General features: G+C 73.6%; 53 protein-coding genes. 27 read left to right on the top strand and 26 right to left on the bottom strand.

Annotation, left to right across the window (positions count from 1 at the left end):
- Window positions 1-76 precede the first annotated feature (76 nt).
- A complete protein-coding gene (locus ACH436_RS20110; protein WP_430561984.1) occupies window positions 77-442 on the bottom strand; it encodes a nuclear transport factor 2 family protein in 366 nt (121 codons plus the stop codon).
- Between the two features lie 104 nt (window positions 443-546).
- On the opposite strand from ACH436_RS20110, the gene ACH436_RS20115 reads away from it, so the two are divergent.
- The 3 genes from ACH436_RS20115 to ACH436_RS20125 all read left to right on the top strand — a co-directional run bounded on the left by ACH436_RS20115 (window position 547) and on the right by ACH436_RS20125 (window position 2,745).
- The gene (locus ACH436_RS20115; RefSeq protein WP_430561985.1) at window positions 547-1,245 is read left to right on the top strand and encodes a FadR/GntR family transcriptional regulator; all 699 of its coding nucleotides are present in this window, start codon (window positions 547-549) and stop codon (window positions 1,243-1,245) included.
- Between the two features lie 163 nt (window positions 1,246-1,408).
- Entirely contained in the window at window positions 1,409-1,978 is a 570-nt protein-coding gene (locus ACH436_RS20120; RefSeq protein ID WP_430561986.1) for a dihydrofolate reductase family protein, read from the top strand.
- Between the two features lie 170 nt (window positions 1,979-2,148).
- Window positions 2,149-2,745 (top strand): TetR/AcrR family transcriptional regulator, encoded by a 597-nt coding sequence (locus ACH436_RS20125; RefSeq protein WP_430561987.1) that lies wholly within the window; start codon window positions 2,149-2,151, stop codon window positions 2,743-2,745.
- Here the strand turns inward: ACH436_RS20125 and ACH436_RS20130 are convergent.
- The 5 genes from ACH436_RS20130 to ACH436_RS20150 form a co-directional block, all read right to left on the bottom strand.
- Window positions 2,742-3,191, bottom strand: a complete 450-nt coding sequence (locus ACH436_RS20130; protein ID WP_430561988.1) for an RbsD/FucU domain-containing protein — start codon at window positions 3,189-3,191, stop codon at window positions 2,742-2,744. The genes ACH436_RS20125 and ACH436_RS20130 overlap by 4 nt on opposite strands.
- Before the next feature lie 2 nt (window positions 3,192-3,193).
- Complete coding sequence (locus ACH436_RS20135; protein ID WP_430561989.1) at window positions 3,194-4,129, bottom strand: fumarylacetoacetate hydrolase family protein; 936 nt, start codon at window positions 4,127-4,129, stop codon at window positions 3,194-3,196.
- Window positions 4,130-4,229: 100 nt separating this feature from the next.
- A complete protein-coding gene (locus ACH436_RS20140; protein ID WP_430561990.1) occupies window positions 4,230-5,234 on the bottom strand; it encodes an aldo/keto reductase in 1,005 nt (334 codons plus the stop codon).
- A complete protein-coding gene (locus tag ACH436_RS20145; RefSeq protein ID WP_430561991.1) occupies window positions 5,231-6,013 on the bottom strand; it encodes an SDR family NAD(P)-dependent oxidoreductase in 783 nt (260 codons plus the stop codon). The genes ACH436_RS20140 and ACH436_RS20145 overlap by 4 nt, the downstream gene beginning before the upstream one ends.
- The gene (locus ACH436_RS20150; protein ID WP_430561992.1) at window positions 6,010-6,906 is read right to left on the bottom strand and encodes an amidohydrolase family protein; all 897 of its coding nucleotides are present in this window, start codon (window positions 6,904-6,906) and stop codon (window positions 6,010-6,012) included. The genes ACH436_RS20145 and ACH436_RS20150 overlap by 4 nt, the downstream gene beginning before the upstream one ends.
- A 153-nt stretch (window positions 6,907-7,059) precedes the next feature.
- Between ACH436_RS20150 and ACH436_RS20155 the strand changes: the two genes are divergently transcribed.
- Window positions 7,060-8,379 (top strand): alpha-L-fucosidase, encoded by a 1,320-nt coding sequence (locus ACH436_RS20155; RefSeq protein ID WP_430561993.1) that lies wholly within the window; start codon window positions 7,060-7,062, stop codon window positions 8,377-8,379.
- Window positions 8,380-8,400: 21 nt separating this feature from the next.
- On the opposite strand, the gene ACH436_RS20160 is transcribed toward ACH436_RS20155, so the two are convergent.
- Entirely contained in the window at window positions 8,401-9,480 is a 1,080-nt protein-coding gene (locus ACH436_RS20160; protein WP_430561994.1) for a hypothetical protein, read from the bottom strand.
- Between the two features lie 472 nt (window positions 9,481-9,952).
- Between ACH436_RS20160 and ACH436_RS20165 the strand changes: the two genes are divergently transcribed.
- A complete protein-coding gene (locus ACH436_RS20165; RefSeq protein WP_430561995.1) occupies window positions 9,953-11,617 on the top strand; it encodes a thiamine pyrophosphate-binding protein in 1,665 nt (554 codons plus the stop codon).
- 13 nt (window positions 11,618-11,630) lie between these two features.
- Here ACH436_RS20165 and ACH436_RS20170 read toward each other — a convergent pair whose 3' ends face one another.
- Window positions 11,631-12,197 (bottom strand): dihydrofolate reductase family protein, encoded by a 567-nt coding sequence (locus tag ACH436_RS20170; RefSeq protein ID WP_430561996.1) that lies wholly within the window; start codon window positions 12,195-12,197, stop codon window positions 11,631-11,633.
- A 204-nt stretch (window positions 12,198-12,401) separates the two neighbouring features.
- Window positions 12,402-14,303 (bottom strand): FAD-binding monooxygenase, encoded by a 1,902-nt coding sequence (locus ACH436_RS20175; protein ID WP_430561997.1) that lies wholly within the window; start codon window positions 14,301-14,303, stop codon window positions 12,402-12,404.
- A 128-nt stretch (window positions 14,304-14,431) separates the two neighbouring features.
- On the opposite strand from ACH436_RS20175, the gene ACH436_RS20180 reads away from it, so the two are divergent.
- The 9 genes from ACH436_RS20180 (at window position 14,432) to ACH436_RS20220 (ending at window position 24,269) form a co-directional block, all read left to right on the top strand.
- Window positions 14,432-15,133 carry an IclR family transcriptional regulator gene (locus ACH436_RS20180; protein ID WP_430561998.1) on the top strand — a complete coding sequence of 234 codons (702 nt, stop codon included), beginning with the start codon at window positions 14,432-14,434 and terminating at the stop codon, window positions 15,131-15,133.
- A gap of 104 nt (window positions 15,134-15,237) precedes the next feature.
- The gene (locus ACH436_RS20185) at window positions 15,238-16,107 is read left to right on the top strand and encodes a hypothetical protein (RefSeq protein WP_430561999.1); all 870 of its coding nucleotides are present in this window, start codon (window positions 15,238-15,240) and stop codon (window positions 16,105-16,107) included.
- 149 nt (window positions 16,108-16,256) lie between these two features.
- Window positions 16,257-17,738, top strand: a complete 1,482-nt coding sequence (locus ACH436_RS20190; protein ID WP_430562000.1) for a fumarylacetoacetate hydrolase family protein — start codon at window positions 16,257-16,259, stop codon at window positions 17,736-17,738.
- Window positions 17,735-18,445 carry a GntR family transcriptional regulator gene (locus ACH436_RS20195; protein ID WP_430562001.1) on the top strand — a complete coding sequence of 237 codons (711 nt, stop codon included), beginning with the start codon at window positions 17,735-17,737 and terminating at the stop codon, window positions 18,443-18,445. The genes ACH436_RS20190 and ACH436_RS20195 overlap by 4 nt, the downstream gene beginning before the upstream one ends.
- Window positions 18,442-19,953, top strand: coding sequence for a 5-carboxymethyl-2-hydroxymuconate semialdehyde dehydrogenase (hpaE, locus tag ACH436_RS20200; RefSeq protein ID WP_430562002.1), 1,512 nt, complete (start codon window positions 18,442-18,444; stop codon window positions 19,951-19,953). The genes ACH436_RS20195 and hpaE overlap by 4 nt, the downstream gene beginning before the upstream one ends.
- Window positions 19,954-19,994: 41 nt before the next feature.
- Entirely contained in the window at window positions 19,995-21,137 is a 1,143-nt protein-coding gene (gene hpaD, locus ACH436_RS20205) for a 3,4-dihydroxyphenylacetate 2,3-dioxygenase (RefSeq protein ID WP_430562003.1), read from the top strand.
- Window positions 21,134-21,964, top strand: coding sequence for a fumarylacetoacetate hydrolase family protein (locus ACH436_RS20210; RefSeq protein WP_430562004.1), 831 nt, complete (start codon window positions 21,134-21,136; stop codon window positions 21,962-21,964). Before hpaD ends, ACH436_RS20210 begins: the two co-directional genes overlap by 4 nt.
- Window positions 21,949-22,791 carry an aldolase/citrate lyase family protein gene (locus ACH436_RS20215; protein WP_430562005.1) on the top strand — a complete coding sequence of 281 codons (843 nt, stop codon included), beginning with the start codon at window positions 21,949-21,951 and terminating at the stop codon, window positions 22,789-22,791. Before ACH436_RS20210 ends, ACH436_RS20215 begins: the two co-directional genes overlap by 16 nt.
- Window positions 22,788-24,269, top strand: coding sequence for an NAD-dependent succinate-semialdehyde dehydrogenase (locus ACH436_RS20220; RefSeq protein ID WP_430562006.1), 1,482 nt, complete (start codon window positions 22,788-22,790; stop codon window positions 24,267-24,269). The genes ACH436_RS20215 and ACH436_RS20220 overlap by 4 nt, the downstream gene beginning before the upstream one ends.
- 135 nt (window positions 24,270-24,404) lie before the next feature.
- Here ACH436_RS20220 and ACH436_RS20225 read toward each other — a convergent pair whose 3' ends face one another.
- The 6 genes from ACH436_RS20225 to ACH436_RS20250 all read right to left on the bottom strand — a co-directional run bounded on the left by ACH436_RS20225 (window position 24,405) and on the right by ACH436_RS20250 (window position 30,189).
- Window positions 24,405-25,256, bottom strand: coding sequence for an alanine:cation symporter family protein (locus tag ACH436_RS20225; protein WP_430562007.1), 852 nt, complete (start codon window positions 25,254-25,256; stop codon window positions 24,405-24,407).
- Window positions 25,190-25,855 carry an alanine:cation symporter family protein gene (locus ACH436_RS20230; RefSeq protein WP_430562008.1) on the bottom strand — a complete coding sequence of 222 codons (666 nt, stop codon included), beginning with the start codon at window positions 25,853-25,855 and terminating at the stop codon, window positions 25,190-25,192. The genes ACH436_RS20225 and ACH436_RS20230 overlap by 67 nt, the downstream gene beginning before the upstream one ends.
- A 173-nt stretch (window positions 25,856-26,028) precedes the next feature.
- Window positions 26,029-27,489: a 2-oxo acid dehydrogenase subunit E2 gene (locus ACH436_RS20235; RefSeq protein ID WP_430562009.1), complete on the bottom strand. Its 1,461-nt coding sequence runs from the start codon at window positions 27,487-27,489 to the stop codon at window positions 26,029-26,031.
- Window positions 27,490-27,509: 20 nt separating this feature from the next.
- Complete coding sequence (locus ACH436_RS20240) at window positions 27,510-28,523, bottom strand: alpha-ketoacid dehydrogenase subunit beta (protein WP_430562010.1); 1,014 nt, start codon at window positions 28,521-28,523, stop codon at window positions 27,510-27,512.
- Window positions 28,520-29,692, bottom strand: a complete 1,173-nt coding sequence (gene pdhA, locus ACH436_RS20245; RefSeq protein WP_430562011.1) for a pyruvate dehydrogenase (acetyl-transferring) E1 component subunit alpha — start codon at window positions 29,690-29,692, stop codon at window positions 28,520-28,522. Before pdhA ends, ACH436_RS20240 begins: the two co-directional genes overlap by 4 nt.
- 224 nt (window positions 29,693-29,916) lie before the next feature.
- Window positions 29,917-30,189: a hypothetical protein gene (locus ACH436_RS20250; protein WP_430562012.1), complete on the bottom strand. Its 273-nt coding sequence runs from the start codon at window positions 30,187-30,189 to the stop codon at window positions 29,917-29,919.
- A gap of 113 nt (window positions 30,190-30,302) precedes the next feature.
- Between ACH436_RS20250 and ACH436_RS20255 the strand changes: the two genes are divergently transcribed.
- The 8 genes from ACH436_RS20255 to ACH436_RS20290 all read left to right on the top strand — a co-directional run bounded on the left by ACH436_RS20255 (window position 30,303) and on the right by ACH436_RS20290 (window position 41,708).
- Window positions 30,303-30,701, top strand: coding sequence for a RidA family protein (locus ACH436_RS20255; RefSeq protein WP_430562013.1), 399 nt, complete (start codon window positions 30,303-30,305; stop codon window positions 30,699-30,701).
- A 121-nt stretch (window positions 30,702-30,822) separates the two neighbouring features.
- Window positions 30,823-33,009, top strand: coding sequence for an alpha-galactosidase (locus ACH436_RS20260; protein ID WP_430562014.1), 2,187 nt, complete (start codon window positions 30,823-30,825; stop codon window positions 33,007-33,009).
- 246 nt (window positions 33,010-33,255) lie between these two features.
- A complete protein-coding gene (locus ACH436_RS20265; protein ID WP_430562015.1) occupies window positions 33,256-34,182 on the top strand; it encodes a carbohydrate ABC transporter permease in 927 nt (308 codons plus the stop codon).
- Window positions 34,179-35,111, top strand: a complete 933-nt coding sequence (locus tag ACH436_RS20270; protein ID WP_430562016.1) for a carbohydrate ABC transporter permease — start codon at window positions 34,179-34,181, stop codon at window positions 35,109-35,111. The genes ACH436_RS20265 and ACH436_RS20270 overlap by 4 nt, the downstream gene beginning before the upstream one ends.
- 66 nt (window positions 35,112-35,177) lie before the next feature.
- On the top strand, window positions 35,178-36,494 hold the full coding sequence (locus ACH436_RS20275) for an extracellular solute-binding protein (RefSeq protein WP_430562017.1): 1,317 nt from the start codon (window positions 35,178-35,180) through the stop codon (window positions 36,492-36,494).
- Between the two features lie 49 nt (window positions 36,495-36,543).
- A complete protein-coding gene (locus ACH436_RS20280; protein ID WP_430562018.1) occupies window positions 36,544-38,391 on the top strand; it encodes a BNR-4 repeat-containing protein in 1,848 nt (615 codons plus the stop codon).
- 96 nt (window positions 38,392-38,487) lie between these two features.
- On the top strand, window positions 38,488-40,770 hold the full coding sequence (locus ACH436_RS20285; protein ID WP_430562019.1) for an FAD-dependent oxidoreductase: 2,283 nt from the start codon (window positions 38,488-38,490) through the stop codon (window positions 40,768-40,770).
- A gap of 83 nt (window positions 40,771-40,853) precedes the next feature.
- A complete protein-coding gene (locus ACH436_RS20290) occupies window positions 40,854-41,708 on the top strand; it encodes a LacI family DNA-binding transcriptional regulator (RefSeq protein WP_430562020.1) in 855 nt (284 codons plus the stop codon).
- A 23-nt stretch (window positions 41,709-41,731) separates the two neighbouring features.
- On the opposite strand, the gene ACH436_RS20295 is transcribed toward ACH436_RS20290, so the two are convergent.
- Window positions 41,732-42,526: a DeoR/GlpR family DNA-binding transcription regulator gene (locus ACH436_RS20295; protein WP_430562021.1), complete on the bottom strand. Its 795-nt coding sequence runs from the start codon at window positions 42,524-42,526 to the stop codon at window positions 41,732-41,734.
- 105 nt (window positions 42,527-42,631) lie between these two features.
- Between ACH436_RS20295 and ACH436_RS20300 the strand changes: the two genes are divergently transcribed.
- Window positions 42,632-43,663: an acetylxylan esterase gene (locus ACH436_RS20300; protein ID WP_430562022.1), complete on the top strand. Its 1,032-nt coding sequence runs from the start codon at window positions 42,632-42,634 to the stop codon at window positions 43,661-43,663.
- Window positions 43,664-43,666: 3 nt separating this feature from the next.
- Here the strand turns inward: ACH436_RS20300 and ACH436_RS20305 are convergent, their stop codons facing one another.
- The 4 genes from ACH436_RS20305 to ACH436_RS20320 form a co-directional block, all read right to left on the bottom strand.
- Window positions 43,667-44,110, bottom strand: a complete 444-nt coding sequence (locus ACH436_RS20305; RefSeq protein WP_430562023.1) for an SRPBCC domain-containing protein — start codon at window positions 44,108-44,110, stop codon at window positions 43,667-43,669.
- A 5-nt stretch (window positions 44,111-44,115) separates the two neighbouring features.
- The gene (locus ACH436_RS20310; protein WP_430562024.1) at window positions 44,116-44,472 is read right to left on the bottom strand and encodes an ArsR/SmtB family transcription factor; all 357 of its coding nucleotides are present in this window, start codon (window positions 44,470-44,472) and stop codon (window positions 44,116-44,118) included.
- Window positions 44,469-44,939, bottom strand: a complete 471-nt coding sequence (locus tag ACH436_RS20315; protein WP_430562025.1) for an SRPBCC family protein — start codon at window positions 44,937-44,939, stop codon at window positions 44,469-44,471. Before ACH436_RS20315 ends, ACH436_RS20310 begins: the two co-directional genes overlap by 4 nt.
- 86 nt (window positions 44,940-45,025) lie before the next feature.
- Window positions 45,026-46,243 (bottom strand): pyridoxal phosphate-dependent aminotransferase, encoded by a 1,218-nt coding sequence (locus tag ACH436_RS20320; RefSeq protein ID WP_430562026.1) that lies wholly within the window; start codon window positions 46,241-46,243, stop codon window positions 45,026-45,028.
- A 171-nt stretch (window positions 46,244-46,414) separates the two neighbouring features.
- On the opposite strand from ACH436_RS20320, the gene ACH436_RS20325 reads away from it, so the two are divergent.
- The gene (locus ACH436_RS20325; protein WP_430562027.1) at window positions 46,415-48,958 is read left to right on the top strand and encodes a hypothetical protein; all 2,544 of its coding nucleotides are present in this window, start codon (window positions 46,415-46,417) and stop codon (window positions 48,956-48,958) included.
- Between the two features lie 110 nt (window positions 48,959-49,068).
- Complete coding sequence (locus ACH436_RS20330; RefSeq protein ID WP_430562028.1) at window positions 49,069-49,749, top strand: SDR family oxidoreductase; 681 nt, start codon at window positions 49,069-49,071, stop codon at window positions 49,747-49,749.
- A 22-nt stretch (window positions 49,750-49,771) separates the two neighbouring features.
- On the opposite strand, the gene ACH436_RS20335 is transcribed toward ACH436_RS20330, so the two are convergent.
- From ACH436_RS20335 to ACH436_RS20350, 4 genes are all read right to left on the bottom strand, one after another.
- Complete coding sequence (locus ACH436_RS20335; protein ID WP_430562029.1) at window positions 49,772-50,998, bottom strand: Fic family protein; 1,227 nt, start codon at window positions 50,996-50,998, stop codon at window positions 49,772-49,774.
- An 88-nt stretch (window positions 50,999-51,086) separates the two neighbouring features.
- Window positions 51,087-51,725, bottom strand: a complete 639-nt coding sequence (locus tag ACH436_RS20340) for a class I SAM-dependent methyltransferase (protein WP_430562030.1) — start codon at window positions 51,723-51,725, stop codon at window positions 51,087-51,089.
- 15 nt (window positions 51,726-51,740) lie between these two features.
- A complete protein-coding gene (locus ACH436_RS20345; RefSeq protein ID WP_430562031.1) occupies window positions 51,741-52,106 on the bottom strand; it encodes a cupin domain-containing protein in 366 nt (121 codons plus the stop codon).
- 9 nt (window positions 52,107-52,115) lie between these two features.
- Window positions 52,116-52,736 carry a TetR/AcrR family transcriptional regulator gene (locus tag ACH436_RS20350; RefSeq protein WP_430562032.1) on the bottom strand — a complete coding sequence of 207 codons (621 nt, stop codon included), beginning with the start codon at window positions 52,734-52,736 and terminating at the stop codon, window positions 52,116-52,118.
- Between the two features lie 55 nt (window positions 52,737-52,791).
- Between ACH436_RS20350 and ACH436_RS20355 the strand changes: the two genes are divergently transcribed.
- A complete protein-coding gene (locus tag ACH436_RS20355) occupies window positions 52,792-53,223 on the top strand; it encodes a DUF952 domain-containing protein (protein WP_430562033.1) in 432 nt (143 codons plus the stop codon).
- Here the strand turns inward: ACH436_RS20355 and ACH436_RS20360 are convergent.
- Window positions 53,204-54,145, bottom strand: a complete 942-nt coding sequence (locus tag ACH436_RS20360) for a transketolase family protein (protein WP_430562034.1) — start codon at window positions 54,143-54,145, stop codon at window positions 53,204-53,206. The two genes, ACH436_RS20355 and ACH436_RS20360, sit on opposite strands and share 20 nt — an antisense overlap.
- Window positions 54,142-54,876 carry a thiamine pyrophosphate-dependent enzyme gene (locus ACH436_RS20365; RefSeq protein WP_430562035.1) on the bottom strand — a complete coding sequence of 245 codons (735 nt, stop codon included), beginning with the start codon at window positions 54,874-54,876 and terminating at the stop codon, window positions 54,142-54,144. Before ACH436_RS20365 ends, ACH436_RS20360 begins: the two co-directional genes overlap by 4 nt.
- Before the next feature lie 148 nt (window positions 54,877-55,024).
- On the opposite strand from ACH436_RS20365, the gene ACH436_RS20370 reads away from it, so the two are divergent.
- Window positions 55,025-56,764: a pyruvate dehydrogenase gene (locus ACH436_RS20370; protein ID WP_430562036.1), complete on the top strand. Its 1,740-nt coding sequence runs from the start codon at window positions 55,025-55,027 to the stop codon at window positions 56,762-56,764.
- Window positions 56,765-56,864 lie beyond the last annotated feature (100 nt).

A 56,864-nucleotide genomic window follows, 5' to 3' on the forward strand; every position in this document is an offset into this window, starting at 1 on the left:
GGGCCCCCCCCCCCCCCGCGGGTTGTGCGCGCGTTGGGGGTCAAATGGGGGGCGCTATTGGCCCCCTAAATCGCGCTCACAACGCTGTCTGCTGGTACAGCGCCAGGCGCGGCTCCCCGTCGACGGCGACGTAGGTGCTCGCCATGAGGGCGACGAACGGCGGGTCGTCACCGCGCACGGCCCGCGCACGGTAGACGAGCGCCGCGGCGCCGTCGGCGAGGCCGACGCGGCGCACGTCGCGCAGGTCGTAGGAGTCCCACGGCGGGGCGCCGTCGAGGGACGCGACGACGGCGTCGCGGTCGAGCACCGAGCCGTCCACCAGCACCATGAGCGCCGACGGCGTCATGAGGGCGCCGTAGAACGCGCCGCCCGTGCTGCCGCACAGCGCGTCCCACCCCTGGCGCTCGAGGGCCAGCAGCGTGTCGAGCGTGAGGTCCACCATCGCGCCAGGCTACGGACGGCTCCGACGCCCCGCAGGAGAACCCGCCTCGGATTCATCGGAGGAATCGGTGCGCCCGGGGGTCGGGCTGGGCCATAATCCAGGACATGTCTCGCACCGATGAAGTCGTCGCCGGCGTCCGCCGCATGATCACCGGCGGCGAGCTCGGCCCCGGCGACCGGCTCCCCGTGGAGAAGGACCTCGCCGAGCGGCTCGGCGTCTCCCGCGGCTCCCTGCGCGAGGGGGTGCGCGCCCTCACCGTGCTCGGCGTCCTCGACACCCGCCAGGGCGACGGCACCTACGTCACCAGCCTGGACCCGGCGCGACTCATGTCGTCGCTGCAGTTCGTCGTCGACCTGCACGGGGACACCAGCGCCCGCCCGTTCCACGCCGTCCGCCGCGTGCTCGAGACAGAGGCCGCCGGTCTCGCGGCCCAGCGCATCACCCCTCAGGCGCTCGAGGAGGCGCGCGTCGTCCTCGAGCGGTCGGCCGCCACCCTCGCACGGGACGACGTCGACCACGCGGCGTTCATCGAGGCTGACACCGCGTTCCACCGCATCGTCGCCGAGCAGGGCGGCAACCCGGTGGTCACCGCCCTCGTCGAGGCGATCGCCGGCCGCACCGCACGCGAGCGGCTCTGGCGCGGCCTGCACGAGGAGGGTGCCGAGGCCCGCACCCAGCGCGACCACGAGGCGGTGTGGCGGGCGCTGGCCGCCGGCGACGCCGAGGCCGCGCGCGTGCGCATGGCCGCGCACCTCCTCGACGTCGAGGAGACGCTCCCCGGCCCGGAGGCCGCGGAGGGCTGACTCAGGCTGGCACTCCCTCACACCGCCCGGCCGGGGCCACCGCCGCACCCGAGGGACGCCCGTCCAGGTGTGTGCCGGCCGGCGATGTCGTTGGATGGCTCCATCGCCGAGGGCCCGGCAGGGGTTTCCGGGCCTCGGGTCCACCTCGAGGGAGAGCAGCACGATGCGACCGCTTCGGTACTCGATCAACGTCACGCTCGACGGCTGCTGCCACCACGAGGCCGGCCTCCCGCCCGACGAGGAGTCGATGCGCTTCTGGGCCGGCGAGATGGAGCGCGCCGACGCCCTCCTGTTCGGCCGGATGACCTACCAGATGATGGAGTCCGCCTGGCGGAAGCCCGCGGACGGCAGGTGGCCCGCGTGGGTGGGCGCCTCGGAGGCGCCGTTCGCCGAGGCCATCGACCGGGCGGAGAAGTACGTCGTGTCGAGCACCCTGGACGAGGTCGACTGGAACGCGGCGCTCGTCCGGGGCGACCTGGCACGGGCGGTCGAGGAGCTCAAGCAGGAGCCCGGGGAGGGTCTCTGGGTGGGCGGGGTGGCCCTGCCCCGGGCGCTGGCCGACCTGGGGCTGATCGACGAGTACGAGTTCCTCGTGCAGCCCGTCCTCGCCGGGCACGGGCCGACGCTCCTCGCGGGCCTGCGCGAGCGCATCGAGCTCGAGCTGGTGCACCGCCAGGAGCTCGCGTCGGGGGCGGTCGCGCTGCGGTTCCGCCCCGTGCCCGTCCCCGCCTGAGCCGGCGTCGAGGACATGCCGAGCCTCGCCCCGGGCACATACATAAATGCCTGTTCGTTTATCGTTGGCCACATGACGCCCTTCCCCGCCTTCCTCGGGTGCAGCCTTGACGGGTACATCGCCGGACCGGACGGCGCCGTCCAGTCCGTCTACCGCTTCCCGGTCGCCTGATGCCGCGCACCAAGAGCATCGGCGACGACGAGGTGCTGGCCGGGGTCCACCGCCTGGTCCAGCGCATCGGCCCCGCGAGGTTCACCCTGGCCGCCGCGGGCCTCGAGGTCGGGCTGTCCCCGTCGACCCTGGTGCAGCGGTTCGGCTCCCGGCGCGCGCTGCTGCTCGCCGCGGACCGGTGGGCCGTCGAGCGGTGGGTGGACGGCATGGACGAGCCCCCCGCCGGCGGCCCCGCGCTCGACCGGCTCGTCGCCGGGCTGGTGCGCACCGTCGACGACGGGACCACCGCCGAGGAGATGGCGCACTCGGTCTCCCTCCTCCAGGTCGCCCTCGCGGACCCCGAGTTCCACCGGTCGACCAGGGACGGTGCGGAACGGTTCCGCGCCAAGATCGTCGAGCGCCTCCGGCAGGCGGCGGACGGCGGCGAGCTCCGACGCGGCACGGACCTCGGGGCCCTGGCAGAGCTCGTCGAGATCGCCTACCACGGGGCCATGATCAGCTGGGCCATCCATCGCGAGGGCACTCTCGCCGCGTCCCTCCGAGCACGCTTCACCCAGCTCCTCCGGCCGTACCGCGCCGGCGGGGCCCCGGCCTAGGCCTCCGGCGCCCGCACCCCCAGCGTGAGGAGCAGGTTGGCGTAGACGCGCTGGTCGCCGGTGGCGACGAGCACCGCGACGTCGTCGGCCCGGGCGGCGGAGTAGAACCCGAACCGGTCCAGCTCGTCCCAGCCGACGTCGGGGCCCAGCATCTCCCGGTAGCCGGTGTGGGCCGGGATCGGCTCCCCCGCGGCGACGACGTCGCCCGCCACGCCGCCGGGCACCATGACGGCGGCGGACTCGACCGGGACGGCGTCGAGCAGCACCTCGAGCACCTGGTCCACCGTCAGCAGGCCGGGGCGCAGGTTGAGGTGCACCCGTGCCGCCCCGGGCCGCGCGCCCGTGGAGTGCGGGTAGTTCGCGTCGGCGAGCAGCACGCGGGACCCGTGCCCCGCCGCGGCGAGCGCCGCGACGAGGCCCGGGTGCAGCAGCTGGTAGCGCAGCACGATCAGCCCACCGGGAGGTTTCGTTCGGCAGCAGCCGACATGGTCGGCACCTGCGGGGACCGATCATGTTCCCGGCTGCCGATCGAAGCCTGGAATCGGTGCTGCTGGCGGCCGACCCCCTCGATCTCCACCTCGACGACGTCCCCGTCGGCCAGGTAGGGGAACCGGCCGGACAGGGCCACGCCCTCGGGGGTGCCGGTGCAGATGAGGTCGCCGGGCTCGAGCGTCATGTACTGCGACAGGTGGTGCACGATCTCGGCGACGCCGAAGACCATGTCCGTCGTGGCCGAGTCCTGGCGGGGCTCGCCGTTGACCCACGACCGCAGCCGCAGCGTGCCCGGGTCCACCTCGTCGGCGGGGACCAGCGCGGGGCCGGTCGGCAGGAACGCCGGGCCGCACTTGCCCTTCGACCACTGGCCGAGCGAGTCGTCGAGCTGCCACGACCGCTCGCTGACGTCGTCCACCACGGTGTACCCGGCGACGTGCGCCAGCGCGGCCTCGGGCGACGGCAGGTAGCTCGCCTGCTTCCCGACGACGATCGCGAGCTCGACCTCCCAGTCGACCTTGTCCGCGCCGGGCGGGATCGGCACCGTGTCGTCGGGGCCGACCACCGTGTTGGGGTGCTTGAAGAAGATGATCGGCAGGCGCGGGGGCTCCGCGCCGGACTCCCGCGCGTGCGCGGCGTAGTTCTGGCCCACGCACACAACGGCGGTGGGCCGGGCGATCGGGGCGCCGCGGCGCAGGCCGTCCGCGCCGTCGAGCACGGGGAGCTCGCCGGCGGCCAGCGCGGCCCGGGTGCGGGCGATGCCGTCGGCAGCGAGGAAGGCGCCGTCGACATCTCCGGAGTCGCCGGTCAGCGGCCGCAGGTCGTAGGTCGTGCCGTCGTGGGTGACGGCGGGGATCTCCTGGCCCACCGGGCCCAGGCGGAGCAGCTGCATCGGTGTCCTCTGTTCTCTCTGGGGGGCGTCTCGATCATGCGCCCGTTTCGCATAGCGACCAAGTTCTTCCGCGATACGGTCACCCTGTGGCGAGGGCATCTCAGTCCCAGGCGTCGGGGTGGGCCTCGGGAGCCAGCAGCCCCCGGTCCACCAGGTCGGTCCACAGGTCGGTGGGGACGACGGCGGCGTGCCGGTCCACGGCCTGGCGCACCTGGTCGGCGGTGCGCAGCCCGACGACGGTGCTCGCCACCGCGGGGTGCGTCCGCACGTAGGCGAGCGCGGCCTGCGGCAGCGTGACGCCGTGCTCGGCGCACGCGTCGGCGATGCGACGGGTGCGGTCGAGCAGGGCGGCGGGGGCCGGCGCGTAGTCGTAGGTCGCGTCGTCGGGGACGACGTCGCGGGCCAGCAGGCCGGAGTTGTAGACACCCGCGACGACGACGGCCGCCCCGCGCTCGGCCGCGGCGGGGAGCAGGTCCGCGAGCGCCGGCTGCTCCAGCAGGGTGAACCGGCCGGCGCACATCACGACGTCCACGTCGGCCTCGGCGACGAACCGGGCGAGCATGGCGGACTGGTTCATCCCCGCCCCGATCGCGCCGACCACGCCCTGCTCGCGCAGCTCCACCAGGGCCGGGACGGCCTCGGCGAAGGCCTGCTCCTCGTGCTCGTCCGGGTCGTGCAGGTACACCACGTCGACGCGGTCCAGGCCGGTGCGCTCCAGGCTCGCCTCGAGCGAGCGCAGCACGCCGTCGCGGGAGAAGTCCCAGACCCGGCGCGTCGCGGCGGGCACGTCGAAGATGTCGTCGTCGCGCCGGTCCGCCGTCCCGGGCGACGGCACCAGCAGGCGTCCCACCTTCGTCGACACGACGTACTCGTCCCGCGGGCGACCGGCCAGGCTCGACCCGAGCCTCCGCTCCGACAGGCCCAGCCCGTAGTGCGGGGCGGTGTCGAAGTAGCGGACCCCCGCACCCCACGCGGCGTCGACCGCCTCCTGGGTCTCCGCGTCCGTCGTCGCCCGGTAGAGGTTGCCCGCCTGCGCCGCCCCGTAGCCGAGGCCCGTCAGGCGCACCCCCGTGCCGCGCACCTCGCGCGCGGGCAGCGCGGTCACGCCTGCTCCGGCGGGCGGACGCGCAGCTCGTGCATCCCGCCGTCGACGGCGAGCGCGGTGCCGGTGGTCGCGGTGGCGAGCGGGCTCGCGAGGTAGCAGACGGCGTGCGCCACGGCCTCCGGGCTGACGAGCCTCCCGGTGGGCTGGCGTGCCGCGAGGGCGGCGCGCTCGGCCGCCGGGTCGGGGGCGGCGTCGAGCAGGCGCCCGACCCACGGGGTGTCCACGGTGCCGGGGTTCACGCAGGTGACGCGGATGCCCTCGCGCACGTGGTCGGCCGCCATCGCGAGGGTGAGGGCCTGCACGGCGCCCTTGCTCGCGGAGTAGAGGGCGCGCTGCGGCAGGCCGGACCAGGACGCGATCGACGCGGTGTTGACGACCGCCGCGTGCGCCGACGCCCGCAGGTGGGGCAGCGCCGCGCGCGTCACACGCACGATGCCGAGGACGTTGACGTCGAGCACCCGCAGCCACTCGGCGTCGTCGTTGTCCGCCACGGTGCCCTGCGCGCCGATCCCGGCGTTGTTCACGACGACGTCGATGCCGCCCATCTCGGCGGCCGCGCCTTCCACGGCAGCGCGCACCGCGGCGTCGTCGGTGACGTCCGCGACCTGCGCACCCGCGCCCTCGGGGACGCCGTCGCGCGTGCGGTCGACGGCGACGACCTGCGCGCCGCGGGCGAGCAGGGCGCGCACGACGGAGGCGCCGATGCCGGACGCGCCCCCGGTCACGATGGCGCGGATGCCGGCGAACTCCGGCGGGTTCTCGAGGGGGGCGGTGCTCACGGGTGCTCCTTCGTGCGGGTGGTGGTGGCGGGCTCGACGGCGAGGCCGTACGTCGCGACGGCGGTGCGGCCGCGCACGGCGGCGCGCTCGTCGGGCGAGAGGCCGGACAGCAGCTCGTCGGCCGCGGCGAGCCAGCGCCCGTAGCCGGAGGCGAGGAGGCAGACGGGCCAGTCGCTGCCGAGCAGGAGGCGGTCGGGGCCGAAGACGTCGAGCGCGTGGTCGGCGGCGGGCCGGAGGTCGTCGACCGTCCAGCTGTCCCAGCGCGCCTCGGTGACCAGCCCGGAGAGCTTCGCGACGACGTTCGGCCGGCCGGCGAGCGCGGCGAGGTCACGGCGCCAGGCGTCCAGGTCCCCGGTCGCGAGGGGCGGCTTCGCCAGGTGGTCGAGCACGAACCGCGTGCCGGGCAGGGCCGCGGCGAGCCGGGCGCACGACCCGAGCTGGTCCGCGCGGACGACGAGGTCGAACGGCAGGCCCGCGGCGCCCACGGCGGCGATGCCCGCGTGCACGTCGGGGCGGTCCAGGTAGTCGGGGTCGGCCTCGGCCTGCACCATCGTGCGGATCCCGACGAGGCGGTCGCCGCCCGGCCCCTCGCGCAGCGCGGCGAGGCGGTCCTCGAGCGCCGGGTCGAACAGGTCGGCCCAGCCGACCACGCCCGCGACGCCCGCCGCGCGTCCTGCGGGGGAGGCGGCGACGTCGAGCAGCTCGTCGGTCTCGCTCCAGCGGCTCACGCTCTGCACCACGACGGTGGCGTCGACGCCGTGCGCGGCGGCGGGCAGGTCGGCGGGCGTGAAGTCCGCGTCGATCGCGGCCATCGTCGCGGGGTCGATCCAGTCCTGCGGGTGCCGCGCGCGGACCCACAGGTGGTGGTGCGCGTCGACGACGACGTCGGACATCCGGACTCCCTCGGCCTGCGGATTGATTCATCCAATGTATAGGCGCTCGGACTGCTTGCGCCAGCCCCGTCTGTGCCGAGTATCCTCAGAGCGCACGCCCAGACGTCATATCTCTGCCCGTATAGATCCGCCGCTCGACGAGGAGTGATCCGCATGACCACGGCCGCCCCGCCCCTGCGCCCCGAGCAGGCGTGGTTCACCGAGGCCCGCTTCGGCCTCTTCGTGCACTTCGGCCTCTACTCCGCGGCCGCGCGGCACGAGTGGGTCATGAGCTTCGAGCGCATGACCGTCGAGCAGTACGCACGCTACGCCGAGGTGTTCGACCCCGACCTGTTCGACGCGCGCGCCCTGGCCCGCGCCGCCAAGGACGCGGGGATGAAGTACGTCGTGCTGACCACCAAGCACCACGACGGCTTCGCCCTGTGGGACTCCGCCGTCAGCGACTACAGCGTCGCCCGCACCCGTGGGCGCGACCTCGTGGCGGAACTGGCCGAGGCCGTGCGCGCCGAGGGCCTGCGGCTCGGGCTGTACCACTCGCTCCTCGACTGGCACCACCCGGACTACCGGATCGACGCCGACCACCCCCGCCGCGACGACCCCGACGCGCACGCGCTGGACGAGGGCCGCGACATGGCCCGCTACCGGGAGTACCTGCACGCGCAGGTGCGCGAGCTGCTGACGGGGTACGGGCCGGTCGACTACGTCTTCTTCGACTTCACCGACACGCGCGACCGGCGCGGCTGGGCCGGGAAGCACCCCGAGGACTGGGACGCGGAGGGCCTGCTCGCCATGGTCCGCGAGCTGCAGCCCCAGGCCGTCGTCAACGACCGCCTCGGCATCCCCGGCGACCTCGTCACCCCCGAGCAGTACCAGCCCGCCGAGCCGATGCGCGACGACGCGGGCGAGCTCGTCGTCTGGGAGGCGTGCCAGACCCTCAACGGGAGCTGGGGGTACGACCGCGACAACACGGCCTTCAAGGACCCCGACCTGCTGGTGCGCATGCTCGTGGACACCGTGTCCAAGGGCGGCAACCTGCTCCTCAACATCGGGCCCGACGGCCGGGGCGCGATCCCCGCGCGGGACGCCGCCACGCTCGCCGCGCTCGGGGACTGGACGCGCCTGCACGAGCGGTCGATCCGCGGCGCCGGCCCCGCCGACCCGGACCTCGCCGCCGCCGTCGCGCCCGCCCTGCCGCCCGGCGTCGTGCTCACCCAGCGCGACGACCGCCTGTACCTGCACCTGTTCGCCTGGCCGTTCGGGCACGTGCACCTGCGCGGGCTCGCCGACCGGGTGCGGTACGCCCAGCTGCTGAACGACGGCTCCGAGCTGCGCACGTCCGTCTCCGACCCGGACCAGAAGGCGTGGAACACCCACCCCGGCGGGCAGCCGCCCGGCACGCTCACGGTGCACCTGCCCACCGCACGGCCCGACGTCGCCGTCCCGGTCGTGGAGCTGTTCCTCGCCTCCGCCTGAGACGAGCGGCCCGGACGCGGGTCAGCCCAAGACCTTGGCGGGGTCGGTGACCCGCTCCAGGCGCCGGACCGGGACGCGCGCCACCCGCGCCGCCGCCTCGAGCGGGGCGAGGATCTCGTCCACCCGGTCGGCCGGGTGGGTCCACAGGTCGGCCAGCGCATACCCCGAGGCGAGGTCGCCGTCCGCGTACAGGGCGCGCCGCTGGGAGCGGGCGGCCCGGGCGGCGACGCCGGCCAGGTCGTCCAGCTCCAGCGCGACACGCGTGCGCGAGTGGGTCGGGACGTACGTCGGGTGGAGGACGAACCGCGTCGGGAAGGCGGGGCCCTCGCGGCGGCTCGTCCAGGCGCCGATCCGCACGTCCTGGACGACGAGGACCCCGACGACCTCGTCCCAGTCGATCGCCAGTCCGCCGCGGGTGACGACGCCGGTATCCGTGACCGCCAGGTCGATCGCGTCGGCGCCGCGCCGGCGCAGCACCGGGACCGCCAGCGTCGCGAGCGTGATCCCCAGCCCCAGGAAGACGGCGGAGATCAACATCGGCAGGGCCCGGCCCCTGGCGGCGTCCGCGAAGAACCATGCGCCGAAGGCGCCGAGGTGCTCGGGTGCGTCCCACTCCCACTCGTCGACGACCGGGCTCGACCACATCAGCCACAGGTGGTCCAGGTAGGCCAGCAGGACGTACCCGACGAGGTAGGCGCTCGGCAGGCCCAGCACGACGTACAGCGCGGTCCGCAGGAGCAGGTCCGACTGGCCGCGCGGCGAGGACCGCAGCGTCGGCACGGGGTGGTCGACCGGGTCGACAGGGTCGGCGGTGTCGACGGCCGCCGGCTCGCCCACCGGGCGGGCGCGGTGGCGCCGAGCGGTGCCCCGGAGCCGGCGGAACCGGACCTCCGGGCGCAGCCGATCGCGGACGAGTCCGTTGAAGGCGACGAGCCCGACCCACAGCGCGAGCGCGATCCCGGCGAGGAGGAACGGCGCGGCGACGAGCCACCCCCACCCGCCGTCCTGCGCCATCAGCACGATGACCCGGACGCCCAGGCCCGCGAGTGCCAGGGTCACCAGCTTCCCGACGACGACGCCCCAGGCCTCGGCGACGTACACGCCAGAGCGTTCGGTCAGGTGGCGCTCGATCGGCGAGGCGGGCGGGCCAACGCGCCTGGGCGCCCGGAGCCTGGTCATTCGTGCCTCCGTAGGCTGTCGGGTGGGTGGTCGCGCGGCGTCCGGGCCCGCGCGGGCATCCGTCGATCCTAGCCACAGGCAACCTCGGCCAGCCGCAGGTCGACGACCCAGCCACCGGAACCCCCGACGGCTCCTCCAGGTCGACATCTGCCGCGTGAACACGTCGACGACGCGCTCGGCAGGGGCGGCGACGTCCCGCCCGACGCAGCGCGCCCACACGACCCCGTGGAGGATCGCGCCGGGCCCGTGGATATACTCGCGGCGTCGAGGCGGACACCCGCCTGCGCTCGAAAAAGGGGCGCGCGGCAGCCCGGTCACCGCCGACCGGCGCCGGGCTCGCACGGGACACATACGGACGCACACCACATCCGTCACTGTTCCCTGGAGGCCCCTCGTGCCCACCGTGTCCGCCCATGTCGCCCGCACCCTGACCCAGCACGTCGACCACGTCTTCGGCGTCATGGGCAACGGCAACGCCTGGTTCCTCGACGACGTCGAGCGCACCACGCCCGCGCGGTTCACCGCCGTCCGGCACGAGGCGGGCGGGGTCGTGGCCGCCGACGCCCACTTCCGCGCGTCGGGCCGCATCGCCGCGGCGACCGTCACCTACGGCGCCGGGTTCACGAACGCCCTGACGGCCCTCGCCGAGGCCGCGCAGGCGCGCGTGCCGCTCGTGCTGCTCGCGGGCGACGAGCCGACGTCGGGCCCCCGGCCGTGGGACGTGGACCAGATCGCGCTGGCCGCCGCCGTCGGAGCGCGCACCTACACCGTCGGACGCGCGGACGCCGCCGCGACCACCGTCATCGCGATCGAGCACTCGCTCACCTACCGCGTGCCCGTCGTGCTGGCCATCCCCTACGACGTCGCCGCCCTCGAGGCCGGCCCCGTGCCCGAGGCGCCGGCGCCCGCCCTGCCGGGCCCCCTCGCGCCCGCCGGCCCGTTCGACGCCGCCGCGATCGCCGACCTCGCGCGGGCCCTGGCGGGGGCCGAGCGCCCGCTGCTGCTCGCGGGCCGCGGCGCCTGGCTGGCCGGGGCCGGCGAGGCGCTGGGCGAGCTCGCGGCCGCGACCGGGGCGCTCACGGCGACGACGGCGCTCGGCCGCGGCGTCTTCCCCGACGGCCGCTACGACCTCGGCGTCGCCGGCGGGTTCGGCGCCGACGGCGCGATGGCGCTGGTGCGCGAGGCGGACGTCGCCGTCGTCGTCGGGGCGTCGCTCAACCAGTTCACGATGCGCTTCGGCGAGCTGTTCTCCCCCGGCACCCGCGTGGTCCAGGTGGACGTCGCGCAGGCCGCGACGCACCGGCACGTCGGCTCGTTCGTCCGCGGGGACGCCGCGCTCGTCACCCGCGCCCTGCTCGACGAGCTGCGCGCGCTGGACGCCGCCCCGTCCGGCTGGCGCGACTCCGTGGGGGTCGCCGCGGCCCGCACCTACGACACCGGCCCGGCCGACGGGGTCGCGCCCGACGGGCGGCTCGACCCGCGCGCCGTCGCGAGCCGCATCGGCGCCCTGCTGCCCGCCGACCGCGTCGTCGTCTCCGACGGCGGCCACTTCATCGGCTGGGCCAACATGTACTGGCCGGTGGCCTCGCCGGACCGCATGATGATGGTCGGCACCGCCTACCAGTCCATCGGCCTCGGCTTCCCCAGCGTCGCCGGCGCGGCCGCCGCCCTGCCGGACGCCACCGTCGTGCTCACCACGGGCGACGGCGGCGGGCTCATGGCCCTCGCCGACCTCGAGACCGCCGTGCGCACCACCGGCGGCCGCGGCGTCGCCGTCGTGTGGAACGACGCCGTCTACGGCGCCGAGGTGCACGTCTACGGGCGCCAGGGCCTCGCGGAGGAGCCGATGCGCATCCCCGAGACCGACTTCGCCGCGCTCGCCGCCGCCGTCGGTGCGGAGGGCGTCGTCGTGCGCAGCCTCGACGACCTCGACCGGCTCGGCACCTGGGCGCGCGAGCCCGTCGGGCAGCGCCGCTTCCTCATGCTCGACTGCCGGGTCTCGCCGACCGTCGTCGCGCCGTACCAGGAGGAGATCCTGCGGGTGAACCGGACCCGCTGAGCCCGGCGCCTGCTCAGCCCGTGCCCGGCGGGCCGTCCAGCACCGTGGGCGCGTACTCGAGCAGCTGCAGGCGTCCGTCGAGGGTGCGGCTGTCGAGCAGCTCCAGGCGGACGTCGGGCCAGCCGTCGTAGAGGCGGTCGTGACCCGTGGCGCCGTTGACCACCGGGAACACCACGACGCGCACCCGGTCGACGAGCCCTGCCCGGAGCAGCGCGCGGGCCAGGCCCGGGCTGCCGATCGTCCGCAACGGCACGGCCTCCTGCTTCATGGCGCGCACGGCCTCGACGGCGTCGCCGGGGACCAGCGTGGTGTTCGCCCACTCCAGCGGCTCGGTCAGGGTGCGGGAGAACACGACCTTGCGGCGCGCGGTGACCTCGGCCATCTCCTCCTCGCCCGACTCCGCGAACGTCGCGAAGAGCCGGTACGTCGTGGCGCCCAGCAGGGTCGTGAAGTCCTCCTGGCCGTCCTGCTCGAGGAACGCGAAGTAGTCGGGCCCGCCCATCCCCCACAGGCCGGGCCACCCGTCGGCGGAGCCGAACCCGTCGAGCGAGGTGATGTAGTCGATCATCAGGTCAGCCATCGTGGCCCTCCTCGGCCGCTGGGCGCTTCCTGGTCGTCCCAGTATCGGCGCGACGGGCCGCGGCCGCAGCCCCTGGTCGCCCCGCCCCGCCGACACGGCCCGGCACCGCACGGCCGGCACGCGGTTCCCCTCGACGCGGCAGGTCGGGCTCAGGTCGGCAGTTCGAACTGCCGACCTGAGCCCGAACTGCCGCCGTGACGACCGTCAGCGACCCCGGAACACGCCCGCGAGGAACTCGGCCAGCTCGTCGGTGGCGTCGAGCGGCAGCACGTGGGCCACGTACTGGTCGGGGCGCACGACGACGACCACACCGTCGCGGGACAGCTCCCGCTCGGTGAAGATGTCGCCCGCGGCCCACACCGTGGGCCCGGCGGCGTACACCTTCTCCCAGTCGGTCAGGCCCAGCGGGCCCGTCCTCGGAAGGAACACGTCAGGCACGGTCGCGAGGTCGACGTCCTGGAAGGCCTGCTGGTAGACGACCTTGACGTCGAAGACGGCGTCGACGTCGGCGCCGTCTGGGGTGCACCGGGACACGGGGGACCCCGGCGACGCGACCCACCCCGCCCAGGCATCCAGGCGGGAGCCCTCGCCCGGCGCCGCCGCGTCGGCGAAGGCGTAGATCCGCCAGCGGCCGTCGGCCTTGGCATGGTGCCCCAGGTGCACGGCGTTGCCGTCGCACACCCGCGTCACCTCGGCGGACTTGAACCGCTTGCCGACCGGGAACCCCGCGGCCAGCCCCTGGTGGGCGTCCGTCCCGACGATCGACGACGGCCCGTACTGCGTCATGAACCCCGACGGGAACTCGGAGGTCGCGAGGTAGTAGTGGGCCAGCTCCTGCGGGTCGGAGATCTCCTCCGGCTTGCGGGCCATGAGGCTGGACCACTCGCGGTCGAAGTCGATGAGCTGCTGCGCGACGGGCTGCCGCTCCGCGGAGTAGGTGCCGAGGAGCGACTCCGGGCTGAGACCGGTCAGCACCGACCCGAGCTTCCAGCCCAGGTTGAACCCGTCCTGCATCGAGACGTTCATCCCCTGGCCCGCCTTGGCGCTGTGCGTGTGGCAGGCGTCGCCGGTGAGGAAGACGCGCGGGGTGCGGTGCTCCTCACCCTCGGGGACGTCGTCGAACTTGTCGGTCACGCGGTGGCCGACCTCGTACACGCTGTGCCAGGCGACGTCCTTCACGTCGAGGGTGTACGGGGTGAGGATCTCGTTGGCCCGGCGGACGATCTCGTCGATCGGCGTCCGGCGCACCCGGTGGTGGTCGTCCGCGGCGACCTCCCCGAGGTCCACGTACACGCGGCAGAGGTACCCGCCCTCGCGCGGGATCAGCAGGATGTTCCCGGCCTCGGAGTTGATCGCGCACTTGGTGCGCCAGTCGGGGAAGTCCGTGTTGACCAGCACGTCCATGACGCCCCACGCGTGCGCGGCGAACTCGCCGACGTGCTTGCGGCCGATCGCCTCGCGCACGGCGCTGCGGGCGCCGTCGCACCCGGCCACGTACCTGGCACGCACGGTGCGCTCCTGCCCCGCGCGCTCGCCCGCGACGTGCCGCAGCCGCACCTCGACGGGGTGCTCGCCCGCGTCGTCGCCGTCGTGCACGGTGAGGCCGAGGAACTCGACGCCGTAGTCGGGCACGATGCGCGCCGGGCCGAACGCGGCTGCCTCGGCGAAGTAGTCGAGCACGCGCGCCTGGTTGACGATGAGGTGCGGGTACTCGCTGATCTTGAGGCCGTAGTCCTCGGTGCGCGCGGTGCGGACGATGTGCTTCGGGTTCTCGGGGTCCGGGCCCCAGAAGTTCATCCAGCCGATGTTGTAGGCCTCGGCGATGATCCGCTCCGCGAAGCCGAACGCGTCGAACGTCTCGACGCTGCGCGGCTGGATGCCGTCGGCCTGGCCCAGCACGAGCCGGCCCTCGCGCTTCTCCACGACCCGCGTGGTGACGCCGGGGTACCGCGACATCTGCGCGGCGAGCAGCATGCCCGCGGGCCCCGACCCGACCACGAGGACGTCGACCTCGTCGGGCAGCTCGTCGGGGCGGTCCACCCCGGTGCCGGCGGGCGGCAGCACCCGCGGATCTCCGGAGACGTAACCGTGGTGGTGGAACTGCACGAGCTCTCCTCATCGTCGTCGATGCCCCCGACGTCCGCGTCGGGCCTTGTACGCTCGATCCGTCGCGTTCTATATTCGAACACGCCGTTCTACTATTGAATGCAGCGTAGCCCACCGGAAGGACTCTGATGCCCGACGCCGGCCCCCCGTCACAGACCCTCAGCCGCGGCATCCGCATCCTGGAGGTCCTCGCCGACGCCCGCGGTCCGATGACCATCGACGACGTCGCCGCGCGGCTCGAGGTGCACCGGTCGATCGCGTACCGCCTGCTGCGCACGCTCGAGCACCACGGCCTGGTGGTGCGCGACGCGAACGGCGGCGTCTCGCTCGGCGCCCGGATGGCGGCGCTGGCCGCCGGCGTCGCGCACGACCTGCAGGCCGAGGCGCTGCCCGAGCTCACCGCCGTCGCGAACGAGCTGGGCATGACCTGCTTCCTCGCCGTGCTCGACCACGACGAGTGCGTGACGCTCGTCAGCGTCGAGCCGCGGCACGCCGTCGCGCCCGTGGCGCAGCGCCCGGGAACCCGGCACCCGGTGACGGTCGGCGCCCCCGGCAAGGCGATCCTCACGCTGCTCCCGCACGCGCAGTGGCCCGCGGACGCCCCCGAGGCGCTGCGCGCCACCGTCTCGGAGGCCGCCGAGCGCGGCTTCGCCACCAGCCACGACGAGGTCATCCCCAGCCTCGAGTCGGTGGCGGTGCCGCTCGCGCTGCGCGGGCGCGGGCCCGCCGCCGTGGCGGTCGTGCACGTCGCCAGCCCGATCGACCACCGGCGGATCGCGGCCCGCCTCACTGCCTCGGCGAACGCCGTGCGGGAGGCCCTCGGCGGCTGAGGGCCGGACACCGTCGCCTGGCGGAACCGTCGGCGCGCATGCATGGTGGCTCAGGGCGACAGGAGCGCCGGAGCCCCTGCCGACATGCCGAGGAGCGAGGTGCCATGACCCCACGACCGACCGCCCCCGCCCGCGCGCCGCGCGTCGACGGGGCGCGCCGACGCCTCGCAGCGGCCGGCGTCTGCGCCGCCCTGCTCGCCCCGCTCGGGGCGGCCCCCGCGTCCGCCGCGCCGCAGGCCCCCGACCGTTCGGGAACGGCGGCACAGCCCTCCGCGGGGCCGCTGGCCCTGGGGATCGGCCGGCAGAAGAGCTCGTCGACGACGCTCAAGGCGTACCTGAGCTGGGCGCGCGCGTACGGGTTCCGGGTCTCCGAGCACCCGTCGTACGGCGGCGTGACCCGCGGGGCGCACTCGAAGAACTCGTGGCACTACGACGGCCTCGCGGCGGACCTCAACTACGGCCCCGCCGGGGCACCGTCCTCGGAGCGCACCCGGGCGCGGACCGCGATCAAGGTGGCGGACTCGATGGGCCTGGGCGTGATCTACGCACGGGACGGGACCGTCGGGTCGGCCGCCAAGCACCGCAACCACGTGCACATCGACGTCGGCACGACGTCCAACTACGGCCGGGGCACGGTGCTCGCGCAGGCAGGCTCACGCACCACCCAGCGGCTCCAGCAGGTGGCGCACTTCCCCCTGGCCCAGCGGGACAACCTGTGGGGACCCAACACCGACCAGCGGCTGCAGGCGATCCGTGCCGCCTCCCGCATGCACGGCACGAAGTTCCCCTACGGCGTGAAGACGGCGCAGCTCGCCGTGGGCGTCACCGCCGACGGGAAGTGGGGGCCGAAGTCCCGCGCCGCGCACGACAAGGCGGTCGCCTCGCTCCAGCGGGTGCTGTCCGTGTCCGCCACCGGCACCTGGGGCCCGGCCACCGAGCGCACGTACCTGAGCGTGCGCAAGAAGCTCCGGTGACCGGGCCGTCCCGGCGTCGTCGTCGGGCCTTCGAGACCCTGTAGACCGGGCAGACGGACTGCTCGTCCCCGCACTCCGGGACGAGCGGGATACCGGCGCGGGCGCCGCTGGAGACGATCGCGAGGATCGTATATCATCCGAGATACGACATGACAGCCTCGACCGACAGTGGGGTGCCCGTGGTCACCGACGACCAGCCCAGACCCGGCAAGATCATCGCCGTCCACCTGAACTACCCGTCCCGCGCCGCGCAGCGGGGCCGGACGCCGAGCCAGCCGTCCTACTTCCTCAAGCCGGGCTCGTCGCTCGCCGCGACGGGAGGCACGATCGAACGGCCGCTCGGCACGGAGCTCCTCGCCTTCGAGGGCGAGGTCGCGATCCGCATCGGCACCGCCGCGCGCTGGGTCTCCCCCGCCGCGGGCTGGTCCCACGTCGACGCCGTCACCGCGGCGAACGACTTCGGCCTCTACGACCTGCGCGCCGCCGACAAGGGCTCCAACCTGCGCAACAAGGGCGGCGACGGCTACACGCCGCTCGGCCCGCGCTGGATCCCCGCGTCCGACGTCGACCCCGCGGGCCTGCGCGTGCGCACCTGGGTGGACGGCGACCTCGTCCAGGACGACTCGACCGGCACGCTGCTGTTCGACTTCGGCCGCCTCGTCGCGGACCTGTCGCAGCACCTCACGCTCGAGCCCGGCGACGTCATCCTCACCGGCACCCCGGCGGGCTCGTCCGTCGTCGGCCCCGGACAGGTCGTCGAGGTCGAGGTGGACGCCCCCGAGTCACCGGGCGCCCCGACCAGCGGCCGCCTGAGCACCACCGTCACCGCCGGCACCCACGAGTTCGGCGACTTCGGGTCGAAGCCCTCGGTGGACGACACGCAGCGCGCCGAGGCGTGGGGCACCCCGGCGCCGGAGCCCGAGGCCGCGTTCGTCCTCACCGACGCGATGCGCGAGCGGTTCGCGGGCGTCGCCGTCGCGACGCTGTCGGCCGCGCTGCGCAAGCGCGGCTACACCGACGTCTTCGTCGAGGGCGTGCAGGGCAACCACCCCGGCGACCGGTTCGTCGGCACCGCCCGCACGCTGCGCCTGATCCCGTTCCGCCCCGACCTCTTCGCCTCCCACGGGGGCGGCTTCAACGCCCAGAAGCGCGCGTTCGACGCCGTCGGGCCGGGCGAGGTGATCGTCGTCGAGGCGCGCGGCGAGCGCGGCACCGGCACCGTGGGCGACGTCCTCGCCCTGCGTGCGCACGTGCGCGGCGCGGCCGCCATCGTCACCGACGGCGGCGTGCGGGACGCCGACGCCGTCGCCGAGATCGGCATCCCCGTCTTCTCCCAGGGCCCGCACCCGTCCGTCCTCGGCCGCAAGCACGTGCCGTGGGAGACCGACGTGACCGTCGCGTGCGGCGGCGCGGCGGTGCAGCCCGGCGACGTCGTCGTGGGCGACGGCGACGGCGTCCTCGTCATCCCGCCCGCCCTCGTGGAGGAGGTGCTCACCGAGGCCGAGGCCCAGGAGGCCGCCGACGCGTGGGTCGCACGACAGGTCGCCGCCGGCGCCCCCGTGGACGGGCTGTTCCCGATGAACGCCGAGTGGCGGGCGCGGTACGAGCGCGAGACCGGGGCCGGGTCGTGAGCGCCCCGACGACGCCGACCGCCGTGAGCAAGTCGCAGCGCGCGTACGCGTACCTGCGCGAGCGGATCGAGGACGGGCGCTTCGTGCCCGGCTACCGGCTCGTGCTGGCGCAGCTCGCGGGCGAGCTCGACATGTCCGTCGTGCCGGTGCGAGAGGCCATCCGCCGCCTGGAGGCGGAGGGGCTGGTGACGTTCGAGCGCAACGTCGGCGCCCAGGTCGCCCTGCTCAAGGAGACCGAGTACCAGCACACGATGGAGACCCTCGCGCTGGTCGAGGGCTTCGCCACCGCGCTGTCCGCGCCGCACCTGACCGCCGCGCAGCTCGACGCCGCCCGCGCGGTGAACGAGCGGATGCGCCAGTGCCTCGCCGACTTCGAGCCGCACCGGTTCACCGAGCTCAACCTGGAGTTCCACGCGGTGCTGTTCGAGCCCTGCCCCAACCCGCACGTGCTCGACCTGGTGCACCGCGGCTGGCGGCGCATGACCCAGCTCCGGGACTCGTCGTTCTCGTTCGTGCCCGGCCGGGCACGGGAGTCCGTCGCCGAGCACGACCGGATCCTCGACCTCGTCGTCCGGCTGCAGGCCGGCGACGCCACCGCCGACGAGGTGGAGCTCGCCGCGCGGCGCCACCGCACCCAGACCCTCGACGCCGTGCTCGCCTACCAGGCGGAGCACCGTCCGCACTCCCCGTCCGAGGAGGACCGATGACCCAGCAGCCCGCGCCGCAGTCGCACCGCCCCGCCGACCTGCCCACCGCGATCCAGCACTACATCGACGGGCGGTTCGTCGACTCCGTCGACGGCGCCACCTTCGACGTGCTCGACCCGGTCTCGAACGAGACCTACCTCCAGGCCGCCGCGGGCCAGAAGGCCGACGTCGACGCCGCCGTCGCCGCCGCCCGCCGCGCGTTCACCGAGGGCCCCTGGCCGAGGATGCTGCCGCGCGAACGGTCGCGGGTGCTGCACACGATCGCCGACCTCGTGGAGTCGCGCGACGCCCGCCTCGCCGAGCTGGAGTCGTTCGACTCCGGCCTGCCGATCACGCAGGCCCTGGGCCAGGCGCGCCGCGCCGCCGAGAACTTCCGCTTCTTCGCGGACCTGATCGTGGCGCAGGCCGACGACACCTACAAGGTGCCCGGCCGCCAGATCAACTACGTCAACCGCAAGCCGATCGGCGTCGCCGGCCTCATCACGCCGTGGAACACGCCGTTCATGCTCGAGTCGTGGAAGCTCGCGCCCGCGATCGCCACCGGCAACACCGTGGTGCTCAAGCCGGCCGAGTTCACGCCGCTGTCCGCGTCCCTGTGGGCGGGGATCTTCGAGGAGGCCGGTCTGCCCCAGGGCGTGTTCAACCTGGTCAACGGGCTGGGCGAGGAGGCCGGCGACGCGCTGGTCAAGCACCCCGACGTCCCGCTCATCTCCTTCACCGGCGAGAGCAGCACCGGGCAGCTCATCTTCGCCAACGCTGCCCCTCACCTCAAGGGCCTGTCGATGGAGCTGGGCGGCAAGTCCCCCGCCGTCGTCTTCGCCGACGCCGACCTCGACGCCGCGATCGACGCGACGATCTTCGGCGTCTTCTCCCTCAACGGCGAGCGCTGCACCGCGGGCAGCCGCATCCTCGTGGAGCGCGCCGTCTACGACGAGTTCGTCGAGCGGTACGCCGCGCAGGCGAAGCGCGTGCGCGTCGGGTACCCGCACGAGAAGGACACCGAGGTCGGGGCCCTGGTGCACCCGGAGCACTTCGACAAGGTCATGAGCTACGTCGAGCTGGGCAAGACCGAGGGGCGCCTGGTCGCCGGCGGCGGCCGTCCCGAGGGCTTCGAGACGGGCAACTTCGTGGCCCCGACCGTCTTCGCGGACGTGAAGCCCGACGCCCGGATCTTCCAGGAGGAGATCTTCGGCCCCGTCGTCGCCATCACGCCCTTCGACACCGAGGAGGAGGCCCTCGAGCTGGCCAACGGCGTGAAGTACGGGCTCGCGGCGTACGTCTGGACCAACGACCTCAAGCGCGCCCACAACTTCTCCCAGGCCGTGGAGGCCGGGATGGTGTGGCTGAACTCGAACAACGTGCGCGACCTGCGCACCCCGTTCGGCGGCGTCAAGGCGTCCGGCCTGGGCCACGAGGGCGGGTACCGCTCCATCGACTTCTACACCGACCAGCAGGCCGTGCACATCACGCTCGGCAAGGTCCACAACCCGACCTTCGGCAAGCACTGACTGCCCGAGACGACCAGCACGAGACCAGCAAGGACGCTGACATGACCCACCTGAACGACCGCACCCTCACCTCCTCGGGCTTCTACGTGAGCCAGGAGGCGCCGATCACCTGCGACAACCCGACCCCGACGCCGTCGTCCCCGCCGCCGGACATCCTGCGCTGCGCGTACATGGAGCTCGTCGTCACGGACCTGGCGGCCTCGCGCGAGTTCTACGTCGACGTGCTGGGCCTGTACGTCACCGAGGAGGACGAGCAGAGCATCTACCTGCGCTCCACGGAGGAGTTCATCCACCACAACCTGGTGCTGCGTCAGGGCGACGTCGCCGCCGTGGCCGCCTTCTCCTACCGCGTGCGCACCCCGGAGGACCTGGAGAAGGCCGTCGCGTTCTACACCGAGCTCGGCTGCGAGGTGCGCCGCGCCCCCGAGGGCTTCACGAAGGGCATCGGCGCGTCCGTCCGCGTCATCGACCCGCTCGGCTTCCCGTACGAGTTCTTCCACGCCACGGAGCACGTCGAGCGGCTGTCGTGGCGCTACGACCTGCACACCCCCGGCGAGCTGGTGCGCCTGGACCACTTCAACCAGGTCACGCCGGACGTTCCCCGGGCCGTGAAGTTCATGCAGGACCTGGGCTTCCGCGTCACCGAGGACATCCAGGACGACGCCGGCACCGTCTACGCCGCGTGGATGCGTCGCAAGCCGACCGTGCACGACACCGCGATGACCGGCGGGGACGGCCCGCGCATGCACCACATGGCGTGGTCGACCCACGAGAAGCACAACATCCTCGCCATCTGCGACAAGCTCGGCGCCCTGCGCCGCTCCGACGTCATCGAGCGTGGCCCGGGCCGCCACGGCGTCTCGAACGCGTTCTACCTGTACCTGCGCGACCCCGACGGGCACCGCGTCGAGATCTACACGCAGGACTACTACACCGGCGACCCGGACAACCCCGTCGTCACGTGGGACGTGCACGACAACCAGCGCCGCGACTGGTGGGGCAACCCCGTCGTGCCGAGCTGGTACACCGAGGCGTCGCTCGTGCTGGACCTCGACGGCAACCCGCAGCCCGTCGTCGCCCGCACCGACGACTCCGAGATGGAGGTGACCGTGGGCGCCGACGGCTTCTCCTACACGCGCAAGGGCGATCACGAGGCCGGCTTCAAGCTGGGGATGACCCTGTGAGCGGCGCCCCCTCCCCCGACGGCGCGCGCACCCTCGACGACGCGGCGGTGGTCGCGATCGCGGACGAGCTCGCGGAGGCGGACCGCACCCGCACCCCCGTGCCGCTGCTCACCGCGCGGCACGAGGGCATGACGGTGGCGGACGCGTACGCCGTGCAGCGCACGTGGCGCGAGCGCGGAGAGGCGCGCGGACGCCGCGTCGTCGGGCACAAGATCGGCCTGACGTCGAAGGCCATGCAGGCCGCGACCGGCATCACCGAGCCGGACTACGGCGTCATCTTCGACGACATGGTGCTGGAGTCGGGCAGCGTCGTGGAGCACGCCGCGTACTCCAACGTGCGGGTCGAGGTGGAGCTCGCGTTCGTGCTCGCGTCACCGCTCGAGGGGCCCGGGATCACCGTGACCGACGTGCTGCGCGCCACCGACCGCGTGGTGCCCGCGCTGGAGATCCTCGACGCCCGTGTCGAGATGCCCGGCCGCACGATCGTCGACACGATCAGCGACAACGCCGCCATGGGTGCGATGGTGGTGGGCGGGCGCCCCGTCCGGGTCGACGACGTCGACCTGCGCTGGGTGTCCGCGCTGCTGTACCGCAACGAGACCATCGAGGAGACGGGCGTCGCCGCGGGGGTGCTGGGGCACCCCGCCGCCGGCGTCGCCTGGCTCGCCAACAAGCTGGCGGCGCACGGCGACTCGCTCGCCGCCGGCGAGACCGTCCTGGCCGGGTCGTTCACCCGCCCCACGTGGGTGCACCCCGGCGACACCGTGCACGCCGACTATCACGCCGGCGCTGGGAGCCTGGGGGCCGTGACATGCCGCTTCGTCTGACCGACGTCCCGACCACCGACCGTTCGCTCGCCGCGATGCTCGCGGAGGCCGGGGACGAGGGGCGCCCCCTCGTCGGTGCGTGGTCGTCGATGGGCAGCCCGGTGGCCGCGGAGCTCCTCGCCGGCAGCGGGCTCGACGTCGTGCTGGTCGACGGCGAGCACGGGCCGAACGACCTCACCACGGTGCTCGCGCAGCTCCAGGCGACCGCCGCGTACCCGGTCGCGACGCTGGTGCGCGTGCCGTCCGGCGACCCGGTCGGCCTGAAGCGGGTGCTCGACCTCGGCGCCACGAACGTCCTGGTCCCGATGGTCGACTCGGCCGCCGAGGCAGAGGCCGCGGCGCGCGCCGTGCGCTACCCGCCCGCAGGCGTCCGCGGCGTCGGCAGCGCGCTCGCCCGCTCGTCGCGCTGGAACCGCGTGCCCGGGTACCTGGGCGGCGCGGACGACGGCATCACGCTCGTCGTGCAGCTCGAGACGCGCGCCGCGATCGACGACGCCGCGGCCATCGCCGGCACGGACGGCGTGGGCGCCGTCCTGATCGGCCCCGCGGACCTCGCCGCGTCGCTCGGCCACCTCGGCCAGCAGGACCACCCCGAGGTCGTGGACGCGGTGCTCGGCGCGATCGCCGCGTGCCGCGCGGCCGGGACGCCCGTGGGCGTCAACGCCTTCGACCCGGCCATGGCCGACCGCTACCTCGACGCCGGGGCGGCCTACGTCGTCGTCGGCGCCGACGTCACCCTGATCGCGCGCGGGTCCGAGCAGCTCGCCGCGCGCGTCGCCTCCCGCACCCCTGACACTGCACGGCCGAAGGACGGTGGAACCCGATGACGACCACGACGACCAGCCCCCGCGAGCGGGCGGCCGAGCTCCTGACCAGCATCCCCACGGGTCTGCTCGTCGGCGGCCGGTGGCGCGACGCGTCCGCCGGCGGCACGTTCGCCGTCGAGAACCCCGCCACCGGGGAGACGCTGACGCACGTGGCCTCCGCGACCGGCGACGACGCCCGCGCCGCGATGGACGCCGCCGCGGCGGCGCAGTCGTCGTGGGGCGCGACCCCGGCGCGCGAGCGCGCCGAGATCCTGCGCCGGGCCTTCGCCCTGGTGCAGGAGCGTCGGGAGGACCTGGCGCTGCTCATGACGCTCGAGATGGGCAAGCCGCTCGCCGAGGCGCGCGGCGAGGTCACCTACGGCGGCGAGTTCCTGCGCTGGTTCGCCGAGCAGGCCACGCACGACGACAGCCGGTACACCCGCACCCCCGAGGGCTCGCTGCGGATGCTCGTGCAGCGCCGTCCGGTCGGCCCGTGCCTGCTCATCACGCCGTGGAACTTCCCGCTCGCGATGGCCACCCGCAAGGTGGCGCCCGCCGTCGCCGCCGGGTGCACCATGGTGCTCAAGCCCGCGCGGCTCACCCCGCTGACCTCGCTGCTGTTCGCGCAGCTCATGGTCGAGGCGGGCCTGCCCGACGGCGTGCTCAACGTGGTGCCGTCGGCCTCGGCGTCGGCGGTGAGCGAGCCGGTCATGGCCGACCCGCGCCTGCGCAAGGTGTCGTTCACCGGCTCCACCCCGGTGGGGCAGTCGCTGCTGCGCTCCGCCACCGAGAACGTGCTGCGCACCTCGATGGAGCTCGGCGGCAACGCCCCGCTCGTCGTGTTCGAGGACGCCGACCTGGACGCCGCCGTCGACGGCGCGATGGCCGCGAAGCTCCGCAACGGCGGCGAGGCCTGCACGGCCGCCAACCGGTTCTACGTGCACGAGTCCGTGGCCGACGAGTTCGTCGCCCGGCTCGCCGAGCGGTTCCGCGCCGTCGTCGTCGGGAACGGGCTGGACGACGGCACCACGCTGGGCCCGCTCGTCGAGGCCAAGGCCGTGGACTCCGTCGCCTCGCTCGTGGACGACGCCGTCGCGCGCGGCGCGCAGGTCGTCGTCGGCGGCTCCCGCGTCGACGGACCGGGCCACTTCTTCCAGCCCACGCTGCTGCGCGACGTCCCCGCCGACGCCCGCTGCATGACCGAGGAGATCTTCGGCCCCGTGGCCCCGGTCGCGACGTTCGCCACGGAGGACGAGGCGGCCGAGCTCGCGAACTCGACGGAGTACGGGCTGGCGTCGTACGTCTTCACCGGCGACGTGCGCCGCGGGCTCGCCTTCGCGGAGCGTCTCGAGTTCGGCCTGCTGGGCCTCAACGCCGGCGTCATCTCCAACGCGGCCGCGCCGTTCGGCGGGATGAAGCAGTCCGGCACCGGCCGCGAGGGCGGCTTCGAGGGCATCGCCGAGTACCAGGAGGTCCAGTACGTCGGCATGCCGCTGTGACGACGAGGTAGTCCCCGGACCCGCGAGGTAGTTCAGATCCCCGCGAGGTAGTTCAGAAATTGCCGAGGTAGTTCGAGATTCCGCGAGGTAGTTGACTACCCCGCCGGGCCTCGAACTACCTCGGCATCTCCGGGACTACCTCGCGACGGCTTCCTCCCGCTCCCGTTCGCGCGGCTCCCAGCACTCGATGCCGCGGACCCCGGGGAGCCTGTCGCGGGTGAACTGCGGGTCGAGCCCTTGCCTGCGCTGGGCGGTGAAGTCCCGCATGAGGCGGAACGCGATCGTGCTCAGCGGCGCGATCGCGGCGAGGTTGACCAGTGCCATCACCGCCATGGTGGTGTCCGCGAGGGTCCAGACCAGCTGCACCGAGCCGATGGACCCGAGGAACGCGATGGCGAGGAAGGCCACCCGGAACGCGGTCAGCGCGCCGCGACGCCGGGTGAGGAACGCGACGTTCGCCTCGCCGTAGTAGTAGTTGCCCAGCACGGACGTGAAGGCCAGCAGCAGGAGGATGACGGTCAGCAGGTGCAAGGACCAGTCACCGAGGCTGGACTGCAACGCGTGCTGCGTCATCGTCGGGCCGGAGTTCTCGCCGAAGGTCGGGTCGGACACCAGCACGACGAACGCGGTGATGGAGCAGACGACCAGGGTGTCGACGTAGACGCCCAGCGTCTGCACCAGCCCCTGCTTCACCGGGTGGCTCACGGTGGCCGTGGCCGCCGCGTTGGGCGCCGACCCCAGCCCGCCCTCGTTGGAGAACATCCCGCGTCGCACGCCCTGCGAGATCGCCGTCCCGACACCGGCCGCGGCGAACTCCTGGAACCCGAGCGCGCTGCCCACGATGCTGGTGATGACCTCGGGCAGCTTCTCCACGTTGAGCCCCACCACGAGCAGGCCGAGGCCCAGGTAGAGCACCACCATCAGCGGCACGAGCAGCTGCGCCGTGTTCGCGATGCGGTGCAGGCCGCCGAAGATGATCGCGGCCACGATGCCCACCAGGGCCAGGCCCACGACCGGGGCCAGCCAGCCCGGCGTCTCGCCCAGGACCTGCTCGGCCGACGTCCCGATCGCCCCGAGATCGTGTTGGCCTGCACGGAGTTGAACACGAAGCTGAACGTCACGATGATCACGACGGAGAACAGCAGGCCCATCCAGCGCTTCCCGAGGCCGCGTTCCATGTAGTACGCGGGGCCACCGCGGAAGTCCTTCCCGTCGCGGACCTTGTAGAGCTGGGCGAGCGTGGACTCGACGAAGCTGGCGGCGCCGACGACGAGGCCCATGACCCACATCCAGAAGACCGCGCCCGGCCCTCCGAGCGCGATCGCGGTGGCGACGCCGACGATGTTGCCCGTCCCGATCCGGGCGGCGGCGGAGATCGCGAACGCCTGGAACGACGAGACGGGCTTCTGCCCCGGCGCGGGCGCGGACTTCCCGACCACGGAACGGAACATGTCCGGCAGCAGGCGGATCTGGACGGCGCCGGACCGCACCGTGAAGTAGAGGCACAGGGCGGCAAGCACCGGGACGACGAGATAGAGCCATAACCCGTCGTTGAACGTGGCGAGGTCGTCGTTGAAGCTTTCCATGGTGGAACAGGGCCTTTCGGTCGCGTCCGGTCCCGACGTCGGTGTGGAACCGGTCGGTTACCCTAGCGAACCGTCCAGGCGCGGTCACCCTGCGTCCAGGACCGCTCCGGGAACGACGACGCCGCGGGGTCGTGGACGTGACCACGACCCCGCGGCGTGCGGCGCGACCCTGCTCAGCCCCAGACGAGGCCCCGCGCGGGGTCCTCCAGCACCTTCGCGACGTCGGCCAGGTAGCGGGCGGCGAGCTCGCCGTCGACCAGGCGGTGGTCGACGGACAGCGCGAGCTGCGTCACCCAGCGCGCCTTGATCTTGCCCTTGTGCACCCACGGCTGCTTGCGGATCGCGCCGAACGCGAGGATGCCGGCCTCGCCGGGGTTGAGGATCGGGGTGCCCGTGTCGGTGCCGAAGATGCCGACGTTGGTGATCGTGATCGAGCCGTCCGCCATGTCGGCCGGCTGGGTGCGGCCGGCGCGCGCGGTGGACGTGAGCGTCGCGATCGCCTTCGCCAGGCCGAGCAGGTCGAGCGTGTGCGCGTCCTTGATGTTCGGCACGACGAGCCCGCGCGGCGTCGCCGCCGCGATCCCCAGGTTCACGTAGTGCTTGTAGACGATCTCCTGCGCGGCCTCGTCCCAGCTCGCGTTGATCTGCGGGTGCCGGTTGACCGCGAGCAGCATCGCCTTGGCGGCGACGAGCAGCGGCGTGACGCGCACGTCCGCGAAGTCGCGGTCCTCCTTCAGCGCGGCGACCAGGCGCATCGTCTTCGTGACGTCGATGGTCTGGAAGACCGTGACGTGCGGCGCCGTGAACGCGCTGGCCACCATCGCCTCGGCGGTGCGCTTGCGCACCGACTTCACCGGCACGCGCGTCTGGCGGCCGTCCTGGCTGACGGTGCCCGACGCGAGCCACGGCCGGTCGTCGTCGGGGTAGGTGGCCAGGGCCTTCGGCGCGGCGCCCTCGGTGTGCGCGACGACGTCCTCGCGGGTGACGATCCCGCCCGGGCCGGTGGGGTGCACCGACGCGAGGTCGACGCCCAGGTCCTTCGCGAGCTTGCGCACCGGCGGCTTGGCCAGGACGCGGGTGCTCTGTGCACCGGACGAGGCCGGCACGCTCGCCATCGGCTTCTCGATCCCCGGGCCGGCCGGCGCGGGCGCCGGGGACTTGTCAGACGTAGGGCGCACTCCGGTGGGCTGAGCGTCTGACAACGGCGCGGGCGCCGGGGACTTGTCAGACATAGGGCGTACCCCGGTGGGCTGAGCGTCTGACACACGGCGGCGGCGACGTCGGCCCTCGCCCGCGTCGTCACCGGTGCCGTACCCGACGAGCACGGAGCCGGAGCCCTGGGCCTCGGCGGCCGGGGCGTCGGCCGGGCCGCCCGACGCGGCGTCGGCCGGGGCGTCGGGCGTGATCTCGATGATCGCGGTGCCGACGTCGACGGTGGTGCCCTCCTCGGCGAGCAGGGCCGTGACGGTGCCCGCCCACGGCGACGGGAGCTCGACGAGCGACTTGGCGCTCTCGATCTCCACGATCACCTGGTTGACGGCGACGGTGTCGCCGACGGCGACGCGCCACTCGACGATCTCGGCCTCGGTGAGGCCCTCGCCCACGTCGGGCAGCGGGAAGCGCTGGGTCGTCATCGTTCTCCTCCGGTCCGCCCTCAGTGGGCCAGCACGCGGTCGACGGCGTCGACGACGCGGTCGACGCTCGGCAGGTACTCGTGCTCGAGCTTCGCGACGGGGTACGGCGCGTGGAAGCCGCCGACCCGCAGCACGGGCGCCTCGAGCGAGTAGAAGCACTCCTCGCTCACGCGGGCCGCGACCTCGGCCCCGGAGCCGAGGAACGTGGGCGCCTCGTGCACGACGACGCAGCGCCCGGTGCGCCGCACCGACTCCGCGACGGCGGTGACGTCGAGCGGCGAGATCGCGCGCAGGTCGACCACCTCGGCGCTGGTGCCCTCGGCGGCCAGGGTGTCGGCGGCCTTGAGCGCGGTCGCGACGGTCGGCCCGTAGGCGACGAGCGTGACGTCGGTGCCCTGGCGGGCGACGCGCGCCCGGTTGAGCACGTCGGCGCCGCCGGCCGCGGCCACCGTCGGGTACGGGCCGGTCGTGACCTCGCCCTTGGACCAGTAGCGGCCCTTCGGCTCGAAGAACAGCACCGGGTCCGGCGACGCGACGGCGGCGCGGATCATGTCGTACGCGTCCTGCGGGGTGGACGGCGAGACGACGCGCAGGCCCGGCGTGTGCGCGAACAGCACCTCCGGGCTCTCGGAGTGGTGCTCCACCGCGCCGATGCCGCCGCCGTAGGGGATCCGGATGACGACGGGCACCTGCAGCCGGCCGCGCGACCGGTAGTGCATCTTCGCGAGCTGGGTGGTGATCTGGTCGTAGGCCGGGAAGACGAACCCGTCGAACTGGATCTCGCAGACGGGCCGGTAGCCGCGCAGCGCCATGCCGATCGCGGTGCCGACGATGCCGGACTCCGCGAGCGGCGTGTCGACGACGCGGTCCTCGCCGAAGTCCTTCTGCAGGCCGTCGGTGACGCGGAAGACGCCGCCGTTGAGGCCGACGTCCTCGCCCATGACGAGCACCTTCGGGTCGGACTCGAGGGCCGAGCGCAGGCCCTCGGTGATGGCGCGGGCGAAGGTGAGGGTCTGCGGGGCAGCAGAGTTCATCGGGTCGCCTCCGTGCTCGTCTCGTTCTCGTACTGCTCGAACCACGCCCGCTCGGCGGTGACCTGCGCGTGCTCGGTGGCGTACACGTGCTCGAACATCGAGCCCGTGGGCGGCGCGCCGAGCTGGCGCACCTCGGTGCGCAGCCGCTCGCCCAGGGCGTCGGCCTCGCGCTCGATCCCGGCGGCCCAGCCGTCGTCCCAGCCACCCTCGGCACGCAGCAGCGCGGCGAGGCGGTCGATCGGGTCGCGGCGGGCCCAGTGGTCCTCCTCGGCGCGGGCCCGGTACCGGCTCGGGTCGTCGGAGGTGGTGTGGGCACCCATCCGGTAGGTGTACGCCTCGACGAAGGTGGGGCCGCCGCCGGAGCGGGCGCGCTCCAGCGCCTCCGCCGTCACGGCGTAGCAGGCGAGGACGTCGTTGCCGTCCACGCGGACGCTGGGGATGCCGAAGCCCTCGCCGCGCTGGTACAGCGGCGCCCGCGACTGCCGCGACGTCGGCTCGGAGATCGCCCACTGGTTGTTCTGGAGGAAAAACACCACGGGCGCGTTGTTCACGGCCGCGAAGACGAGAGCCTCGCTGACGTCGCCCTGGCTCGTGGCGCCGTCGCCGAAGTAGGTGACGACAGCGGCGTCCCGGCCGGCGTCGCCGGTGCCGACCGCGCCATCACGCTGTACACCCATCGCGTAGCCGGTCGCGTGCAGCACGTGAGAGCCGATGACGAGGGTGTACAGGTGCACGTTGTGCTCGTTCGGGTCCCAGCCGCCGTGGTCCTCGCCGCGGTACAGGCGGAGGCGGTCGACCGGGTCGACGCCGCGCGCCTGGAGCACGCCGTGCTCGCGGTAGGAGGGGAACACGTAGTCCTGCGGCGCCAGCGCGTAGGCCGAACCGACCTGGGCGGCCTCCTGGCCACGGCCCTGCGCGTACAGCGCGAGCTCGCCCTGCCGCTGCAGGGCCGTGGCCTCGTCGTCGAACCGTCGCGTCAGCACCATGTCGCGGTACAGGGCGCGCAGGTCCTCGGAGGTGAGGTGGTCGACACGCGAGCGGTAGGTCGCGTTGTCGGGTTCGACGACACGCTCGCCGGTGGGCGAGACGAGCTGGACCAGGGGGTCGACGTCAGCGGACGCGACGTCGACGGGCGTCTCGTCGGGCTCGCCGGTGGTGGGCTGCGGCACGCGGTCTCCTTCGCTGACGGCCCCTGGACGGGGCTGGGCTGCTCCGGCACGGAGGAGGTCCCGGCCCACCGAGTCGGTGACCACCGGAACCTACGCCTTCGTAGCCTACGCCAGCGTAGGTTGCCGGCCAGGGGGCAGACCCCCCGGCGGCGGTGCCAATGTCCCCCCGGCCGTTTTGGAGGTTTCCTCCAAGCCGTGCGCCTCTCTGGTGCTCGGCGTGCTGGTCAGCGCGGGTACGCCTGGCCGACCCGGAGCGCGTCCCGCTCGCGCAGCACGGGCCACCGCGAGAAGGCGAACACGAGGAACATCACCACGTTGAGGACCGGCACCAGCCCGACGAGGACCCACCAGCCCGAGTAGCCGGCCTTCTGGATGATCCGGACGTATGCGATCAGGAAGATCACGGCCACCGCGAGGTACACGACGAGCGCCGCGGTGCCGAACAACCATCCGTAGTCGGCGGCGAGCTGGTCGTAGTCCACGTTGTCCATGCTCACGGAGTCTTCCGCGCACCGGGGCCCGCGCAACCGGAAGGGTGCCCGGGCCACCGGGTGAACGATGTCGGTGGTGGGCGGGATGCTCGACAGACACCTCGACGAAGGGACCCGCCATGACAGCGCAGTCGACGCCGACACCCGTCAACCCGCCCTCGCTGCACCAGAACCCCGCGTTCGCGCAGGGCATGATCCTGCCCGCCGGGCCCACGCTCCACGTCGGCGGGCAGAACGGCACCGGCCCGGACGGCGCGCTGGTCGAGGGCGGCCTCGGCCCGCAGACCGAGCAGGCGCTGCGCAACGTGATCGCCGTGCTCGAGGAGGCGGGCACCGACGCGGAGCACGTCGCGAAGCTGACCATCTACCTCGACCCCTCGGTCGACCCGAACGAGGCCTACGCGGCGTCCGGCCGGGTCTGGCGCTCCCGCACCGCCGTCACGGTCCTCGCCGTCGCCCCCGCACGCCCCGGCGCGCTCGTCGAGGTGGAGGCCGTCGCGACGGTCCCCGGGGCCTGACGGCCACGGCGCGCGCCTGAGCGCGTCTGAGTTCGGTCATCCGGTGCGAGGTCGGTCCGAAGGTTGACCGATCTTGCACCGGATGACCGATCTCAAGCCCCGCGGATGGCAGGCTCAGCGCGTGACCGCCACCTCTGAGCCCGCAGTCAGCTCACTCGTCCACCTGCGCGCCGACGGCGTCAGCGTGCTGATCGACCTCCGTGCGGGCGAGCTGCCCGCCGTCGTGCACTGGGGCGACGACCTCGGCCCACTGACCGCCGAGGACGCGGACGCCGTCGTCGCGGCGGCGGCAGCCCCGCTGACGAACAGCGGCCCCGACGAACCGGCGCGGCTCGCGCTCGTGCCGGAGCCGCGCACGGGCTGGCTGGGCCGCCCGGGGATCGTGGGCGAACGGGACGGGGACGCCTGGTCACCGCGCTTCACCACGACGGTCGCGACCCTGTGCGGCGGCACGCTGGCAGCCGGCCTCACGGAGGGCGGCGCGGGGGCGCTGCACGTGGAGGCCTCCGACCCCGTCGCGGCGCTCACGCTGGTGCTCGACGTCGAGCTCACGGTCGACGGCGTGCTGCGCGCCCGTGCCGCCCTCCGCAACGACGGCGCCCCGTACCGCCTGCACGAGCTCGCTGTCGTCCTGCCCGTGCCGGCGCGGGCTCGCGAGATCCTCGACCTCACCGGCCGGTGGGGCAAGGAGCGCGTGCCGCAGCGGCACGACCTCACCGTGGGCGCGCACGTGCGCGAGGGCCGGCGCGGCCGCACGGGTTTCGACGCCGCCACCGTGCTGACCGTCGGCGTGCCGGGCTTCGGCTTCGGCCATGGCGAGGTGTGGGGCCTGCACGTCGGCTGGTCCGGCAACCACCGGCACTGGGCCGAGCGGCTGCCCACCGGTGACCAGGTCGTGGGCGGCGGCGAGCTGCTGCTGCCCGGCGAGATCGTGCTCGCGCCCGGCGAGGAGTACGAGACGCCGTGGGTGTACGGCGTGCACGGCCACGGCCTGGACGCCCAGGCCGGGCGGCTGCACCGGATGCTGCGCCGCCGCACCGCCCACCCGCGCGACCCGCGCCCGGTGACGCTCAACGTCTGGGAGGCCGTGTACTTCGACCACGACCTCGGGCGCCTCACCGCGCTGGCCGACACGGCGGCCGGCCTCGGGGTCGAGCGGTACGTGCTCGACGACGGATGGTTCCGGGGGCGCCGGGACGACACGCGCGGCCTGGGCGACTGGGTCGTCGACGAGGACGTCTGGCCCGACGGGCTGGACCCGCTCGCGGACCACGTGCACGGCCTGGGCCTGCAGTTCGGGCTCTGGTTCGAGCCCGAGATGATCAACCTCGACAGCGACCTGGCGCGCGCCCACCCCGAGTGGGTGATGGGCGCGGGCGGCCGCACCCCGGTGCCGTCCCGGCACCAGCACGTGCTCGACCTGTCCAACCCGGCCGCGGCCGCCCACGTGCTGGAGCGGATGAGCGAGATCATCGGCCGGTACGGCGTCGACTACGTGAAGTGGGACCACAACCGCGACCTCGTCGACCCGGGCTCCGGCACGGACGGGCGGCCGGTGGTGCACGTCCAGACGCTGGCGGCCTACGGGATCATGGCCGAGCTGCGTCGGCGCCACCCGGGGCTGGAGATCGAGTCGTGCTCGTCGGGCGGCGGCCGCGTCGACCTGGGCGTCGCCGAGCACACGCAGCGCGTGTGGGTGTCCGACGTGACCGATCCGCTGGACCGCCAGCAGATGCAGCCGTGGACGGCGCAGCTGCTGCCCCTGGAGTACCTGGGCTCGCACGTCGCCGCGGACGTCAGCCATCAGACCCGGCGGTCGTCCTCCCTCGCCTTCCGCGCGGCGACCGCGCTGTTCGGCCACTTCGGGATCGAGTGGGACGTCACCCGCGCGACACCCGAGCAGCTCGCCGACCTGGCGGCCTGGGTCGAGCTGTACAAGGCCGAGCGGGGCGTGCTGCACACCGGCACCCTCGTGCGGCAGGACCCGCCCGGCCCGGACTCCCCGCTGGTCTGGGGCGTCGTCTCCCCGGACCGCTCCCGCGCCCTGTTCCAGCTCGCGACGCTCACCCGCCCGGCGTCCGCGCCGCCCGGCCGCTTCACCCTCCGCGGCCTGGACCCGGAGCGTCGTTACCGCGTCGCGCCGTTGCCGCTGAGCCGCGAGGCCTACGACGGCTGGTCGGTCCCACCGTGGCTCGCACGGCCCGACGGCGTCGTGCTGACCGGGCGCGCGCTCGCCGCCGCCGGGCTGCAGGCGCCGGAGGCCCCGCCCCAGACGTCGCTGGTGCTCCTCGTGGAGGCCGCGGACTGAGCATCACCCAGGCCCGCTCCCGGTCCGTCCGGGGGCGGGCCTCGTCGTGCGCCCGACGCCGCGCCGATCGCCCTGAGCCTGTTCGTTTCTGTGTGCTGTGGTGTGTGTAGTTGTGACATTGCGAGCAAGGTTGTTATCGCACCGAGACCACAAGCGTTTGACCAGATCGGCCCCAATCCGCCAGAGTGTGTTCCGGACACCAGCTCATCACCCTCGTTGACGAGGTTGACCCACAGGGACGTGGACATGACGAGTTCACAAACTCACACTCTTGAACACAGAAAGTCACAGACGACACCACGCCGGCTCAGCGACGGACAGTTCGCCGTCCTGCTGCTCCTGCCGGGCGTCGCGCTGCTGGCCGGCGTCGTGCTCTACCCGCTCATCGCGGCTCTGGTCACGGCGTTCTTCGAGCAGAGCCTCGTGCTGCCGGGCCGCGCGTTCGTCGGGGTGCAGAACCTCGTGGACGTGCTCCAGGGCGACTTCCTGCGCCTGCTGCGCCAGACGCTCGTCTTCACGCTCGGCACCACGATCCTGCCGTTCGTGATCGGCTTCGCCCTCGCGCTGGCCCTCAACACGAGGATCCGCGGCGCCAAGGTGCTGCGCGGCCTCATGCTCATCCCCTGGCTCGTGCCCGGCGTCGTCGTGTCGTTCCTGTGGATGTGGATCTTCAACGCCAACTACGGCGTGATGAACGCGCTGCTCCAGTCGGTGGGCCTGATCGACGACCCGCAGGCGTGGCTCGCGCAGCCCGGCACGGCGATGGGCGCCGTGATCCTGGCGAAGACCTGGCAGTCGTTCCCCTGGATGATGGTCATGCTCCTGGCCGGCCTCCAGACCGTGCCGGTCGAGCTGCACGAGGCCGCCGAGATGGACGGGGCGGGCACGGTCCGCCGCTTCTTCGCCATCACGCTGCCGCACCTCAAGGGCATCGTCGGCCTGGTGCTGCTCCTGGAGTTCATCTGGAACTTCCAGCACTTCGACATCATCTACGTCCTCACCGGCGGCGGCCCCGCGGGCGCCACCCAGACGTTCGCCACCGCCGTCTACGAGACCGCCTTCCAGGGCTACGACCTCGGCAAGGCCGGTGCGCTCGGCCTGCTGTGGATGGTGCTGCTCATGGCGCTCGTCGTCGTGTACGTCCGCTTCTCGGAGAAGGGAGAGGAGCGATGAGCGCGACGACGCAGCTCCCCGCCGCCCCCACCCCGCCGTCGGCAGCGCCCCCGGCCGGGGCGCCCCGGAGCCCGCAGAAGCTCCGGCGTGGCGCGCTGCGGTCCGAGCGCCCCGGGGTGCGGTTCGCCGCCTGGGCCACCGTGATCGTGTGCGGCGGCTTCGGCCTGCTGCCCGTGTACTGGCTGCTGGCCACGTCCCTCACGCCGCGCGACCAGGTGTTCGCCTACCCGCCGAAGTTCTTCCCGTCGGCGCCCACGCTGGACGCGTTCGTGGCGCTCGCCTCCAACGAGCAGCTCTTCGGCTACCTGCGCAACAGCGTCATCGTCTCGGTGATCACCGCCGTGCTGTCGGTGCTCGTGTCCGCGTACATGGGGTACTCGTTCTCCAAGTTCCGCTACCGCGGCCGGCGCTCGCTGATGTACCTGGTGCTCGCGTCGCAGATGTTCCCGCAGGCCCTCCTGCTGGTGACGCTCTACACCGTGTTCAGCGCGTACAACCTGCTCAACACGTACACCGCGCTGGTGCTGAGCTTCACCACGTTCACGCTGCCGCTGTGCGTCTGGATGCTCAAGGGCTTCTTCGACACCATCCCCGACGAGCTCATCGAGGCGGCCCGGGTAGACGGCGCCTCCCGGCTGCGGATCATCCACTCGATCGTGCTGCCGCTGGCCGCGCCGGGCCTCATCGCCGCCGGGCTGTTCGCCTTCGTGCGCGGCTGGAACGACTTCGTCTTCGCGCTGACGCTCGCCGGACCGGAGAAGCAGACCCTGCCGCCCGGCCTGGTGAACACGTTCATCGGCGAGGCCTCGACGGCGTGGCCGGAGCTCATGGCCGCCTCGCTCGTCGTCTCGCTCCCGGTCGCGATCGCCTTCATCGCGCTGCAGAAGTACCTGGTCGGCGGGCTCACCGCCGGCGCCGTCAAGGGCTGACCCGGCCCCGACACCCCAGTCCTCGTCCTTTCCCACCCCGAACGACCCTCGATGCGGAGGATCCCCATGTCTCTCACCCTTCCCCAGAGCGCCATGTCGCGACGTCGCGTGCTCCAGCTGCTCGGCATCGGCGCCGGCACCGCCGCCCTCGCCGCCTGCGCGCCGTCCGCGCCGTCGTCCACGGGCGCCGCCGCGTCGGCCGCGGCGGGCGGCGCCAAGACGGACTTCGCGTTCTCGTCGTGGTCGTTCACCGAGGAGGCGGCGGCGCCCGCGCTCGAGGCGATCGTCAAGGCGTACCAGGACCAGGCCGGCGTCACCGTCAAGGACGTCTCGTTCCCCTACAACGAGTACATCAACCAGCTGACGCTGCAGGTGAAGGGCGGCCAGTTCACCGGCGCCGCGCACGTCGACGTGGCGTGGCTCGGCTCGCTCGCGGCCATGGGCAAGCTGCAGGACCTGTCCGCGCTCACCGAGGGCCGCGGCTACACGGACGCGGCGCTGTCGGCAGCCCAGTTCGACGGCGTGCAGTACGGCCTGCCGTGGACCATCGGCGCCATCGGGCTCGTCGCGAACTCCGAGATCCTGACGAAGGCGGGCATCGACCCCGACGCCTTCCCGGCCACGGTCGACGAGTTCGAGAAGGCCCTCAAGGACCTCAAGGGTCTTGGCGGCGGCCTGATCCCCTACGCCGCGTCCACGAAGGCCGCGCAGCTCAAGGACGCCCTCATCTGGATGGAGACGTTCGGCAGCCCGCTCGTCGACGGCGACACGGTCACCATCGGCGACGACGCGTCGGTCGAGGCCGTGACCTGGTACAAGTCGCTGTACGACCAGAAGCTCATCGCCGCCGACGTCGACCGCTTCGACGCCCGCTCCCTGTTCGCGCAGGGCCGCGCCGCGATCTACGACGACGCCCCCGTCGGCCGCAACGCCGTCCAGGAGGAGTCGCCCGACAAGGACCTCGGCAGCAAGCTGACGCCGCTGTCCCGCCCGGTGCTGAAGGCCGGCGAGACCCCGCGCGCGCTGGTGTGGGGCGGTGCGATCGCCGTCGTCGACGGCGAGGGTGCCGCGACGGCCGCCGACTTCGCCCAGTTCGCGACGTCGGACCTCGACACCGTGCTGGCCGACTACGAGGTGCGCGGCCTGCCCCCCGTCACCACGGAGGCGCAGCAGTCCGACGTCGTGGCCGCCGACACGTTCGGGACCCAGTTCAACGACCGCATCACCGCGACGTCGACGAGCAACCCGTTCTGGAAGTTCACCGCCTACTCGCAGATCGAGACGGTCATCGCCGAGCAGGTCCAGGCCGTGCTCGTCGGCAAGACCGACGCGAAGACCGCCATGCAGAAGGCCGGCGAGGCCGCGCAGAAGCTGGTCGGCTGACCCGCCCGTGCCCACCCCCGGAGTCCGCCCCACGGTTCAAGGAGGAACCATGCGACGACGTCCCACCCCGCTCACCCTCACGATCGCCGTCACGACGGCAGCCGTGGTCGGCACCGCCGCCCTGCCTGCGGTCGCGGCGGCCCCGGCCGCGCACCCGAAGCACTCCGCCCAGGTGGAGGACCTGCCGTTCACCGTCGACTCGTCCAACCAGGCGGGCTGGTGGAAGCCGATCGACGTCGTCGACGGCACCACCTACGTCGCGTACAACGCGCCCGGCCCGACGGCGGCGACGCACCAGGTCCACGTGGCCGCGCGCGGCGCCGACGGCGCGTGGACCGACGGCTGCCTGCGGGCGGGGGACGGCGCGTGCGCGACGTTCGCCGACGACAACGGCCACAACCAGCCGTCGATCGTCGTGGACGGCGACGGGAACGTGCACGCCTTCGTGTCGATGCACCACGAGCAGTGGAACTACTTCCGCACCACGACACCGGGAGACGTCACGTCCCTGGTCGACGTCTCGGCCGAGATGCCCGACCAGGACCTGGCGATCACCTACCCGGTGACGGCGCGCGGCGCCGACGGCGACGTGTACGTCATGGCGCGGGCCGGCGCGGACCAGCGGCAGGCCCGCACGGGCAACCTGTACCGCTTCGACATCGCCGCGGACAGCTGGTCGCGGGTCGCCGTCGTCGCGGACGCGAAGGGGCACGCGTTCTACCCGGACGACCTCGAGGTGGGCACGGACGGGCGCGTGCACGTGCTGTGGGAGTGGGGCCCGTGGCCCGCCGACCCGTCGCGGCACCTCGGCTCGTACGCCGTGTACGACCCGGAGGACGGCTCGTTCCGCGACGTCGCCGGGAACGCGCTGGCGACGCCGATCACGCCCAGCACGCCGGGCGCGGTCGTCTACCAGCCGTACGTCGAGGGCGAGGACATCGGCTCGTACTGGCCGGCCCTGCAGACCGCCAAGCTGTCCGTGCACGGCGACACCCTCGACGGCATCGCCTACCGGTTCCGCACCGAGGGCGCCACCGCGTTCGACGGCTACGACGTCCGCTTCGCCCGCTGGGACGGCGGCGCCTGGCAGCGCGAGACGGTGCTGGACCTCGACGGCCTCGGCCCGGGCGTGGAGACCTCCGCGGCCATCGAGACCACGTCCGCCGGCCCGACCACCCGCGTGTACGCGGTCGTGGAGACGACGTCGTGCGTCACCGGCCAGCAGAGCGCCGTCCTCCGCGCCGAGCAGGTGCGCGGCGAGAGCACGTGGCGGTTCGGCACCCTGGGCGACGCCCGGCCGGGCGCGCAGCGGCTCTCCGCCGTGACGACGCCCACCGGGACGGACCAGCTCTACGTGACCGTGCCGAGCGCCGGGGACCTCTTCCACGCGACGGTGCCGCGCACCGGCGGCACGGCGGAGGGCACCACGGCGGCCGCCGTCGTGGCCGGGCTGCGGGGCGAGAGCACCGACGTCAACGTCGCGCGCGGCGCGGACGTCACCGTGTCGTCCACGCTGCGCGCCGACACCGGCGGGGAGCTGGCGGTCGACGGGTCGTGCGTCGACGCGAGCCGCTGGATCTCCGCGGCCGACGACGCCCAGCCCGTGCTGACCGCCGACTGGGGCAGCACCGAGGCCGTGGACACCGTCCGCGTCCGCAGCGGCTACAGCAAGGCGACGGGCACGGCCGACGTGCTGCGGTCGTTCTCGGTGGAGCTGCACACGGCCGACGGCTGGGTGCCGGCCGGCCAGGTCACGAACAACACCTCGGGCACGGTCACCCTGCCCGTGCCCACCACGCAGGCGGACCAGGTGCGCCTGCTGATCACCGACCCGTCGAACTCGGCGACCGACGTCGCCCGCGTCTACGAGGTCGAGGTGCTCGCCGCCGACGGCTGACGTCGCGACGGCGCCGCACACCCGCACCACCCGCACCACCCGCACCACCCGCACCACGAGAACCATCTGAACCACCGGATCGAGGACTGAGAGATCATGCGCACGCAGACCGTCGAGGCGGACGTCGTCGTCGTCGGAGGGGGGCTCGCCGGCGTCAGCGCGGCGGTCGCCGCCGCGCGGCTGGGCCGCCAGGTGGTGCTGGTGAACAACCGGCCCGTGCTGGGCGGCAACTCCTCCTCCGAGGTGCGGGTGTGGGTGTGCGGCGCCACCGCGCACGGCAACCAGCGCTGGGCCCGGGAGACCGGGATCGTCGGCGAGATGTACGTGGAGAACCAATACCGCAACCCCGAGGGGAACCCGGTCTACTGGGACGACGTCGTGCTGGACACCGTGCGCCGCGAGGAGAACCTGCGGCTGTTCCTCAACACGGACGTCCGCGAGGTGGTGGCGACGGGCCCCGACGACGCGCGCCGCATCGAGTCCGTCACGGGCTGGACGATGGGCTCGGAGATCCTCACGACGTTCGTCGCGCCCGTCTTCCTCGACTGCACCGGCGACGGGCTCGTCGGGCACCTGGCCGGCGCGCGGTACCGGCTCGGCAAGGAGTCGCAGGCCGAGTTCGGGGAGGAGTGGGCGCCGCCGGAGCCGGTGCGCGAGTTCCTCGGCTCCACCCTGCTCTTCTACACCAAGGACCTCGGCCACCCCGTGAAGTACGTGGCGCCGGAGTCCGCCATCGACATCACCACCACGCCCATCCCCATGAACCGCGTCATCCGCAGCGGCGACTCCGGCGCGCACTACTGGTGGATCGAGTGGGGCGGCGAGCTCGACATCGTCGACGACAACGAGCGCATCCGCGACGAGCTGCGCGGCGTCATCCTCGGCATCTGGGACTACATCAAGAACTCCGGCAAGTTCGACGCCGAGAACCTCACGCTCGAGTGGATCGGCAACGTGCCCGGCAAGCGCGAGTACCGCCGCCTCATCGGCGACTACACGCTGCACCAGGGCGACGTGGTCGACCAGACGGTGTTCGACGACGGCGTCGCGTTCGGGGGCTGGTCCATCGACCTGCACCCCGCCCAGGGCATGTACGCCGAGGGGGCGGGCGCGCTGCAGCGCTTCTCCGACGGCGTCTTCGAGATCCCGTACCGCTCGCTGTACTCGGTCAACGTCGACAACCTGCTGTTCGCCGGGCGCGACGTCTCCGCCACCCACATCGCGTTCGGCGCGGCCCGGGTCATGGCCACGTGCGGCGCGATGGGCCAGGCGGCGGGCACGGCCGCGGCCCTGTGCGTGGAGCACGGCACCACCCCGCGCGGCATCTACACCGACCACCTCGACGAGCTGCGGCAGACGCTGCTGCGCTGGGACGCGCCCGCGGTCGGCATCGCGAACACCGACCCGCACGACCTCGCGCGCCGCGCCGCCGTCACCGCCTCCAGCACGACGACGCGGATCGCCGCGCCCCTCGTGGAGCAGCTGGACGGCGACCCGTACGACGCGTACGACGTCTACGACCTCGACGTCGACCTCGGCATCGTGCTGCCCGTGGACCCGCGCCTCGACACGGTCGAGCTGCTCGTCTCCGCGCGCCGCGACTCCACGCTGTCCGTCGAGGTGTTCTCCACCGGCAAGCCGCAGAACGTCGTCCCCGCGCACCTGGAGACCAAGACCGACGTCGTCGTGCCCGCCGGCGACGAGCGCTGGGTCACCGCGCACGTGCCGTTCGCGCCCGACGTGCCGCAGAACGCCGTCGTCGTGCTGCGCGCCAACCCGGACGTGGCCGTGCGGCTCACGTCCCCGCTGCCGGCGGGGGTGCTCACGCTGGTGCACCGCGTCGACAACGACGACCAGAACGTGCAGATCAGCTCCGAGGAGCTGCTGGTGCAGTGGCCCACCAAGCCGCTGCGCGGGCGGTCCGTCGTCTTCCGCGCCGGCCCGGACACCCACGCGCTCGCGCCCGAGCGCGCCACGAGCGGGTACCACCGCAACCACGGCGGGCCGCACCTGTGGGCGTCGTCCCCGATGGTGACCGGGCGCGACGAGTGGCTGCGCCTCGACTGGGACGAGCCGGTGACCGGCCGCGAGGTGCGGGTCGTGTTCGACGACGACCTCGACGTCGAGCTCAACACCCTGCACCACCACCGCACGCCCGACGAGATCATGCCGACCCTGGTCAAGGACTACCGGGTGGAGGTGCTGCCCGCGGACGGGGGCGCGTGGGTGACCGTCGCCGACGAGACCGACAACCGGTGGCGGCTGCGCACCCACCCCCTGCCCGCCGACGTGGGTCCCCTGCGGGCGGCGCGGCTGGTCGTGCGGTCCACCAACGGCGCAGCGCAGGCCCGCGTGGTCGCGCTGCGGGTGCAGGAGTGACCGTGCCGCACGCCGGGCTCACCCGCGCCGCACGCAGCACCGCGACGGTGTCCCGGACGGCGGACCGGGCTACGCTGACCGCCGTGCACAGGAAGGAGCGCACCGGCATCGTGGCGCTCGCCGTGCCGGACCTCGAGGAGCCGTACTTCGCCGAGCTCACGGCGCTGCTCGTGCGGCGCGCCGACGAGCGCGGGCTGTCGATCCTCATCCAGCAGACCGCCGGCGACCACGAGCGCGAGGTCGACGTCGCCAACGGCATCGGGCTGCCCCCGACCGACGGCCTCATCCACATCCCCCGCGCCCTGTCGGTGGCGGACCTGACCCGGCGCACCTCCCCCGGGCCGCTGGTGCTGCTCGGCGAGCACATCCTCGTCAGCCCGTTCACGCACGTGACCATCGACAACCGGGCCGCGTCTTACGCCGCGACCGAGCACCTGGCGTCCGTCGGGTGCCGACGCGTCGCGTTCGTCGGGCCGCGCGACGCCCGTCCCTCGGACGCCGCCGACCGCCGGTACGCCGGCTACCGCGAGGCCGTGGCCGCGCTGGGGATCGCCGACGACCCGGACCTGGTGGCCCAGGTCGAGGCGTTCACCCCGGCCGAGGGGCAGCGCGCCGTGCGCGACCTGCTGGACCGGGGCGTCGAGCTCGACGGCATCGTCTGCTCCAACGACTCGGTCGCGTTCGGGGCGCTGCCCGCGCTGCACGCGGCCGGCCGGCGGGTCCCGGACGACGTCGCCGTGATCGGGATCGACGACGTGCGCGGCGCCCGGTACGCCACGCCGTCGCTCACGTCCGTCTCCCCCGACAAGGAGGCGCTCGTCGAGCGTGCGCTGGGCGAGCTGGAGCGGCAGATCGCCACCCCGCCGGGCGCCAACCTGCCCGTGCAGCACGTCGTCGTGGAGGCACGCGTCGTGCCGCGCGCCAGCACCGCCCGCTGACGGGTGGGCACGGCGCGCTGCGGTCAGTCGGCCGGGACCACCCAGAGCTCGCCCACGTGCGCCTCGAGCAGCTCGCGCGCGTCGGCGTCCAGGCCGTCGTCGACGACGAGTCGCTCCACCTCGTGCAGGTCGACGATCGTCGTGAGGCCGACGACGCCCCACTTGGTGTGGTCGGCCAGCACGACGGCGTCCTGCCCGGCGGCGAGCAGCGCCCGGTCGGTCTCCGCCTCGAGCAGGTTCGGCGTGGTGAGCCCCGCGTGCAGGTCGACGCCGTGCACGCCGAGGAAGGCGACGTCGAGGTGCAGGTGCTCCAGCGAGCGCACCGCGACGGGCCCGACGAGGGCGTCCGACGGCGTGCGGACCCCGCCGGTGAGCACGACGGACTGCGTGTACGGCTCGTCGGCGCGGTCGGGGCGGCGGAACACCTCCGCGACCGGCAGCGAGTTCGTGACGACCGTGAGGTCGGGGACGGAGCGCAGCTCCTGCGCGAGCACCCACGTCGTCGTCCCGCCGGAGAGCCCCACCGCCATGCCCGGCTCGACGAGCTGCGCCGCCCGGCGCGCGATGGCGCGCTTCTCGGCCACGAGGTGCTGCGTGCGGGCGGTGAAGGCGCGCTCGTGCCCGGCGTCGCCCGCGTCGTCCCGCGTCGTCGCGCCGCCGCGCACCCGGTCGAGCTCGCCCGCGTCGGCGAGCGCCTCGATGTCCCGGCGCACCGTCATCGCGCTGACACCGAGCTCCTCGGCCAGCTCGGTGACGCTCGCGGCACCCCGACGGCGCACCTCGGCCACGATCCGCGACCTGCGTTCTGCGACGAGCACCCGCACCCCTTTCGACCCGCGGCACAGTCTGTCACGCAGGCTGGCGCCCGTTCGCCCGGTACTGCGCCGGGACGTGGAGAGCGACCGAACGAGCCTGGAGATCCCGTGACCCTGCCCGCCCCCTACGACGCCTGGTTCCCCGACAGCCCGATCGACGGCACGTACGGGTTCGACCGGGACGGCCTGCTCGCCGTGCCGCCCGCCGCCGAGCCCGCCGGCTTCGCCGACCTGTGGCGGTCGTGGCACGGTGCCGCGCGCAGGGTGCCCGCCGACGTCGTCTCCGAGCCGGTCGGCCGGCAGGGCGCCCACGAGGTGTCGGTCGTGACGTTCACCGCCGACGGCGGCCTGCGCCTGCGCGCGTGGGTGGCGCTGCCGGTCGACGGCGCCGTGCGGGTCGGGATCGTGCACGGGCACGGTTACGGCGGCCGCGAGGCGCCGTCGTCCGAGCGGGTGCCCCGCGACGCCGCGGTCATCTTCCCCGTGGCGCGCGGCCTGGGCGCGCTCAACGCGGGCGTCGGCGCCCCGGACGTCAGCTCCGCGCACGTCCTGGCGGGCATCGAGGACGTCGAGACGTACGTCCTGGGCCGGTGCGCCGTCGACCTGTGGCACGCCGCCACGGCCCTGCAGGAGGTGCTCTCCGGGGTGGCGGGCGCGCCGACCGGGGTGCCCCTGTACTACGTGGGCACCAGCTTCGGCGGCGGGGTGGGCGCGCTGGCCGTGCCGTGGGACGACCGCTTCGTGGGTGCCACGCTCGAGGTGCCGAGCTTCGGCCAGTACGACGAGCGCCTCGCGGTGCCGTGCACCGGCAGCGGCGAGGCGCAGCGCGGGTACGTCGCCGCGCACCCGGAGGCGCGGGCCGTCCTCGCCCTCACCGACGCGTCCGTCGCGGCGACGTACCTGCGCGTCCCGACACGGGTCGAGTGCGCCCTGTGGGACGCGCACGTCCCCCCGCCGGGGCAGTTCGGCGTGGCGGCAGGCGTCGCCGCCGCCGAGCGCGCGGGCACCGGGGCGGAGCTGGAGCTGGCCGTGCACTCCGCCGGGCACGCGGAGTACCCGGGGCAGGCGCGCGAGATGGCGGCGGCGTTCGCCGCCACGCGCGAGCACGTCGCGCGGGCGGTGGCCCGCGCGACGCGGTAACGCTCAGTTCCAGTCGTCGATCTTCACGTCCCGCGGGGACGGCGCGGCGTCGCCGCCCTCGACCAGGGCCTTGAGGCTCTGCAGGAACGTGGCCCACTTGGTGCTGCAGTGGTGCATGAACTCCACCGGCTCGCGCCAGCCGCGGTGCGCGAACAGCAGGATCGTCCAGTCGCCGTCCTGGCGCAGGTCCCACTCGATCGTCGTGCCGACCCACTCGTCCGGGCCTCCGACGACGCGCCACACCACGCGGCGCTGCAGGACCAGCTCCTCGACCTCCATCTCGAACGCACCGTCGGGGAAGCGGAACTCGAGCTTGCCGCCGAGGCCCGCGTCGCCCGTCGTCCTCTCGGTCCACCAGCCGGCGAGCCCCTCGACCGTCGACAACGCGTCGTACAGCTCCTGGGGCGTCGCGGTCCTCGTCCCGATCCTGTGCAGGATGTCGACCATGGTGATCAGCTCCTCGTGTCGGTCTTGCGAGTGTTCTCGATCGCCTCGGCGATCCCCTTGATGCGCTGCAGCCGGCGGTCCCAGGTGCGGCCGACGGCGGCCAGCTGGTCCGCGGCGCGGGCAAGCTGGACGGCGTCGACCTCGCACCGCCTCTCCCGTCCCGCCGTCGTGGACCGGACGAGGCCGGCACGGTCGAGCACGTCCAGGTGCTTGGCGACCGCCTGCCGCGTGACGGGCAGCTCCCGGCTCAGCGACGACGCGGTGCCGCCGCCCTCCGCGAGCAGCAGGTCGAGGATGCGCCTCCGGGTCGGGTCGCCGATCGCGGACCAGAGGGCGTCGTCCACGGGCGCCGCCCCGGTCATGACCGCACCCCCGGCGACCCCGCGTAGGTCACGAGCCGGGGCAGGTAGAACGCCCAGCCCTCGACGTGCTCGCGGTAGTGCTGCTCGAGGACCGCGACCTCCCAGCCCTGCTCGCGGAAGCCGGTCTCCGTCATACGCAGCAGCGTCCCGTCGCCCGACGGCACGAGCTCGAAGGTGACGAGCAGCGAGTTGCCCGCCGTCGCCTCCTCGCCCGAAGGGTGCGTCCACCGGAACGAGAACGTGCGCGGCGGCAGCGACTCGACCACCGTGAACGACTCGACCGTCCGGTCCGGGCCGTCTCCGAACGTGATCGACCCCGCCGCTCCGGGCTCCGGGTCGAAGTCCGCGTCGTCGGGCCACCACCGCCGCACGTGCTCCGGGCGGCTCACCACCTCGAAGACGACGTCGGGCGACGCCTCGACGTAGAGCTCGCGCTCGATGCTCCCCAGCTCGTTGACCGACCCCATGACCCCTCCTGCAACTAGTGGTTGCACATCACGCTAGCCCGTAGGCCAGGGATGCGCAACCACTAGTTGCAGAACAGGCGAGCGGGCTACCGCCGCCGCGTGGCCAGGAACTCCCCGATGCGGCCGATGGCCTCGGTGAGGACCTCCTCGTCGGGCAGGGTCACGAGGCGGAAGTGGTCGGGCTCGAACCAGTTGAACCCGGTGCCGTGGGTGACCAGGATCTTCTTGGCCCGCAGCAGGTCGATGACGAACGCCTCATCGTCCTCGATCGGGTACATCTCGGGGTCGAGGCGCGGGAAGCAGTACAGCGCGCCCTTCGGCCGCACGGACGTGACGCCGGGGATCTCGTTGAGCAGCTTGTCCGCCAGCATCGCCTGGTCGTAGAACCGGCCGCCGGGCACGATGAGCTCGTCGATCGACTGGTAGCCGCCCAGCGCCGTCTGGATGGCGTGCTGCGCGGGCACGTTGGCGCACATGCGCATGTTGGCCAGCAGCGTGAGGCCCTCGAGGAACTCGCTGGCGTTCTCCTTGGGGCCCGACACCATGACCCACCCGGCGCGGTAGCCGCACACGCGGTACGCCTTGGACAGGCCGCTGAACGTCAGGCAGAGCACGTCGTCGCCCGCGGCGGCCGCGGCGTGGTGGTGCGTGGCGCCGTCGAACAGGATCTTCTCGTAGATCTCGTCGGTGAGGACCACCAGGTCGTGGCGGCGGGCGATGTCGACCATCGCCTCCACCATCTCCTTGCTGTACACGGCGCCCGTGGGGTTGTTCGGGTTGATGATCACCATGGCGTGCGTGTTCTCGGTGATCTTCGACTCGAGGTCCTCGAGGTCCGGCATCCAGCCGTTCTCCTCGTCGCACCGGTAGTGCACGGCGGTGCCGCCGCACAGCGTCACGGCGCCGGTCCACAGCGGGTAGTCGGGCGCGGGGACGAGGATCTCGTTCCCCTCGTCGACGAACGCCTGGAGCACCATCGAGATGAGCTCGGAGACGCCGTTGCCGATGAAGACGTCGTCCACGCTCGTGTCGCGCAGCCCGCGCGACTGGTAGTACTGCGCCACCGCGGTGCGTGCCTCGTAGATGCCGCGCGAGTCGCTGTACCCCTGCGCCTCCGGCAGGTGGTGCACGACGTCGGCCTGGATGGCCGCCGGTGCCTCGAAGCCGAACGGCGCCGTGTTGCCGATGTTCAGCTTGAGGATGCGGTGGCCCTCGGCCTCGAGGCGCTGGGCCTCGACGAGGATGGGACCGCGGACGTCGTAGCGGACGCCGCGGAGCTTGCGGCTCTGTCGGATGGTACGCACGGGGACCATCATCCCCCGCCGCACCCCGTGCCCGACACGGCCAATCCGCGACGAGCGGACCCGGACCGCCGGGACGCCCGCCCCGCGACACCACCCTGCAGACCCTGCGGACCGCCCTGCTCGGACATAGCGTGTGCCGGGAAAGGTCAGATCAGGCAGGAGTGCTCGGAAATGCGCAATGTGGTCGGTCGACGGCGGGCAGCCGTCATGTGCGGGGCGTTGCTCGCCGGGGCAGGGCTGGTGGCCGTCGCCCAGGTGGCGTCGGCCGAGGTCCCGACGCCGGGGGCCGACGAGTCCGTCGTGACGGTGCGGGTCGGGGGCGACCGGACCGCGGACGGTGGGGTGGCTCCCCTGCCGGGCGTCACGCTGGGGCTGTACGCGGACCAGGACGCGACGACCGTGGTGGACGACGAGTGGGGCACCTGCGTCTCGGACGCCGACGGCGACTGCTCGTTCACCGTGCCGGACACGGGCGCCGGCGGGGACAACGCCGACGAGCAGTACGTGGTCAAGCAGATCTCCGCCCCCGACGGCTGGTTCGTCAACCCGACGCTGCGGGTCGGCTCGGGCAGCGGGTCGAGCTCGACGGCGCAGCCGTACGCCTTCACGACCCCCGCGCTCGCCGGCGGGGAGACCTACTCGTCGCTCGACCCCAGCATCGGCTTCATGGCCGGCCCCGCGTCGAGCGGCCGGCCGGTGACCGACTCGGAGGGGATCTGGCAGCAGTCGCGGACCAACCCCGGGCTGGTGCCGCAGTGCGGTGCCGACATCGCGCTCGTGCTCGACCTGTCGTCCTCGCTGGGCAGCCAGGTGACCAACCTCAAGGCGGCCACGGACTCCGTGGCGAACGCACTGGTCGGGACCCCGTCGCGCCTCGCCGTCTTCTCCTTCGACCGGTTCTCGCCGAGCTCCGGCTCCGACGGGAACCACCCCGAGCTGGTGAGCGTCGCCACCCAGCAGGGCGCCGACGCCTTCAAGGCGCAGTACGCCGACTGGACCACCGGGTCGGGCACCAACTGGGACCAGGGGCTGCGCGTCGTGGCGGACGCCGCCCCGGAGTACCAGATCGTCGTGATGATCACCGACGGCAACCCGACCCGCTTCGGGGCCACGGGCAGCGGCGGGACCGGCGGCACCACGCACCTGCGCGACGTCGAGAACGGCATCTACTCCGCGAACGCGGTCAAGGCCGAGGGGTCGCGGCTGCTGGTGCTCGGGGTCGGCTCCGGGATCGACGACGTCAGCCGGCTCAACCTGCGCGCCCTGTCGGGCGAGACGTTCTACACGGGCGGCGACGCCGAGGACGCGGACTACTTCGACCTGGACGACTTCGAGGCCGCCGGGTCGGCGCTGCGCGACCTGCTCCTCAGCAGCTGCGACGCACGGATCAACGTCACCAAGGCGCTGGTGCCCGCCGGGAACGAGGCCGGGGACGTCTCCGGCGCCGTGCCCGCCGGCGAGGGCTGGCAGTTCGGCGCCGCCACGTCCACCCCGGGCGTCACGCTCGACCCGACGTCGGCGACCACGATCGACGACGGCACCGGCAGCGTCGCCTTCGACGTCGACTACGACGGCCTTCCCACGGACGCCGAGGTGTCGCTGTCCGAGACCCAGCAGGACGGCTACACGCTGGTGCCCGTCGACGGCCAGAACGCCGTCTGCGTCGACAAGCTCGACGACGACGCCCCGGTCACCGCGACGAACGACGGCTCGACCGGGTTCACCTTCGGGCTCCCGGCCTCCGGGTTCGTGAGCTGCACGGTGTACAACCAGCCGCTCAGCAGCGTCGTGGTGGACAAGACGTGGGTGATCGACGGCGTGGAGCTCCCCGAGGGGGAGCAGCCGGACGGCTTCACGGCACAGCTCTCGCTCACGGGGCCCGGCGGCGCCGGCGCGACCGACCAGGACTGGAGCGATCCGCGCGGCGGGTACCAGGGACCCGAGGAGGTCACCGTCGACGAGACGGCGAGCATCCCGGACGGGTGCGTGCTGGCGGACGCGGAGGTGACGGCCGTGGACGGCGAGGCCGTGGACCCCGCGCCGCTGCCGTTCGACACCACTGCGGCGTACCCCGTCCGGGAGGTCGAGGTGACCAACCGGGTGACGTGCCCGCCCATGCTCACCCTCGTCAAGGAGGTCGTCAACGACGACGGCGGCACGGCCACGCCCGGCGACTGGACGCTGTCGGCGACCGGCCCGGTCGAGATCGAGGGCGTCACGGGCGACGACTCCATCACCTTCGCCTCCGTCGAGGCCGGTGACTACACGCTCGCCGAGGACGGGCCCGAGGGCTACGACTCGCTGGGATGGACGTGCGTCGACGACGTCACGGGCGCCGACGTGGCGGTGGTCGACGACGTCGTGAGCGTCGGGGCCGAGGACGCGGTCACCTGCACCGTGACCAACGACGACGTCGCAGCACCCACGCCCAGCCCGTCGCCGTCGCCCAGCACGACGCCGACGCCGACACCCAGCACGACGCCCAGCCCGTCGCCCAGCCCGTCGCCCACGGCGACCGCGAGCCCCTCCCCCACCCCGGGACCGGGCACGGCCGGGCCCGGGGGCGCGGGCCCCGGTGGCCCGGCGGCACCCGGCGGGCCGGGGTCGCTGCCCCTGACGGGCGCCGGCATCGCCGGGCTGCTGTCCGCCGCGGTGGCGCTGGTCCTGGCCGGGTGGGGCGTCGTCGCGGCGGTGCGCCGCCGCAGCACCTCCTGACGTGACCCGCCCGCTCGCGCGACCGGAGCCGCGCCGGGCGGGCGGGTTGGCACCGGGGCGCACGGTGGGCGACGGTAGGAGTCTGGTCTCGCTCCCGTTCGGAGGTCGTCATGAAGGTCGTCGTCATCGGTGCGCTCGGCAAGGTCGCGCGCCAGCTCCTCCCCCTGCTGGCCGACGGCGGCACCGGCCCGGTGGTCGACGTCGCCGGGGTGGTCCGCAAGCCCGAGCAGACGGACCGGGTGGCCGACCTCGGGGCGGACCCGGTGCTGCTGGACGTCGAGCACGCGAGCACCGACGAGATCGCCGCCGTGCTGGCCGGCGCGGACGCCGTCGTGTGGTCCGCCGGGGCCGGCGGCGGCAACCCGGACCGCACGTACGCCGTCGACCGGGACGCCGCGATCCGCTCCATGGACGCCGCCGCGAGCGCCGGTGTGCGCCGGTACGTCATGGTGTCGTGGGTGGGTTCGACGCCGGAGCACGGCGTCCCGGAGAGCGCCGGGTTCTTCGCCTACGCGGACGCCAAGCTCGCGGCCGACGACCACCTGCGCACCACCGACCTGGACTGGACGATTCTCGGTCCGGGCACCCTGACGGACGACCCGCCGACCGGGCGCATCGCCGTCCTGCCCGAGACGGGCGCCGTCCCCGCCGGGACGGACACGAGCGTGCCGCGCGCCGACGTCGCGCAGGTCGTGGCCGCGACGCTGCGCGAGCCCGCGAGCGTCGGCCGCTTCGTCCGGTTCTCCGCCGGGGACACGCCGATCCCGACGGCGCTGCGCAACCTCTCGTAGACGGCGTCGCGGCTGCGGGTCGTCAGCCGCGACGCAGGCGCTGTGCGTAGACGTCGAGCACCTGGATGATGCCCGAGTGCTGGTAGACGCGGTTGCGCTGCATCCCGGTGCGTTCCTCCAGCACCCCGGCGTCGACCAGCTGTCCGAGCGCGCGCTGGGCACCCATGCCGTTCATCCCGACGCGCTCGATCAGCAGGGTCGCGTTCACCACGGGGTGCGCGACCAGGTGCGGCAGCACCTTCCACGCCCCGGCGTTGCGCCGTACGCCGGACATCCGGTCCCGGGACCACTCGACCTGGGCGGCAAGGTCGTCGACCAGGTGGGCGCCCGAGCTGGCTGCGAAGCGGCTGGCGTTGCCGAAGGCCTCGATGATCGGCCTCGCGTCGCCCTCGCGGAAAGCGCGCAGCGCGGAGAAGTACCCCTCGGTGTCCCGCAGCAACCCGGCCGAGACAGGTGCCGTGGTGCTGGCCAGCACACCCTTGGAACGCAGCAGGGCCTGCACGATCGCGCGGCCGGTGCGGCCGTTCCCGTCGGCGAGCGGGTGGATGGTCTCGAACTGAGCGTGCGCGATCGCCGCCTGCACGAGCACGGGCATGTCGTCGCGGCGCATGAACTCCACCAGGTCGCCCATCGCGGCGGGCACGTGCTCGGCCTGCGGGGCGACGTGGCTGGCGCCGAGCGGACTGAGCCCGCTGGAGCCCACCCACACCAGCCCTTCGCGGTAGCGACCGGCGTGCTCCTCCCAGCCGGTCTGAGCTTCCAGCAGCTCACGTTGCATCACGAGGATCGCGTCTGTGTCGAGTCGGTCGGAGAGGTCGAGAGCGGCTTCCATGGCACGGACGTTGGCCACGACCACTGTGGCGTTCTGCGACGTGGACTGGTCGATCTCGGCGAGGGCGAGCTGCCGAGCGCCGACGGTCAGGTTCTCGATCTGGGAGGACGAGGTCGACTCGGTGCGCAGCAGGATCGACGACATCGGGCCGAGTGTCGGACTGTCCGCGCCGAGCACGGATCGTGCGTAGGTGTCGAAGCGCGTCAGCGCCGCGGTCGCTTCCTCAGCGTCCGCGGCTAGGTCCGTCGGCAGGACCGGCACATACTGTGCGATGGGAGGGGTCACTGCGGACCGGTATGGCCCGCTGGCGGCCGCTACCCGCGCACGGCCGTGCAGTCCGTCGGGCTCCGCCTGCCAGACGTGCTCCTCGTAGCCCATTTCGGGCACGTTCACCGGAAGTGTGACCACGCTCCGCATCTTAGTAACACTTCATGCCAATGTGTTCCTAGGCCACCCGCGGGCCTCACACGACGCCGGCTCGGTGTCTGCGCCGGCGGCGACATCGTCACGCTGGACCCGCCGTCCGACGGCCCGCCTCCCGACGTCGCGCGCTGATCGCGCCGTGCGGCCGGACGCCGGGGTCGTCGCGCTCGGCCGTCCCCACGAGGTCGAACCCGGCCCGCTCGACGCGGGCCGCCAGCTCGTCGACGGGCCAGAACCACGCCCTCGTCACGGCATGGTCGAACGGCTCGACGCGCGGACCGCGGCAGAACCCCAGCAGCAGCCCGCCGCCCGGCGCGACGGCGCGGGCGAGCTCGGCGAGCACCTCGTCGACCCCCGTGCCGTCCACAGCCTCGGGCGAGGTGTGGATCACGGAGTACCAGGCGAGCACGCCGCCGAGACTGCCGTCCGGCACGCCGAGGTCGGCGAGCGCGGCGCGGCGGAACGGGACGCCGGGATACGTCGCCCGGGCGCGCTCCAGGAACGGCTCCGCGAGGTCGACGCCCTCCGCGTCCAGGCCCTGGCGGGCGAGGAAGTCCGTCCAGTGCCCCGGCCCGCACCCGGCATCGACGACGCGCCCGGTCAGCCCGGCGGCCCACCGCGCGACGAGGTCGCGGTCGTCGTCGTGCACCGCGTCCATCGACCCGAACAGCGCGGTGTACTCCTGTGCGCGGGCAGCGTAGGCCGCGCCCGCGTCCGTCATCGAGGCGTCACCGGCTCAGTCCAGCTCCCGCAGGGGCGAGGTGCGCTCGCCGCCCGCGTCCCCGGTGTTGACGGTGGAGGTCGGCTCGACGAGCAGCGCGTGCACCTCGCCGTCGGCGCGCGGGCAGTGCTCGACGCCCTTCGGCACGACGAAGACGTCGTGCGGGCCGAGGACGACGTCCCGGTCGCGGAGCTGGATGGTGAGCCGACCGCTGAGCACGAGGAACAGCTCGTCGGTGTCGTCGTGCGTGTGCCAGACGAACTCGCCGTCCAGCTTGACCACCTTGACGGCGTAGTCGTTGACGCTCGCGAGCAGGTGCGGCTGCCACGGCTCGGGGATGCTCTCGAGTGCGGTGCGGATGTTCCTCACGTCGCTGCTCACGGGGCCACCCTAGGCCGGTGCTGCCCCGGCGCGTCCGAGCACGGTCCGGATGGACCGCCGCGCGTGCTCCCGCGCCCGCGCGGCGGACGGAGGAGGGTCCAGACCGAGCAGCCGGCGCCGGTGCGGCTCGCCGAGCAGCAGCGTGTACAGCTCCTCGGCGCGCTCCCGCGGGCCGCCGAGATCGGGGTGCTCGGCGGCGAGCAGTGCCGCGAGGACGTCGACGGAGCGCCCCGGGCCGCGCTCGTAGAAGTCGGCGGCGAGCCCGGGCAGCTGGCGCGCCTCGGCGATCACCAGCCGGTGCAGTGTCACGGCGTCGTCGCCGTGCAGCGTCCGCACGATCCGTGTCGCGACCTCCTCGAGGCCGTCTCCCGCGTGCAGGCCCTCCTCCTCGTGCCCGTGCAGGCGCTCGACGGCGGCGAGGAAGAGCCCGGCCTTGTCCATGAAGTGGCTGTAGATCGTGCGCTTGGTCGCGCCGGCCGCCGCCGCGACGCCGCCGATCGTGGTCGCGGCGAGCCCGTGCTCGGCGAGCTGCGCGATCGCGGCGTCGAGGATCGCTTCGCGCCGCGCGTCGACCTCGTCCCGCCGCGGGCGACCTCGGCGGGCGGCGGGTCGGTCCGTCGTCGTTCCCATGCTCTAATGATACGACAGCGTTTCATTCTTGCGATGCCTGGCACGAGGAGGACCGATGGCTGGACGACGGCTGCTGCACGTGGCCTTCAGCGACGACTGGGAGGCCTGCGGACGGTTCGGCGAGTACGACGTCGCCACCCGCCGCACCCTCGTCGACGACGCGGGCCACGTCCACGCGACCACCGCCGCCGGCCTGCCGGCCGTGCTGCGGGACGTGTACGGGGACGCCACCGAGCCGCTCGTCCTCGCCGTCGTCGACGAGGGCGCCCTCGACGCCCAGGGGATCCCCGTGCGCTGGGAGCCCGACGCCGCGGGGACCCCCTCCCCGCGCATCGGCGGGGCGCTGCCGATGGACCGCGACACCGTGGTCGCCGTCCTGGAGATCGGGCGCGGGCCCGACGGGTGGGTCGCACCCGACCTCGCCGGGCTGGACGTGCGCGAGACCGCGCCGCCCCTCAGCCCGCCGGTCAGCCCAGGAAGCTCGTGAGCCGGCGGCGGACGCCCGCCGCGTCGAGGCCGTGCGCGGCGGCGTGGTCGCGCGGCGTGCCGTAGCGCCGCAGCTCCGCCTCGCCGGGCACGCCGACGTGCAGCACGCGGCTGGGACGGTCCGCCAGCGCCGCCGCCACGGCCGCGGCGCTCGTGCCCTCCAGGTACGGCTCGACGACGGCGAGCACGGGCGCGGGGCCGGCCAGCGCGCGCAGCCCGTCGGCGTCGAGCGGGTGCGGGGTGGCTGTCCACGCGACCCGCACGGGCAGGCCGGCGGTCGCCTCGAGCACGGTGTCGAGCATCGGCCCGACGGCGAGGACGACCGGCGCCGAGCCCGACGACGGCGCCGGCCCCGCGGCGTCGCGCACCAGGTGCAGCCTCCCGTCCACCGGGCCGGGCCGGGCGTTGCGCTGCCCGGAGAGCCGGACGTACGCCCGGCCGGTGCCCGCGGCCTCGCGGCGCAGCAGCTCCGCGACCTCGTCGGCGTGGCCCGGCACGTGCACCGTCCAGCCGGGCAGCGCGGAGATCAGCGCGACGTCCGCGGGCGCCTGGTGGGTGCGGCCGCCGGCGGAGACGTCGTACGACGCGCCCGCGCTCACGAGGACCGCCCCGACGTCCTGGTGCCCCAGGTCCAGCTTGACCTGCTCGTACGGTCGCTCCACGAGGAACGACGCGAACGTGTGCACGATCGGGCGCCGACCGGCGAGCGCCAGGCCGCCCGCCACGCCGATCAGCGCCTGCTCGCGGATGCCGACGTCGATGACGCGGCCGGGGTGGCGCTCGATCGCGCGGGACATATAGCCGGACCCGATCACCGCCAGGACGACGTCGACGTCGGGGTACGCGTCGAGCAGCGGGTCCAGCTCGTCGTAGAAACGGGTGCGCAGGTCCAGCGCCTGCGACGCCGGGGCGAGGGTGGTCATGCCGCCTCCTTGCTCGTCGGGCTGCTCGTCGGGCTGCCCGTCGTGTCGACCACCACGACCGTCGGGCGGTCGGGCTCGGTGCGCCGCAGCGCCGCGGTGAGCCGGGGCTGGTCGTGGGTGCGCACCTCGGCGGCCACCCACCCCTCGAGGGCGAACCGCGGCGCGATGCCGCCGGGCCAGCCGAGACCGTCGCTGCGGTTGTCGACGACGACGCACGTGAGGTTGCCGAGGCCGAACCTGCCCGCCACCTGGATCGCCTCGGCGTTGCTGCCCTCGTCCAGCTCGGCGTCGCCCACGAGCACCACGACGCGCGCGGGCGACCGGCCGCGCAGCCCCAGCGCGAGGCCGACGGCGAGGGGCAGCCCGTGGCCCAGGGAGCCGCTGCCGATCTCGATGCCGGGCACCAGGGTGCGGTCGGGGTGGTGGCCCAGCGGCGAGTCGAACGACGCGACGTCGTCCAGCCACTCCGCGGGGAAGAATCCCTTCGCCGCCAGCACCGCGTACGTCGACGCCGGGCCGTGCCCCTTGGAGAGCAGGAAGCGGTCGCGGTCGGGGGCCTCGGGGCTGGCCGGGTCGACGCGGAGCACCTGGTCGTACAAGGTCCACACGACGTCGAGCGTGGAGTGGGCGCTGGGGTCGTGCTTCTCGTCGCCCGTCACGCGGGCGACGAGGTCGCGGACGTGCCGCGGGACCCTGGCGGGGACGGCCTGCACCGGCGTGATCGTCGTCATGCCACGATCGTCCGACCTGAACCATGGTTGAGGTCAACCCCTGTCGGCGACGTGCGCGTGCGCCACCTCACGCGCCGCCGTCCTGCGGAAACGCGAGGTCGGAGGCAGGATCGAGACGGACCCGCCACCGTCACCTGGAGGTCTCGTCATGGCCCGCACCGTCGCCGAACACCTCGTCGACCAGCTCGTCGCCGCCGGCGTCAAGCGCATCTACGGCATCGTCGGGGACTCGCTGAACCCCGTCGTCGACGCCGTCCGCCGCACCGAGGGCATCGACTGGGTGCACGTGCGCCACGAGGAGGCCGCGGCGTTCGCGGCCGCCGCCGACGCCGAGGTGACGGGCGAGCTCGCCGTCTGCGCCGGGTCGTGCGGGCCGGGCAACCTGCACCTCATCAACGGCCTCTACGACGCGAACCGCTCTAGGCTGCCGGTGCTCGCCATCGCGTCGCACATCCCCAGCGCGCAGATCGGCACCCAGTTCTTCCAGGAGACGCACCCGGACCGCATCTTCAACGAGGCGTCCGTGTTCTCGGAGCTGATCTCGTCGCCGGCCCAGCTGCCGCGGGTCACGCGGTCCGCCATCCAGCACGCGCTCGCCGCCCCCGGTGTCGCGGTGCTGACCCTGCCGGGCGACGTCGCCGACGAGCGCGTGCCCGACGACGACGCCCCGATCCTCGTGCCCGGCGCCTGCCCGGCGCGCGTCGTGCCGAACGACGCCGACGTCCAGGCGCTCGCCGACGCGATCAACCAGGCGAAGAAGGTGACGCTGTTCGTCGGGGCCGGGGCGCGCGACGCCCGCGACGCCGTCCTGGAGCTCGCCGACCTCGCCGCCGCCCCCGTCGGCCACTCGCTGCGCGGCAAGGAGATCATCCAGTACGAGAACCCCCACGACGTCGGCATGTCCGGCCTGCTCGGCTACGGCTCCTGCCACGAGGCGATGCACTCCGCCGACCTGCTGGTGCTCGTGGGCACCGACTTCCCGTACGACTCGTTCCTGCCGTCCGGCGTCCGCACCGCCCAGATCGACGTCGACGCCTCCCATCTCGGCCGCCGCACCCGCCTCGACGTGCCCGTGCACGGCGACGTCGGCGAGACCCTCAAGCTGCTCAACCCGCTGATCCAGCGCAAGAAGGACCGCAAGTTCCTGCGCTCGATGGTCGACAAGCACGCCGGGATCATGACCAAGGTCGTGGGCGCGTACACGCGCAACGTGGAGAAGCACACGCCGATCCACCCCGAGTACGCGGCCGTGCAGCTCGACGAGACGGCCGCCGACGACGCCGTGTTCACCGTCGACACCGGCATGAACAACGTGTGGGCGGCCCGGTACCTCACGCCCAACGGGAAGCGGCGCGTCATCGGGTCGTTCATCCACGGCTCGATGGCGAACGCGCTGCCGCACGCCATCGGCGCCGCGTTCGCGCAGCCCGGCCGGCAGGTCGTGGCCCTCGCCGGCGACGGCGGCCTGTCCATGCTGCTGGGCGAGCTCATCACGGTGCGCACGTACGACCTGCCGGTGAAGATCGTCGTCTTCAACAACGCGACCCTCGGCATGGTGAAGCTCGAGATGCTCGTCGAAGGGCTGCCCTCGTACGGCACCGACTCCCCGCCGGTGGACTACCGGAACATCGGCCTCGCCGTCGGCATCCCGTCCGTGCGCGTGGAGCGGCCGAAGGACCTGCGCCGGGCGCTGAAGGACGGCCTGGACCGCAAGGGCCCGGCGCTCATCGAGGTCGTCACCGACCCGAACGCGCTGTCCATCCCGCCGTCCATCACGACGGGGCAGATCCGCGGGTTCGCCACCGCGATGACGAAGGAGATCTTCGGCGGAGGCATGGGCGAGGTCATGTCCATGGCCCGCTCGAACCTGCGCAACCTCCCCCGCTGACCCCAGCCCGAGTGTGGTGAGCGGGGGGGGGGGGCCCGGGGGGGGGGGCCCACCGCCCCCCCCCCCCCCCCCCCCCCCACACGGGGGCCCCCGGGGGGGG

The organism is Isoptericola sp. NPDC019693 (assembly GCF_044389085.1).
In the GTDB taxonomy this organism is placed as follows: domain Bacteria; phylum Actinomycetota; class Actinomycetes; order Actinomycetales; family Cellulomonadaceae; genus Isoptericola.

Coding starts and splice junctions, on each gene's coding strand:
- ACH436_RS20280 (WP_430562018.1), top strand. CDS start 36,544: ATGCGACGACGTCCCACCCCGCTCACCCTCACGATCGCCGTCACGACG.
- ACH436_RS20125 (WP_430561987.1), top strand. CDS start 2,149: ATGCCGCGCACCAAGAGCATCGGCGACGACGAGGTGCTGGCCGGGGTC.
- ACH436_RS20170 (WP_430561996.1), bottom strand. CDS start 12,197: ATGGCTGACCTGATGATCGACTACATCACCTCGCTCGACGGGTTCGGC.
- ACH436_RS20275 (WP_430562017.1), top strand. CDS start 35,178: ATGTCTCTCACCCTTCCCCAGAGCGCCATGTCGCGACGTCGCGTGCTC.
- hpaE (WP_430562002.1), top strand. CDS start 18,442: ATGACCCAGCAGCCCGCGCCGCAGTCGCACCGCCCCGCCGACCTGCCC.
- ACH436_RS20135 (WP_430561989.1), bottom strand. CDS start 4,129: ATGCAGCTGCTCCGCCTGGGCCCGGTGGGCCAGGAGATCCCCGCCGTC.
- ACH436_RS20220 (WP_430562006.1), top strand. CDS start 22,788: ATGACGACCACGACGACCAGCCCCCGCGAGCGGGCGGCCGAGCTCCTG.
- ACH436_RS20340 (WP_430562030.1), bottom strand. CDS start 51,725: ATGACGGACGCGGGCGCGGCCTACGCTGCCCGCGCACAGGAGTACACC.
- ACH436_RS20330 (WP_430562028.1), top strand. CDS start 49,069: ATGAAGGTCGTCGTCATCGGTGCGCTCGGCAAGGTCGCGCGCCAGCTC.
- ACH436_RS20180 (WP_430561998.1), top strand. CDS start 14,432: ATGCCCGACGCCGGCCCCCCGTCACAGACCCTCAGCCGCGGCATCCGC.
- ACH436_RS20285 (WP_430562019.1), top strand. CDS start 38,488: ATGCGCACGCAGACCGTCGAGGCGGACGTCGTCGTCGTCGGAGGGGGG.
- ACH436_RS20255 (WP_430562013.1), top strand. CDS start 30,303: ATGACAGCGCAGTCGACGCCGACACCCGTCAACCCGCCCTCGCTGCAC.
- ACH436_RS20305 (WP_430562023.1), bottom strand. CDS start 44,110: ATGGTCGACATCCTGCACAGGATCGGGACGAGGACCGCGACGCCCCAG.
- ACH436_RS20335 (WP_430562029.1), bottom strand. CDS start 50,998: ATGCGGAGCGTGGTCACACTTCCGGTGAACGTGCCCGAAATGGGCTAC.
- ACH436_RS20360 (WP_430562034.1), bottom strand. CDS start 54,145: ATGACCACCCTCGCCCCGGCGTCGCAGGCGCTGGACCTGCGCACCCGT.
- ACH436_RS20155 (WP_430561993.1), top strand. CDS start 7,060: ATGACCACGGCCGCCCCGCCCCTGCGCCCCGAGCAGGCGTGGTTCACC.
- ACH436_RS20110 (WP_430561984.1), bottom strand. CDS start 442: ATGGTGGACCTCACGCTCGACACGCTGCTGGCCCTCGAGCGCCAGGGG.
- ACH436_RS20265 (WP_430562015.1), top strand. CDS start 33,256: ATGACGAGTTCACAAACTCACACTCTTGAACACAGAAAGTCACAGACG.
- ACH436_RS20310 (WP_430562024.1), bottom strand. CDS start 44,472: ATGACCGGGGCGGCGCCCGTGGACGACGCCCTCTGGTCCGCGATCGGC.
- ACH436_RS20365 (WP_430562035.1), bottom strand. CDS start 54,876: ATGACGACGATCACGCCGGTGCAGGCCGTCCCCGCCAGGGTCCCGCGG.
- ACH436_RS20115 (WP_430561985.1), top strand. CDS start 547: ATGTCTCGCACCGATGAAGTCGTCGCCGGCGTCCGCCGCATGATCACC.
- ACH436_RS20240 (WP_430562010.1), bottom strand. CDS start 28,523: ATGAACTCTGCTGCCCCGCAGACCCTCACCTTCGCCCGCGCCATCACC.
- ACH436_RS20350 (WP_430562032.1), bottom strand. CDS start 52,736: ATGGGAACGACGACGGACCGACCCGCCGCCCGCCGAGGTCGCCCGCGG.
- ACH436_RS20270 (WP_430562016.1), top strand. CDS start 34,179: ATGAGCGCGACGACGCAGCTCCCCGCCGCCCCCACCCCGCCGTCGGCA.
- ACH436_RS20355 (WP_430562033.1), top strand. CDS start 52,792: ATGGCTGGACGACGGCTGCTGCACGTGGCCTTCAGCGACGACTGGGAG.
- ACH436_RS20315 (WP_430562025.1), bottom strand. CDS start 44,939: ATGGGGTCGGTCAACGAGCTGGGGAGCATCGAGCGCGAGCTCTACGTC.
- ACH436_RS20185 (WP_430561999.1), top strand. CDS start 15,238: ATGACCCCACGACCGACCGCCCCCGCCCGCGCGCCGCGCGTCGACGGG.
- hpaD (WP_430562003.1), top strand. CDS start 19,995: ATGACCCACCTGAACGACCGCACCCTCACCTCCTCGGGCTTCTACGTG.
- ACH436_RS20215 (WP_430562005.1), top strand. CDS start 21,949: ATGCCGCTTCGTCTGACCGACGTCCCGACCACCGACCGTTCGCTCGCC.
- ACH436_RS20120 (WP_430561986.1), top strand. CDS start 1,409: ATGCGACCGCTTCGGTACTCGATCAACGTCACGCTCGACGGCTGCTGC.
- ACH436_RS20190 (WP_430562000.1), top strand. CDS start 16,257: ATGACAGCCTCGACCGACAGTGGGGTGCCCGTGGTCACCGACGACCAG.
- ACH436_RS20325 (WP_430562027.1), top strand. CDS start 46,415: ATGCGCAATGTGGTCGGTCGACGGCGGGCAGCCGTCATGTGCGGGGCG.
- ACH436_RS20230 (WP_430562008.1), bottom strand. CDS start 25,855: ATGGAAAGCTTCAACGACGACCTCGCCACGTTCAACGACGGGTTATGG.
- ACH436_RS20235 (WP_430562009.1), bottom strand. CDS start 27,489: ATGACGACCCAGCGCTTCCCGCTGCCCGACGTGGGCGAGGGCCTCACC.
- ACH436_RS20370 (WP_430562036.1), top strand. CDS start 55,025: ATGGCCCGCACCGTCGCCGAACACCTCGTCGACCAGCTCGTCGCCGCC.
- ACH436_RS20150 (WP_430561992.1), bottom strand. CDS start 6,906: ATGTCCGACGTCGTCGTCGACGCGCACCACCACCTGTGGGTCCGCGCG.